This window comes from Corynebacterium sp. 13CS0277, from assembly GCF_002994655.1.
Lineage (GTDB): Bacteria > Actinomycetota > Actinomycetes > Mycobacteriales > Mycobacteriaceae > Corynebacterium.
Window position 1 is genome coordinate 1 of the sequence record NZ_PPDL01000025.1, and the last position, 41,808, is coordinate 41,808.

The following is a 41,808-nucleotide window of genomic DNA, read 5'->3' on the forward strand; positions in this document are numbered from 1 at the left end:
CCGGGTTCAAATCCCGGCAGCTCCACCACAACCCCCTACCTGTTTCCGCAGGTAGGGGACTTTTTCTTACCCCTCCACGACACGCAAACCCCGTTTTTGGCTCATTTTTGGCTCACCTTCAAAAAGTCCAACCAGCGACGCGGCGACGCCATCCAAATCCGTATCGAACAAATCCGCGTATGTGTCCAACGTCATAGAAGCAGTCGCATGCCCCAACTGCCTTTGCACAACTTTCACGTTCGCACCCGCCGACACCATCAACCCCGCAGCCACATGCCGCAACCCATGCGGGGTGACGCGCGGGAAATCCGGGTCTCTCATTTGCGCCCTGCGCACCGCGTGGGGGAGCCAACCCGTCGTGCCGTTCACCCGCTGCATGGGGGCACCATCCTGGCCGGGAAAAAGCCACGCCCTAGCCGGACGCCCCTCAACAAGGGGTGCAAGCATCCGCAGCACCGGCAGCATCACGGCGACTTCCCGTTCCTCATGAGTTTTCGGGGTGCCCACTTCCACGGTGCCGCCCAGCCACACAGCGTTGCGCCGCACGGCGATGCGCCCGCGCTCCAGGTCCACGTCCCCCACTTGCAGGCCTGCTAGTTCGCCCCATCGCAGGCCTACGGTGGCCAACAGCCACACAATCGGTGCGCGCTCACCCGCGCAGTCCGATAGCAGCTCCACTTGCGCGGGCGTCAAGTACACATGCCGGGGCTTTGCCTTACGCGGAAGATTCACACCCTTTGCGGGGTTAGCCGGAATCAATCCGTCAGACACGGCCACCCCGAGGATCTGCGACAGGATGGAATGATAGTGCCGCACCGTGGCCGCGCTTTTATCCATGCCGCCCACCCACGCTTGTACTTCACTGGGTCGGATGCTGGCCACCTGGCGGTGCCCCCACATGGGCAGCACCCCCGCGTCTAGTCGCTCACGGTCGTGTTTCAGCGTGGACGGCTTGAGATGCTGGCGTCCCGCCCACCAGGTGGCGGCGACCTGCTCCACGGTTGTGCGCCCGGCCTGCGGGTCAATCCACGCCCCGGTGGTGATGCTGGTCGCGTTCGCGTCCGCCCAGGCTTGTGCTTCGATTTTGCGGATGAAGCCACGCTTTTGGCGGCGCTTGCCGTCCGGCCCGGTGTACTGGACGCGGTAGCGGGTGCCTTTTGCGCTCTCATATTTCGTCACTGTGGCCATTTGTGGTACTCTTCCTTTGCGACTGGGATGATGGGTGAGTCTCTCGGACGTATGGTGTACGAAACCCCCCGGGTTAGGGGATAGCCCGGGGGGTTTTGGCGTGCCTACTGGCTGGTGTCGGACGCCGCCGCGTCTTCCAGTACAGCGGCAATAATCTCTTCGTCGATCAGGGTGCGCACCGTGCCGGATTCCTTATCGTCCGGGGTGACAAAGCACCGCACTTCGTGCTTATCCTCCATGCCGAACGCGTTTTTTGCTTTCATGGTGAGGTCCACCTGCCATGCCTGGCCATCGTCCACGATGGTGAGGTCTTCGTTCTTGTTGTACCGTTCCCACTTCACGCTATCGGGGTAGTTCGCGCGGAGTGCGGCCTGCTGCTTGCAGAGGGCTGCGGCGGCAAACCGATCCATGTCGTTCACGTGGTCTTTGTCGTTCTTCCGCTTATCTTCCTTGCCCTTTTCCTTAGCCTTTTCTTTGGGCTTACTTTCGTCCATGGCGGGCGGGGCGTCTTCCACGGGCGGCGTTGCCACCGGCGACGGCGACGGCGACGGTTCAGCCGGGGGCGCGTCAGGCGCGGCAGTCACGGTCACGGTGGTGGTGGCCGTCGTGGTCTTAGTCACGGCAGCGGGGGTGCCGTCGCTGCTCTTCCCGCACTGGGTCAACAGCAGCAGGAAGATGACGCCCAGGCCAATGAGGATTTTCTGGGTGCGACTGCGCGCCTGCCACCAGGCTTTCACGCGGGCCACACGCCCCGGCTTAGCATCCTGCGGGGTAGGGGGAATCGGATTGGTCATGGGTGATCCTTTCGGTTCAGAGTGCGCCACACCTCCACTAGGTGAGTGGTGACGCCCAATTCTTTGGCGATGCCCCCGGGGTGGGGGCCGTGGTCGAATTCCGCCGCCGCGTACGCATCCGGGGGGATAAGCAGCCGCGCGGCGTACTGGTCTGCTTCACGCTCTTGCCGCGCGTGCAGCCATGCGGGCGGGGTTGACACGTGCCCGCAGGCCGCGTGCCCAAGTTCGTGCGCTAAGGTGCAGCGCTCCACCACGGGGTGCAGGTGCGGGCGCAGAACAATCATGCTGCGCTCTGCCACCCACAATCCCTTGTAGGGAAGCTGCGGGTTGTAGGCCACCCGCACACCCATGTGCGCGGCTATCGCGTGGAGCTGGTCGAGATTAGGGGCCGTCGTGGTAGTCGTCTTCACCCTCCTGCGGTTCATCTGGGCTGGTGTCCGCAGCATAAGACTCACCCCGGGAACCGATATCCGTAAATATCGAATCCGTGGGCGAAAAATCCGCATCCACCTGCGGATTCAGGCGAACAACATTGTCCACGCCTACCGCGTCCGTCAACTCCAGACTTCCCTCATCCGTCCGCGTCCACAACTCATCCATAAGCGCGCGGGTGGAGATCTTCCGCAGCTCTACGGATGCGCGGGCGCTGGCTGCTTCGTCTGCTTCCAGGTGTCCGGTGTTGACCAGCTGGTCGACGGGGTTGAGTCCAGCGCCGCGCGAAATGTCGCGCACGACTTTCATGTCCAGCCCCGCGTCCGTGCGCAGCTGGCGGGAGACCGTGGAGGGGGCAACACCTCCCTGCTGTGCGGCTTGTGCGCGGGTGTGGACACCTGGCAGGCCGTCTATCCATGCTTCGTGATTGTGCGTCATGCCCCCAATTATTCCATTTTGGAACGTGCAGGTCAAGCCGCAAAAACCGGCCCGTATGGGGGTGGCTAAAACTACCCCCGCGACATGCCGATTTGCAGAATGGAACGAGCCGTGCCAAAATGGAATCAGCGCCGCAGGGAACAGGCCTCAACCGGAACTAGGAACTGCGACCGCAAGATGTTTGAGAACTGAATAGTGGAGCCAATAACAGTTTAGAAACTGGCCGCTCCAGATACCGGCCCGCACCACTCCCCAGGACGTGCATCAGGCCAACCCACCCCAGCCACATGGGGCACGGAGGAACACAGAGCGGCCCACAGCCCCTATAGCTCAACTGGCAGAGCAACCGGCTTTTAACCGGTGGGTTCCAGGTTCAAACCCTGGTAGGGGCACAAGCCCGGGGTTTTCGCCTTGCCCCGGGCCTCATACCACACGACCGAATGGCAACCGGCTGAGAATCGATGGGCCGCGATGTATCGCGATGAAACCCCACCCCACCAGCAGAAAAGGGAAACACCATGAAACTTGATCACAGTCTCCAGATCACCTCCACGACCACGGAGCTGCACCGCATCGCCCACGAAATCGGCACCCAGCTCTGGTGCGACGTCAAGCGCCTCCAGCACGGGCGGCTTCCCGAAGACGGCGACACCCTCAACGAGTTGCACGCGAAGTGGCAGGAAGCCAACGCGATGCTGCGCGACCTGGGTCGCGAAGCCCGCGCAGACGGCGCGTCTGTGGAAGACATTTCCGACACCATCGCCAACGCACCCATCAGCTAACCCCACCGAAAGGAAACACCATGCGTGAAGAAGTGGCCGCCCTTGTGGGCACCATCACCGAAATCCGCGAACTGTGCGACGAACTAGACAACGAACTCACCACGGGCTTCATTCCGGATAACAAGTACTTCTGCGACCTCATTTACCTGGCCGAAATGCTAAGCCAGCAGTGTGAGGACGGCGAAGTTCTCTACCGGGTGCTGGCCAACGACCACGGTGTTGACGCCGCCGCCAGCGCCATCATTGACGCCGCCCGGAAAGCCGGGGTGCAGCGATGAACGACCGTGAAACCCCCACCATGAATTCCCCCCTGTGGGCGCATATGGACCACATCCGGCACCGCATGGACTGCTGTGCGGACAACATCACCACAGTCCTGGATGAAGTCCACGAGCGGGCAAAGAACGTGGGGGAGCTGTACAACATCCGTATGCCTGCATGCGAAGACCTGCACAGCAATGTGGAGTACTACACCACGCTCATGGACTGGCTGATCATGATGGGCGAATACGCCCACAACGAGTTGGAGGATTTCGACAAGATGGGGCGCCACGGATGACCACGGACACCCTACCACCTAGCGCTAATCACCCCACCTACCGGGCTGCGTATCTCCAGCACCAGCAGGCGTTAGAGACCCTGTGGCGGTACACCGCCGAACTGTGGGAAGCGCGCCGGGCTATCGCAGCGCCGGAAAACCTGGGCGTGCCGATCACCCCGGCACAGGTGGCAGAAATCAACGAACTTGTGAACTACCAGGGGTGGGCCTATCAGGCCGCGCTCACCACCGCACCCCGCTGGGCGGTGGACCACACCATCTATCTCGCAACCGGGAGGAACCATCATGCATGAACTTGACACTATCGCCCGCCACCTGGGGTTGGTGGATGACACCCCACCCCACCCCAACATGACGTTTTGGGATTGGTGCGACCGGTGGGCGTACGCGCTCATTGCCACCGCAGGCCTGTGCGCCTATGTAGGTGGGGTGCTGGCCGTGGGCGGCGTGGCTGCAAAGGTGTTCGGCGTATGACCGGACACCCTGCGGCAACGCTCACGCTGGCCGCTGAAATCCTGGGCGTCACCCGGGATGAATTCATTACTGAGTATGTCACCCCCGGCAAGGTGCTGGTTCGTGAAATCGGCGGGGCGCGCCTGGTGCGCCTGGCAGATTTGGCGGAAGTCAACCCGGGGGCCTACAAGAAATGGGCAAAAGAATGAAAGCGATTGCTGTTTGGCAGGATGGGAACGTCACCTATCGGAGATTGGAAGACCATGAGGATATCGTGGTCACCCCCGCAGCGTCACCGGAACCCCCGCCGCAGGTCTTCACCTTTGACGGGCATCCCGTCCGCACCTTTGTCGATGAAACCGGCGAATGGTTTTGCGCAAAGGACGTAGCTGAAGCACTGGGCTACAAGCGCGCCCGCGATGCAGTGCAGCGCCACTGCAAAGGCATGGCAAAGGGGGCCGTGAAACACGGCCCCCTTGAAACCCCTGGCGGCACCCAAAACATGGCGTTCATCGCAGAACCGGATGTGATGCGCCTAATCGTCGCGTCCAAACTCCCCAGCGCCCAGCGGTTTGAACGCTGGGTGTTTGAAGAGGTCCTGCCCGCCATCCGCAAGCACGGTGCCTACGCTACCCCGGCGACGGTGGAAGCCATGCTGGCCGACCCGGCGACCATGATCCGCACTTTGCAGGCTTTGCAGGAAGAGCAGCGGGCGCGCCGGGAGGTGGAGCAGCAGAACGCGGAGATGCTTCCCAAAGCTGAGTACTTTGATACTGCCGTGGCGGATGAGGATTTGATTCAGTTCCGCACCGTCGCCAACCACCTGGGGATTCGTGAAAAGGTGCTGCGGGAGACTCTGGAAGCTAAGAGGTGGATCTACAACCGGCCTACGACGCGCTGGTCTAACACGAAGCGTCAGGTAGTGAACGTCAACCGCTGGCGCGCCTATGCGGATAAGCGGGAGTACTTCCGGCTTGTGGCGCGTCATGATGCCCCGCGTATCGCGGGGGAGGTTCAGCAGACGCTCAAGTTCACGCCGCGTGGCGAAGCAGCCGTGGCCCGCATGATGCGCCAGTGGGGCGTGGTGGGGGATGAACCACTGTGGACGTAGGCGTTTTCATCATTATCAGTGCCCTGATCCTCGTTGGTGTTGCGTCGTGGGAGTTGCGGCAGGCCACGCGTGCCCGCGCGGAGGTGGAGACCTGGCGGGGCGTGCAGGGGTGGCTTTGTATGCATCTTGCAGCAGTCTATGACGTGGAGGAAGTCGCGCCCGGCAGCGGTGTGACCATTGATGCTATCCGGGCGGAGCTGGACCGATTCTGTGACTGTGAGTTCTGTAGGCAGCGCCGGGGGTGGCGCGTGTGACTCACTACCTATTGAAGCCCCGGCCCGGCACTCTTGACGCTATCGCCCGGGCGATTGGGGCGGAAGACACAGAGCAGTTGGCCCAAAAACTGGGCGTCACAGTGACGGATGTGGACGCCCTGCGATATGGGCGCGCAGCACTCTCATACCGGGCCGCATATGCCGCCTGGCAGCTGATGGGCGCGCCCGCGTCACTGTGGACCTGGTTCGATAAGGAAACACCATGAGCAGACGAAGAGAAGCATTATTGCGGGAGATTGGCATCATCCTCGGACAACCGAAACTCATGCTCACCCTGCAAGAGTTCGCAACCGTCACAGGCCTGCCCTACAGCCGTGTGTGGGAGGAAGCCGCCACCGGCAGGCTCCCCACGGAGCAGCGCGAACGCGGAGGAAAGTACCGGGTTCACTACACGCAGGTAGCGAAGTTCCTGGGGCCGGAAGCATGAGCGACGAAATCGCCGAAACCCTCACATTCGACGGGGTGCGGATCCGCATCCTCCGCGACGAAGACGGTTCCCGCTGGTTCAGCGCCCGCGACGTGGCCCGCTCACTCAAGTACAAAAGGGGTTCCGCATCCATTCGGCATCTCTGCCCGGACCACCAGCGGGGCGAATACCGCCGAATCCGAAAGGCAACCCGGGGGTATGCCCGGGAGCCTTTCATCTCCGAGGATGACGTCATGGCCGTCGCAGCCAACAGCGGGATGCCCGCAGCCTACCTGCTGGGGCAAGCGGTGCGGCCCGAACCAGAGCCGAAACACGCGGCGGGCTACCTGCCGAACACGGTGGAAGCCCTGGAAGCCCTGGGCTTCACCCCAGATGACAACGCCTACTGGTGGGTGGGCGACTACCTCGACGCCACCGCCCAGCAGCGTTTTCAGGGCATCATCCGCGCAGGCATCTACGCGTGGGCTAGCCGCATCGCACTGCACATCACCCCGACCAGCATCAACTTTCAAGGCCTGCGGCGGCTGGCAAACCTCACAGCCGACGAAGCCGGTCAGGTGATCCGCTACGCGGAACTCACCCCCACTGGCGGCTGGTTCCCCCTGGAAGACACCATGCGGGCGCTCATGCCCCGGGGCCGGTGCAGCTACCAGGGCTGCACCCACCCCATCGCCATCTGGTCCGAACTGGGGCTATGTGACAATCATGAGCGTAACGCGCAACAAATCCTGAAAGAGACTCAATACTATGACGAAGCGAGAGCCGTACAGGCTAGAAGATCCTCCCGCACCTGGTACTGATGAATGGCGGAAGCTGATGACGGCTTCCAAGCTGCCGACCATCCTGCATGATGCGGACACCTACCTGGGGTTGGGGTACAAAACAGCGTTTGACACCTGGCTGGAAATGCGCGGACACGTCGAAGAACACCACAGTGACGCCACCCTGGCGATGTTCGCAGACGCCCACGACGCGGAGGATTACGCGGTGAACGTGTGGAAGCGCAAAAACCCCGGGTGGACCACCTCTAAGGGCGAAGTAGCCTACCGGAACCCGGCCCTGGATTTCCCTCACCTGGTGAGCCTGGACCGGGTAGCTAGGCGCGGGCGTGCCCGCCACATCATTGAAGTCAAGCGCCCCCAACGGCAGTTGGCCGCACCCCGTGAAGCCTGGATTATGCAGGTGATTTTCCAGATGGGGGTAAGCGGTATCCATGACGCGTCCATCGTTATGGTGCCCCGCTACGGTGAAAACAGTATTACCCCTGTGCCGTGGGACCCGGAACTGTTTGACGTGATGGTCGAACAGGCCCGTGAATTCATGGCCCTGGTTGAATCCGGCGACCCGCCTGAAATGGACACCAGTACCTACGCGAAGACGTGGCTGGCCGAAAGCAATCCGGTCAACGAGAGTGAACCCCCGGTGGAGCTGGACGGAGACCTGGCGGGGGAGTTGATCGCCGCGTGGGATGTTCTGCGGGATGCGGAAGCCCGCGTGACGGCCCTGGAGAATCAAGTGGCCGCGCAGCTGGGGGATGCTCCCGCAGGCCGATTCCAGGGCAGCACCCTGGTGTCACGCCGCGCGGGCACGTTCAGCGCTAGGCGATTGTCGGATGAGCAGAAAGCCCCCTACATGACGAAGTTGGCGCTGGATACGAAAGCGCTGCGAGCTGCGGAGCCAGACCTGTATGAGCAGGCCCGGGGCGCGGCCACTTACACGTTTAATCGAAAGGAATTCTTGCGATGAATGAAATTGCTACCACCAACGACGGCATGATGTTGCCGTCCGCCGCCGCGCATCAGAACCTGGCGGCGCAGGTGCAGAACATGGATTTGGCCTACCGGCTGGCAGAGCAGTTGACCAGCACCCAGCTGGTGCCCACCGCCTACCGGGGGAAGCCTGCGGACGCCGCAGCCGCCATCCTCTACGGTGCAGAGCTGGGACTGAATGCGCTCCAGTCGCTCCAGCAGGTGATGGTGATTAACGGGAAGCCCGGGGTGGAAGCCCGCACAATGGTCGCGCAGCTCAAAGCACGCGGCTACAAGTTCACCACCGTTGAGTCCACCCCGGAGTCCGTGACCGTGCGCGCCGAAAGTCCCCAGGGGGAAGTAGAAGAATCCACCTGGACCATGCAGCGGGCGACCACCGCAGGGTTCACGAAGAACAAGCTGTACCAGGCGCAGCCGGAAGCCATGCTGTACGCCAAAGCCGCCACGGAGGTGTGCCGCCGCCTGGCCCCCCACGTGCTGGGCGGTATGCCCTACAGTGCGGAAGAGCTGCGGATGGAATTCGCGCCGGAGCCGGTGCAGGCCACCGCCACGCGTACGGATAAGCCCGCTGCTGCGGATCGGCTCAAAGCCCTCAAAGCAGCCCCCGCGCCTGAAGACGCACCTGAGCCGGAGCCGGAACCCGCCGCTGAAACCCTGGATGCAGACACCCCGATTAAGGATGAGCGGGTGGAACAGTTCCACGAGAGCATCCGCGCCGCAGCCGACAGGCCCACCCTGAAAACGCTCATGACGCAGGCCGATGACTTGGGCCTGGGGGATGCAATCCGTGACGTGGCCCGCACCCGCTGGGCAGAGTTGGAGCCGAAGTGATCCAGTACCAAACCTTTATCGGCAGGCTGGTTGCGGACCCGGATTTGCGGTTTACGCCGAACGGGAAAGCCGTGGCAGAGTTCCGCATAGCGGAGTCTGATTCTCACAAGGATGAGCGTGGGAACTGGCAAACAACCAAACGCTTGTTCATCCCGTGTGCTGCGTGGGGGGAGCTGGCGGAGAGCGTCAACGCGCACTTGCGTAAGGGCGACCGTGTGGCAGTCACGGGGAAGCTGGAAACCCAGGAATGGGAAGCAAAAGACGGCACCAGTAGGTCCCGCATCATGCTGAACAGCGTGGTGGGGGTGTATCGCCACGTGGACCGGGTGCAGGGGCCAAACAACAACACAGGCGGCGGTGGCGGTGGTGGGTGGGGCAGCGCTACCCGCGATGAAGCGCCCCCGTTCTGATGGGGCGACCGTGGTGGCCACTGGCAAGCCCGGAGGGGATCGCCCTCTACGCCGCAGAGTACGGGCTAACCCTCACAGCAGCGCAGGCCGTCGCCATCTCCGACTTCCTGAAGTCGATGCGTGACGGCCCGCAACCACAAAGGAATGGAGGTGAACACGATGGTGTGGTTCCGGATTGACGATAATTTTCACTCTCATCCCAAGATTGAGCAGTTGCCGAACGGGGCCATAGGGCTGTGGGTGAAAGCGGGTAGCTGGTCGACGAAGTACCTCACGGATGGGGTGATTCCAGCCAGTGTTGTGCGCGGACTCAAGGGCACCCGCCCGCAGATTGATGCGCTAGTGCGTAGCGGCATGTGGGTGGAGATTGTGGGCGATTCCGGGCGCAAATCGTACGCGTTTCGCGACTGGGAGGATTACCAAACTCCACGTTCTGAGGTGATGGAAACACGTGCGAAACAGGCGCGAATCAAACGCGAATCGCGCGCGAATCAAACACGAATCAAACACGAATCGCACACCCAAAAATCCGATGACCAGCAGGGACGCGAAAATGTCCATGGTGGACTCCTGGACCCACAACCACATCCACTACCTAAAAGTGAAAAAGGGGAAGAGGGAAGTAAGACCTTTCCGCGTGACGCTCCCCCCTCCACGACTGGTGCGGGCGGTGGGGCCACGGCTGCGCCGGTGGCCTACGGCACCCCGGACGATCCCCGGTGTGCGACTCATGCAGGGTGGCCCCGGGAGCAGGTGCCCGCCTGTGGCGCGTGCGGCGACGCCCGCAGGGTCTGGCGGGAGCGGGAGCAGGCCACCAGGGACGCGGCCCGCGCAGCCGTTGACGCGTGCCCGTGGTGCAACGCGCTGGGCCTGGTGGAGGTCACAGCCGCCACCCCTGGCGGTAGCCCCACTCTGGCGAAGTGTGACCACACTGGTCCGCCCCGGCAGGCGGGCGGCGGCGGGGGGTTCACCCCCGTGAGCAGTCCGCAGGGGCGGCGTGAATTGATTGAAAAAGCTCTTGGAAAGGGGCAGTGACCATGCAAAACGATGAAACCCCCGCCTACTACCGGCTGGGCGATGTGGACGCGGGCGACGTGTGTGAACGGCTCACGTTTTGGGCTGGGAACGCGGTGAAGTACCTGGTCCGCAGCTCCCGCCTTGACGGCCACGTCAAGGGCGACCCACTGACTGGCCCGGTGGAGGATCTGCGCAAAGCCCGCGCCTGCATCAATCGGGAGTTGGCCCGCCTGGGGGGCAAAAGATGACTGACCAGCAGGTTTACCGCCTTCCACTGCCGTGGATGCGGCCACCGTTGACGCTGAACCAGCGGCTGCACTGGGCGAAAAAAGCCCAGCTCACAAAAGGGGTTCGGGGTAACGCCTACTGGCGCGCCGCACACCACCAGCTGCCCAAAGGGGTGGGCTACGCCCGGGTTCAGCTCCACTACCGGCCACGGGACCGGCGGCGGCGGGACACGGACAACCTGGTGCCCACGCTGAAAGCCCTGGCAGACGGGCTAGTGGACTACGGGCTGGTGGCGGATGACACGCCCGAGTTCATGGACAAACCCCAGCCGATTATTGAACCCCCGGCCCCGAAACAGCCGGGTTGCATGTGGCTGGTTGTCACCACGTGGCCCGAAAAACCCGCCTAGCTTCCCGCCTGAGCGCCTAACGCCCCGCGTCTGCTACCCGTGTGTGGGTGCGGGGTGTTTGGGGGCTTAAAACCCCCACTTTCACACCAATCGAAAGGATGACATGATGCTGCGAACCCTCACACTCGCCGCCACCCAAATCGCCCTAGCCGTCCTGTGTCTGAACTTTGACGGGTGGATTTCCGCCACCCTCGCAATCCTCTGGGCACTCCATGCAGGGGCCACCCTCCAACGAGGGCGAACAAACAATCTAGACCACGCAGTCTAGACCCAAACCCCAACCCCACCAACTGAAAGACATGCCACCATGGACAAAACATTCATCACCACCCACGCGCGGGAAACCCTCAACGACGCCATCGCAAACATCGAAAGCTGCAACCCCTACCAACTCGACTACTGCGCCCGACTCTGGTCCGCGGTACTCGAAACCGAAATCAGCCCCGATTTGGTCGCCCACCTCATCACCCTCTGGCACCTCGCAGACGTACGCGACGGCGCAACCCCCGCAGCCACCGCCCTCGCAATCTGCGACGCCATCCGACAGCGCAACTAACCCCAAGGAACCCCCATGGCATTTGAGATCCACGAATCGCCCCCACCAAACAAAAACCTCGACATCCCACCCACCAGCGACCCCGTGGACAGCTACGAACTGTACAGGGCACGCGCCGCCTACATGCAGGCCGTCCACGACCATCCCGGCATGTGGGTGAGCGCCACCCTGGAAGACGTACGCCCCGGCACCACAGACAAAAGCCCCACAGCCACCCGCCGCCACCTGAAAGGCCTCGCACGGGCCATCAACAGGGGCCACTACCCCTTTAGCGGCCAGCACGCCTACAGGTGCGTAGTACGCGACAACATCATCTACACCCGCCTAATCCCGGGGGAAGAGATGTACAACAACGGCCCCACCAACCCATAGGAGACACCCCATGCCTTTCACCACCCACGAAACACTCCCACCCCAGAAAATGCCCAGGCGAACCAAAGGCCTGCGCGAACTCACGGCCTACCGGGACGCCATGCACAAAAACCCCGGCCTGTGGATCGGAGCAGACTTCCACGACTTGCGCCCCGGGCAGCGCATCGCTTCCCACCGCTCCAACCCTATGAGCAGCATCGCCGTGCTCATCCGCAAACACAAGCACCCGTTTGATGACGGGCACACCTATGAAGCCTACTGCCGTGGCGTTCGGCTCTACGCCCGCCTGGTACCAGACGAAGAAAAGGAACAACAGTGAACCCCGCCATCGTCGCAAGCCGCCTGAAAGCCATCGCCGAAATCGCCGGCCCGCCCGGCACCCACGACTGGGAAACGTTCGACCCGCCCACCGTCATGGCCATCCGCCCCACCACCCCCGGCCACGCCAACCTCTGGGTGGAGACCACCCGCAACACCCTGGGCCACGAATGCGCAACCGTCCCTATCGGCAGGGAAACCGCGCTGCAACTTATCGCCGCCCTAGCCCACCACACCATCAAGTAAGGAGAAAGTAATGAGCGAAGTGCGAACAATGATCAGCGGCTTGCAGCTGAAACTCAACAGCACAACCTCGAGTCACATCTACACCGTGTTGATTGAATTTGGTCCCTTTGATGGATTCTACGTCAGCGTGATCACGGAATATGAAGAAGCCCTGGCCCTGGACCTGGAGAGCATGAAGATGCTGCGCGACGCATTGACCAAGATGATCGATATTAAAGAGAAAGAGCAGCGGTGAACACCCCGAAGATCCAGCAGCGGACCAACAGCCTGGCCACCCAGTTCAGCGCCTGGTCAAGTAAGCCCGTGGCAGTGGACGTCATGGGCGGGTACGGGCCGGGCCATGAACCGCAGGTGTCGATGGAACTCTCCGGCCCGAAGTATTTCGAAGTCACCATGAGCGCCGAAGAAGTCGCCACCCTGCACTACATGCTGGGTGAAACCATGCGCGCCTACAAAATCGAAGAACGAACGGAGATGTGATGATCGTCCCCACCAAAGAACTCGCCTACTACATCCACAAGACCATCTTCCGCGACGACGCCACCTGCGAAGCCGTCGCCGAAGCAACCGGGTGCACGGAGGAGGAGGCTTCCGAAGCGCTATCCAGGTACCTCGCTGCTGCCGAGAAGTTCGTCCCCTGTTCCTGTGAAAACTGCACCGGCATTCCTGAGCGCACCGCCGCAGACGTACAGGCCGCAGCCAACGAGGAAGAGGAAGACTAATGGACCTAGAGATCTTCAACTACACGGGCCTTGATGACTGGTGCCATGAATACGAAGAGTTTGCAGAAGAATTCATTATCGACGGTACCGACCCGAATAAAATCTACATCGCCATTAATGCACACGGTTACCTGAGTGTCACCCTGGAAGAACTGCGGGACGTGTACATGGAACTGGGCAGCATCCTCGACCACCACGACCCACTACTAAAGGGAACCCAAATGAGCCGCACCCCATACGTCCCCACCACAGAGGGGCGCATCTGGGCGGAAGCCCACACCAACGATGAAGCGCAGATCTACTTTGACGATGGCGTACTACTCCACTCTGTGACCATGGGGCAGTCGGACGCCGCGAAGTTTTTCGCAGCAGGGCACGACATGTTCCGCAGACTCCAGTTCAAAAAGGAACTGGGGAAATGACCACCCTCACCATCACGGAAGCCCGCGATCTAGCCCGCTATCTCAACAAGGTGGCCGAAAAAGCAGAACACCACGGGCAGTGAGCGAAAGACTATCCTGACAATCGGAACCAGCAGAAAGGTGAACCCACGTGGAACTGCCCGCAGCGTGCCGAACGCTCCACGCAAACATCCGCGCACTGCGGGACGCGCTCCACAGCACCGGCAGCTGTGGAGACACCACGCGCCCGCCCGGCAGGGGAGGAACCGCAGGCCCAAAACCACCCCTTAGTATCCACCAGCTGGACACGCTCATGAGGGTGGAAGACGAAGCCGCAGATCTAGTACGACTCGTAGCCACCGCCTGCGGTGAACCACACCCCACCGGGGTGCGCGGCCTACTCTGGCTGGCCGACCACCCCAGCCTGGTGTACGCCTATGATGAACCCGAAGCAGTCGCCTGCGGCATCGTAGAGCTGGCGAACTACACCACCCGGATGCTGGACCCAGGCGGGGCGGCGCGCCTACCCCACACCCTTACCGTGGAAGGCGCGCACCGCATGGCCCACGCCCTGGGCTACCCCCTACCGCTCGACACGGTAGAAGCCTGGTGCAGTGACGGGGTAATCAGTGTGGAGCGACTACAACAGAAACTGCTTCACCTGCCGATTTGACACGCCAACAACCCCCCGTGGTACGCTTCACTCATCAAACCCCCGCGCCCAAAAGGGCCGGGGGCTTTCGCGTACCCCGCTGGTGTTGGTGGTGCGTGCAGCGTCAAATGGCCCAACATGAAGACGAACAATGCAGCCGACACCCACAAGGTGACGCGGCCCACCGTGGGGGTTCTTACTCGCTTCTTGCCCCACGGTGCGGCTCAAGCATGGACGGGGACAAAGGGGAACAGGGAACCGCAGACTGGATCACTGCGGGTTAGCCGTCCACTGTGTCAACCACGGCCCGCTAGGACCGAACTCGCCTAGCGGCCCACCCCTGCGCCGCACGCATCACCCAACACCAACGAGGAAACCGCATGACCATCAACATCATCACCGGCCCACCAGCCGCAGGCAAAAGCACATACCTGCGGCAGCATGCCCAGCCGGGTGACATTCGTATCGACTTTGACGAACTGGCAAACCTGCTAGTCGGAGCCGAACCCGCAAACCATGAGCACGAACGCGATATCCGCGACTATGTGCGCGCGGTGCGGAAAACGGCCATAGACCGGGCGTTGAAACAAACCAAACGCGACGTGTGGATTATTCACAGCATGCCCGGGGCAAGCACCATGCAGCGGTACAAAAACGCGGGTGCGAAAATCCACACCGTAGACCCAGGGCGTGATGTAGTGATGAAGCGCATCAAAGCTGAGCGTCCCCCACTCATGTTCAAAGTAGCCGCCCAGTGGTACGAACAACAGGCCACAGGCGGACCCAAACCCCCACGCGAAAACACCACCCAAAAAGGACTGGGCTACCGGCACCAGCAGCAGCGCCGCTACCTGCTGGCCAAACACCAGGATGGTGCAGCCTGCTGGTGGTGCGGAAAACCCATGTACCGCGACAAAAACCGCAACTGGGATCGGCGGGCACTTGCAGCCGACCACAGTCAAGCCCGCGCACTGCACGGCACGGCGAACAACCTCGCAGACAGGTTGCTTCACGGCACGTGCAACGCGCAGCGTGGTGACGGAACCCGCGACGATACGCGGCCCGCCATTGCCCCCCGGCCTGCGGCTGAACCCGCGCCCCCCGCAGGGGGTGGGGGTGGTGCCCCAACCAAGGTGTTTGCCTGGCCGAAATAGGTCCCCCCCTAAAAATGTTAGATGGGGGGTATCGCCCTGACCCCCCACGGTCGCGCGGCACTCAGCGCTTTCTCCCTCCCCTGATTTTTGGGGCGTTTTTAGCGCCTGGAGGCGCGTCTGGCGGGCGAACTGAGTCGCCTTAGGGGTTTGGGATGGTTGGCGTTTTGTACTGTTACGTTAAGGGGTTGTTGTGGACGCGCAGACACTATCCGGTTTGGTTCGCGATTTCGTTGGTGAGCGTGAGCTGAACCCTCAGGACCTGGCCGCAGTGCAGACGTTTGTTTCGCTGCGGGAGCGGCTGGCGGATTTTCGGCATGCGATTGACCAGCAGGGTGTTGTGGTGGCGTCCGAGGATGGTGCGGTGAAGCCCCACCCGTTGTTGGATGCTGAGCGGCGCACCAGTGCGGAGTTGCGCGGATGGGTTCAGGAACGCCCCGATTTATTTGGTGAGGAAAAGGGGCGGGGTATGTCTACCCGGGAGCGGCGCGCGGCCACGCAGGGGTTTAACCTGCACGCCATCTAGGAGGTGCGACCATGATTCAACTTGACAAACTTATCGGCTCGCAGCAGCCGCGCCTTTCGCACATCCCGGATGGGGACACCACGTGGGGCGATAAAGCCGTCAAGTTTTGTCGCGACGTGGTGGGCATGACGTTGCTGCCGTGGCAGGAAAACCTACTGCGCGACATGTGCCGGATGGGGCCTGATGAAAAGTGGGCCGCGCGTGAAAGCGTCGTGGTCGTGCCCCGTCAGAATGGTAAGGGTGAGGTTATCCTGGCCCGCACTCTCGCAGGCGTGTACCTGTTTGGCGAAAAGACCATCTTTCATACCGCCCACCTGATGGACACCGCTATCGACGCATGTCACCGCACGTGGGAGTTCATCGAAGCATCTGATGATCTGCTGTGGGCGTTCACTGATGGTGACGCGTCTTTGCAGCCCCGCCTACGGCAGGGTAACGGGAAAGAGTGCATTGAGTTTCCTGCACTGGGTGCAAAAATTTGGTACCGCACCCGCACCCCAAAAACTGCGCGTGGCCTATCTGTTGACCTGCTCATTTATGATGAGTGTTTCAACTTGCCCCGTGAGACGTTCGCGGCGATGGACAAAACCACGCGTGCCAAACAGCGCGCGCAAAAGATGTTCATCTCTTCCCCCGTCAACCGTTTTGAGCACGCCCATGGCGCTGTGTTCAGCGCGAAACGCTGGGCCGCGATGGATGGCGCGCCGGGCACCTTGTTTGCTGAGTGGTCTGCCGCACCGGATGCCGATCCTCTGGACCCGGCCACGTGGGCGCAGGCCAACCCGAGCCTGGGGCCGGTCGCTCAGCTGGAGGATATTCGGGGTGACGCGCATTCTGCGAGCACGTCCGCCGACCTGATGGGCACCTTTATGGTCGAAACACTGGGCGTGGGTGACTGGTACCCGCGTGATGGTGAAGCCCAGGAAGATTTCACGCCGATTCTTCCCTATAAGGCGTGGGAGGATGCCCACGACCCGCAGCCCCGCTGGCAGGGCACGGATATCGTGGCCGCTTTCGACACGGACCCGGACGGTAAGGATGCCGCCGTGGTGGTGGCCTACCCCACTGCTAAGGGCGTGCATCTGGCGTTGCAGCCGGGTACGGAGTTCGACCGTGAAAGCATCGTGGCCGGGGTGGTCAAACTCGTTGATGAGTACGATCCGCTGGCGGTGGTGGTGGAGTCTAGGGGGCCTGCGGCCACGACCATTCAGATGATGCAGCGTGAGGGGCTGGAGCCTGCGCAGGTGAGCGCCCGTGATGTGACGCGGGCGTGCGAGCTGTTCCTATCTCTGTTCCATGAGGGGCGTATCACTCATGATGGGAACCCCCGGTGGGCGGACGCCCTGGCGCGTGCCCGGTTCCGCTCCATGTCTTCCGGTAGGGCGATTGAGCGCTACACAAAGGATGCGTGTGTGTTTGTGGCTGCGACGTTTGCGGCGTGGGGGTTGGAGCAGTTCCGCATCCCGGACCATGTTGATGTGCGGCGGCTGGCTGCGCCGGTGGAGTCTACGCCCATGATGGTGACCAGCGGAGCATCTTACGATTTTGATTTTTGATTAGCTATCTAGGAGGTGGGCGTGAGCGAACTGGGATACATTGCGGACCCGGGGGGTTTTGGCCCCCTACAGGATGACAACTGGGAACTGCGGTGGCCGCGAAGCGCGTGGGTGTACGCGAAGATGGGGCGCGAAGACGCCCAGGTGCAGTCCATTTTGTCCGCGTTGTCGCTGCCGATTAGGCGGGCTACGTGGCGTGTTGACCCGAATGGTGCGCCCCCGGAGGTTGTGGCCCGTGTGGCGGAAGACCTGCGGTTGCCCGTGCTGGGTGAGGAAGCATCGCGCCCGCTGGCACCCCGGCAGGGGCGGATTAGCTGGGCGAATCACCTCCAGCAGGCGTTGCTTTCCTTGCAGTTCGGCTGCATGTTTTTTGAACAGGTCTACGCCACGGATGCGGACGGGAACGAGCACCTTGTGAAGCTGGCCCCGCGCATGCCGGGCACGATTCAGGAAGTCCGCACCGCACCGGACGGGGGCCTGCTGTCCATCGTGCAGCGGCCTGCGCCGAACAGTAAGAGCGCGAAGCCGATTGAAATCCCTGTGTCCCGCCTGGTGGCCTACGTGTACAACCCGGTGGGTGGCAGCTGGACAGGTACTAGCGTGCTGCGGCCCGCGTACAAGCACTGGAAGTTGCGTGACCAGCTCCTACGGCTGGAAGTCAACGCGCTAGACCGTAACGGCATGGGCGTACCCGTCTACCAGGGCACGGAGCATGCTGCGGATCGGGACGCGGATTTGGCGACTGGTCGTGAACTCGCATCCCAGCTGCGTGCGGGTGCGGCGACGGGTGCGGCTATCCCGGCTGGTGCGAAGTTGGAAATCAAAGCCCCGTCCGGCACGATTCTGTCCCCCCGTGCGGCGATTGAATACCATGACGCGCAGATGGCGCGGGCGGTGCTTGCGCACTTCCTGAACCTGTCGGACGGTGGGGGTTCCTACGCTCTCGCAGAGACCCAGGCGGACCTCTTCATCCAGGCGCTCCAGACCATCGCGGAGTGGGTGGCCGACACTGCGACGCAGCACATTGTTGAAGACCTTGTGCAGGTGGCGTTTCCGGAGCACACGGGCACGTGCCCGCAAATCATGTGTGACCCGATTGCGTCCAAGAAAGAGCTAACGGCTAGTGACCTATCGCTACTGGTGAATGCGGGTGCGATTTGGTGTGAACCGGCACTGGAAGACGATTTGCGCAGGCGTTACAACCTCCCGCCTAAGTCGCCTGACTTCCAGCCAAAGATTCATCAGAGTGACGAAAGGAGCGAGTAGTGAAGTTCTGGGCCTTACAGGCACATGACGATAAAAATCCGGGTGTCGTTGACCTGCGGGTTTTCGGAGAAATCGGCGGCTACGACTGTGACGCCGACGAAATTTACTACGACTTAGAAGAGCTGGGGGATATCGAGCGGATCAACCTCCACCTGAACAGCCCTGGCGGCGACGTGTACGCGGGTCTGACATTCATGTCATGGCTGCAAAAGCACCCTGCCCGCGTGGTGGGCTATGTGGAGGGCATGGCCGCGTCTGCTGCAAGTGTGATCGCGGTGGGTGCGTGCGATGAATTGGTCATGCGCCCGCACGCAGACCTGATGATTCACGATGCTTGGACGTGGGTGGACGGTAACGCGGAGCAGTTGGGGCGTGCGGTGGAGCGGCTGGAAAAGATTTCCGGCACGCTGGCTGAAATCTACGCGGCGAAAGCCGGGGGCACCCCCGAGTTCTGGCGTGAGCGCATGCGGGAAGAAACCTGGTACAGCGCGGATGAAGCCGTGGCGGCAGGCCTAGCAGATCGTGTTGAGGATGCGCGCGCTGGTGCGCCTGCTGTCGTGGAGCGTGTCGCAGCTGATGCGCGGCGCGTGGTCCGGGACAGGTACAAGTACAGCGGGCGGGCTGCTGCTCCCGCCCCGAAACTGTTGGAGACGGATATGACTTTTATTTCGGATGTTGCGGAGCGCCTGGGTGTGGCCGCGACGGACGCAAAGGTGGTGCTGGCCGCGCTGGATGAAGCGCTGGCAGAGCAGGCCACCACGGTTGTCGAGGATGAGCCGGACACCCCCGAGGATGCGGACACCCCCGAGGATGACACGGACGCCGCAAAGGCGGACGCCCTGGCCGACATGGCGGAAGAGGAAGCCGCCGACGATGCGGACACCCCCGAGGATGACGCGGAGCCGTTGACCGTCACGGTCGATGCTGCTGCTTTGGCTCAGCTCCAGGCGGATGCCGCCTACGGTGCAAAGGCCCGCGCTGCTGCGGAAGCTGCCGCACGTGCGGCCATCGTTGACGCGGCCATCGCGGAGAATCGGATTTCTCCCACCAGCCGTGAACGCTGGCTGAAAGCTATCGCGGCGGATGAGCAGGGCACGCGGGAGCGGCTGGCTGCTATCCCGGTGAATCTGATCCCCCGCGCGGAGCTGGGTACTTCCCGCGATGCGGTGGAGGATGAGGGCGACGCGCTGGCCGACTTGGATGCGCGGGCGAAGAAGATGGGGCTTTTTGCCCCCCGGAAGTACTAGGAGACTTGAATGTCTGAAACGTTTACCAGTGGCCCGGAGACTTACCCGGCCGCTAAGCCGGTTGTCAAGAATCGGCTGGTCACGCTCACGGATAAGGGTGTGGAGCATGCCACCGCTGACGGCGACGTGTATGGCGCGGTGCTCACGGATGCCGCGCCTAAGCCGGAGGATAAGGCGGTGAACACTCTGGTTCATACCCCCTGGGTTGCGGCTGTGTACAGCGCACCCCAGACTGTTCGGCTGGCTTGTGATGCGGCTGATGGTGTGAAGCGTGGCGCGAAGATCTACGCCGCAGCTGACGGCAAGGTCGCCACCACCGGCACCGTTGTTGTGGGTGTGGCCGCGATGAATGGCGCGGACGGACTTGTGCCGGTGAAGCTTACGACCCCCGCGCACGCGGGCTAAGGGAGGAAAAATATGGATACCATCGTGGCGTCCGCCTATGACGGTCAGAACCTGACTGTGGCGGAGATGCTCAAAGACCCCACCTACATCCCGACCCGCGTGGTTGAGGGTATGCAGGGGCAGTTCCTCGCAGAACTGCTGTTTCGCAATGGCGGTACGAATGACGGTGTGGTCGCGTTCCGCGAAGCAGCCAGCCCGTACCTGAACCTGGATGCTCAGGAAGTCGCAGAGTTCGCGGAAATTCCGGTCGCTAACCTCGCATACGGTGCCCTGCACTCTGTGGTGGGTGTGAAGACGGCGCTGGCCATCCGCATCTCCAGGGAGATGATTCGTGAGAATCGTGTGGATCAGGTGGCTGCGCACCTGGAAGCACTGAACAAGACCATGGTCAAGACGGACGTTAAGGCCGCTGTGGATGCGTTTGTCAACAACGATGCGGTGGCTAAGGTGGGCGCTGGCGCTAAGTGGGCTGCTGGCGCGGACCCCATCAAGGACGTTCTGGACGCGGTGGAGAAGATTCAGGGTGCGGAAGCCCCTGGCGGCGCGTATTTCGACTACGTGCCTGACACCATGGTTCTTCACCCCATGGCCTTGACTGCGCTGCTGCGAAACGAGCAGGTTCAGCGTTTCTATGTGGGCGATAACGCTTCCGAGAATCCTGTGTACACGGGCCTGGAGTCGAAGACCCTGTTTGGCCTGAACGTGGCCACGTCCCGGTTCATGGACCCCGCGCAGGTGATTGTCATGGAAGCTGGCGCGGTGGGCTTTTACTCCGATACGGACCCGCTTCAGGCCACGCCCATGTACGAAGAGGGTGGTGCGTCTGGTGCTGGTGGCCCCCGCCAGACGTGGCGCGCGGACATGTGGCGGAAGCGGATTCTGGGTGTTGACAACCCTAAGGCTGCTGTGGTCATCACGGGTGTGAAGTAATGGCGTCCTACGTTCTGACTGTGGATTCGTGGGAGCCGTGGCCGCCCGCCGATCCTCTGCACCCTGTGGTGTACAGGCGTGGGGATGCGGTTGACGTGGATGGGGTGGATGTGGATTGGGCTGTGCGTGTGGGCATCATTGCTGACGCGGACGCGCTGCCCGCCCCGGCACCCGCCCCTGCTGTGGTGGTCGAGGAACCCGCAGAGGAACCCGCCCCGGCACCCGCCGTGGAAGCCCCGGTGAAGCCTAAGAAAACCGCGCCCGTTGACGCGTGGCGCGACTACGCAACCCACCTGGGCATTGACGTCAAGGGGCTGACCCGGGCGGAGATTATTTCCGCTGTTGGCTAAACCCCCTGCTGAAAGGCGGTGAACCATGTTCGTGGAGCTGGCAGATGTGGAAGAGCGCCTACCCCGCCCACTGTTTGATGAGGAACGCCCCCGGGTGGAAACCCTCATTAAGGACGCGGAAGCCCGGGTGCGGGTGGCTTTTTCCCGCAGGGGCCGGGACCTTGACCGAGAGCTGGAAACCCGGGCTGGTGACTGGCTCAAACCCACCGTGGAGTGGGTGCTGATCGACATGGTTGCCGCTGCCGTGTTGGTGGGGATGAATGCTGGTGTGCGGGCGGTGTCTTCTACGACTGGGCCGCAGTCGGATTCTCTCACCTATGCGGATGTGGGGGCCGTGTCTTTTGGTGGCGTGCGGTTGACGAATGAGCATTTGCGGGAGCTGGGTCTGGTGGCCGGTTTGCCGGTTTTCTGTGCCCCGCCGCCTATGCGGTGGCCGGAGGTGTACTGATGGAGACGGTTGTTTTTCGCCCCCCGGATGTGTGGGATGAGGATGGGAACATCACCCCTGTGGTGGGGGAAGAGGTGGCTGCGACGGCCACGGTTTCCCCTTACTCGTTGGGGGATGTGAAAGCCGCCGATTATGACGCGACCACTAGCCTGTTGCAGGTGTTGGTGGAGCCAGCCCCCCGGGTGGTACCGCAGGCCGGTTGGGTGTGCGTGGTGCGTGGGGTTGAGTACACCGTGGTGCGCGCCCCGTGGCAGTGGTCTGTGGGGCGCGCTGCGTGGAATCCTCGCCACCGTCCGCGCCTGGCTGTGATTGTGAGTAGGGGTGAATCCTTTGAGTGAGAAACCCACGATTCATTTCTATGACCAGGCGTTCATGGAGCTACTTCAAGAGAACGCGCATCTGGTCTACCAGGCTGGGGAAGAGGTGGCGCAGAAAGCCCGCGCCTTAACTTCCCTGCCGGTGGAAGTGGAAAACGGCACCAACACATCCGGCAGGCCGGTGTCCGTCGTGCGTATCCCCCACCCTGGTGGGCTGGCGTCGCAGGCGAAACACGGCACGCTCACCCGCGCGGCTGCGCAGTGCGGCCTAGACGTGAAGAGGTACTAGTGACGCACCCCTTAACCCTGTGGGCGCAGCAGGATGCGGCGCAGCGCGTGCGCAATCTGCTGCGCAAAGCGTTCAAAGAGAAAGAGCGTGTGCGTGCCGATCTGCCCCCCGGGTGGACCCCGGCAAAAGGCCCTTATATGACGGTGGTGTCTGACGGCACCCCTCACACTGAGCCTGGATACACGCGCGAAGTCGTGCGCGTAACGGTACATGCGCATGACGCGCCGACTGCGCGGAAATTGCTGGTTGCGGCAGACGCCGCGCTGCTTTCACCGCTGCAAGTTCGGTTGTACAGAATCAAAGCCGGTGCTGGCCTAATCGTGATTAAAGACTCCCGCGTGGGCGGGTGGGTGGCGTCCGCCACGTACACGGTTACGCTGGGCCGCAAACCTATGGAGGTAACCTAATGGCTCGCAATTTGCGAAACCCCGAAAACATCGCCCCTCTGGCCGACCTGCTCACCTATGTGAGCTTTGCTGATGACCCGAAAATTGGCAAGGACGGTTCTTTCGGTAATGACTGGTATGCCCTGGGCATCATGCCCGAGGATTCCAAGATTGGGCTGACTCGTTCCGTCGAGAAGAACCAGATCAAGGGGCAGGGATTCGGTGTGGTCGCTGTGACCACGAAGCCGGGCGAACTTACCGGCTCTGTGGAAATCCTGGAGCACAACAAGGCCGTCGACATGATCGCCTGGCCGGACACCTATGAGGATGACGGGGTTAAAATCCGCGTCCACTCCGGCAAGGTGGCCCGCGTCCACGTCGCGCACGTTTTTGAGGATGAAAACGGCGCTTTCCGCATCTACGCGACCCGCGAAAAGGCCTACGCGAAGATGGAGAATCTGGAGCAGGGCGCGGACCCGGCAGGCCGAACCATTGATTTCGACTACATGCCTGACGCTAACCGGGCTGTGTTCGACGAGTACGTCATCAAGCCGAACGGGGAGGAAACCACTGTGGACTTTGCTCAGATTCGCTTTGTTGACGCTGGTGAAATCGTCATGAACGACGCGGGTACCTACAAGGCATCCGTGGCCGGGGCGACCGGCGGCACCTGGACGCTCACTGTTGGCGGCGTGTCCGCAAAGGGCCTGAAGCACGACGCAAAGGCCACCGATATCCAGGCCGCGCTCCGTAAGGCCGGGGATAAGGACGTGGAGGTGACCGGCGACCAGGCCACCGGCTTCACCGTCGCTAAGGCGAATGGTGATGTGGCCGTGGACGCGTCCAAGCTGACCGGCGGCGGCTTCCCCAAGGACGTGGCCGTCGAGCACGCAGACGCCTAACCCCCGTGTGGGGCTGCGCAGGGACTTTCTGCCTTTCCTCCCTGCCAGCCCCACCTTTGCGTGCAAGTCAGTCAAGTGAAACGGCAGAACCCCCGTAGCCCCCACACACATTGCCTGTGGGGGCTACACCTATTCTTCAACAGAAAGGCAGGCCCACAGTGGCAAAAGACAAAGCTAAGAGCACCGAAATCGAAGAGGTCGACGCGGAGGTTATCAACCTCCAGGACCCGGATTATGAGGTGACCACGTTCACGGTCACCATCCGTGGCCGGAAGTTCACGCTGGAAGCTCCCAACAACCCGCTTGACGCCAGCTTTGACGTGATGGATGACTTTGAGAACGAACGGATGGTGTCCGGCTTCCTGAAGCTGATCGGCCCCGCCCAGGCGGCACGGCTGCGCGCCTACAACGTGACCACCCGTGAAATGTCTGAAATCGTCATGCCCGCCTGGACTAAGGCCGGTGCCATGGGGGAAACGGACTAGCCTTTTGGCCCCTGATCCGTAAGCACTGGGATGCTGCGGAAGCTGACATGCAGCGCTTCTACGGGTTGGATTTGAGGGACTGCTACAAGCCGGGGGGTGGGCCTGGGCGGCTCACCCTGCGGCGAATCATTGTCCTGCTGAAAGGCTTACGTCACGAAGAATCCTTGTTCTGGTGCGCGGTGGCAGACATGGATGTAATCACCCCGCTGGAGCGTCTTGTGGCGGACGTGTACGGGGTTGTTTCCGGTAACCGTCATCCTGTCTATACGCGTAGGGAAGACCTGGCGAAACGGCAGGAACGGGAGCGGAAAAAGCAAAAGGCGTTGCGCGCTATCCGTGCCCGGAAGAGGGCGCAGCGCAAACAATAATCCCTGGGAGGTTAAGACATGGCTGCTGTGGGCTACGCGTCACTGCCGATTGCTCCGAGTATGCGGGGTATTCAGGCGAAGATTCGCAAAGAGCTGCAAAAGCCCCTGGAGGATGCTTCTAAGCAGGTTGGCGCGGCCATGTCGAAGAACCTTACGGATGCGGCGGAGAAAGCCGCCCGTGGGGTGGAGAATGCCCGTCGCAGGGAGATTCAGGCCGCTGCACGGGTGGAAGCGGCTGAGAAGAAAGTGCAGGCCGCGAAGAGTGCCACGGAGAAGTCTGTGCGTGACGTGGCGACGGCTGAAAAAGCACTGGAAGCGGTGCGCGCTAAAGGTGACGCTGCTGTCGCGAAAGCGGAAGCAAACGTGGCTAAGGTGCGCAATGACGCTAAGGCCACCACGGAGCAGGTGGAAGCCGCTGAAAAGGCTTTGCAGGCCGCGCGCGCGAAAGCAGACGCGGACGTGGAAGCCGCAGAGGGCCGCGTGGCAGACGCCCGTGAGAAAAGCCGTCAGGCGACTAACAAGCTCAAAGATGCTGAAGACGCGGTGGTGTCTGCGCAGAAAAAGGCCAGTGACTCCACCAAAGAGGTGAAGAGCGCTCTCCAGGAATATGAGCGCGCAGCCGATCAGGGTGGGAAGACCACGAAGACGCTGGGTGAGCACTTCCGCGAACTGGGTGACAACGCCATGGGCGGTTTGGGCGGCAAGATTAAGGGCATGGTCCCCATGATTGCCGGTGGGCTGGGGCTGGCTGGGCTTACCGGCTTCCTCAAGGACACGGTGGGTGCGGGCATGGAGTTCGACACCACGCTAGCGTCCATTCAGTCCGTGTCCGGTGCGACTGCGGAAGAGATGGCTAAGGTTTCCGCGCGTGCGAAAGAGCTGGGTAACGATAGTGAGCTAGCGGGCACGTCTGCGCAGTCTGCTGCTGCGGCGATGGAAAACCTTATCAAGGGTGGTATGAGCACCAGCGAAGCGATGGAAGCCGCTAAGGGTTCCATTCAGCTGGCGGGTGCGGCCATGATTGATACTGGTCAGGCTGCTGAAATTCAGGTCGCAGCGCTGAACGTGTTCGGGCTTGAAGCCCGCGAAGCGGGTCGTGTGGCGGACGTGTTGACGAACGCGGCGAACAATTCCGCGACTGGTCTGGTGGACCTGGGTGAAGCGTTCAAGCAGGGTGCCCCGTCTGCTGCGCTGCTGGGCGTGTCCCTGGAGGATACGGCCACCGCGATGGGCCTCATGGCGAATATCGGCTACAAGGGTTCTATTGCTGGTACCCAGTTGAAGAACGCGCTGGATAACATGCTGGGTCCGACCACGAAACAGCAGAACGCGTTTGATGATCTGGGCCTGACTATCCAGGACGCGTCCGGCAAGTTCGTTGGCCTGAAATCCATCGCCGAACAGCTCCACGAAGCGCAAGAGCGCATGAGTAAGGAAGACTTTGGCCGTCTGCTAGCTGAGGGTTTCGGCGACCAGGGTAAGAGCATGGCGGCTGCGCTGGCTGCTGGCGGCGACGCGTGGGATGACCTGCGTGAAAAAATGGACCGTGCGGGCAGTGCGGGCGACAAAGCTAGGGCCATGCTGGCCGGTTTGAAAGGCCCGCTTGAGCAGTTCGCGAACGCCCTGGCGGATATCAGTTTGAGCATCTATGAGGTGCTCAAGCCGATCATGACGGGTGCGGTGGGTGCTGCGACTAAGGCCCTGGAGTTCCTGGGTCGTGCGGTGCAGGGTGTGATTCAGTTCTTCAAGGAACACCCCGGCATCCTCGCAGCGGTAGAAGCCGCGCTGGTTGGTGTGACTGCTGCTGTGGTGGCTTACAACGTGAGCCTGGCTATCGGGAACGCTGGTGGGTTCATCGCGTTCTTGACGCAGGCGACGGGGGCTACGAAACTCGCAGAGCTGGCACAGATGGCCCTCAATAGTGTCATGGCCCTGAACCCGTGGGTGATTGCGGCTGCTGGTATCGCGTTCTTCATGACGCAGACGGAAGCAGGCCAGCGTGTGCTTGCAGCGTTCAAGGATGCTGTGGTGCTGGTCAAGGACGCCTTTGGTGAACTCTGGGGCGTGCTGGTCGACAACAACCCGGTTGACCTGGAGAATGGGCCGCTGGCGAAACTGTTCGGCGCGGAGACTGCGCAGCAGGCCGCAGAGACCATGCAGACCGTGCGTGGCGCGTGGGATGAACTCTACGGTGCCCTGTTCCAGGGGGATGATGTGGATGGTGAGCACTCCCGGCTGGCGAAACTCGTTGGCGCGGATCGTGCTGAGACCATCACGCAGACCTTTGAGAATGTGCATCGCGCGTGGGATGAACTCAAGGGCGCTTTCATGGGGAACTATGAGGGTAGTTCTGCTCTTTCTTCCCTTATTGGGGAGGAAAACGCACAGCGTGTGCTTGAGATTGTGGGTCAGGTGCAGTCCGCCTGGACTGACTTGAAGAACATTGTCACTGGCAATACTGATGGTGCCGGTGGTGGCGCGCTGGCTAGCCTGATTGGTCAGGATACGGTTGACATGATTACCGGGGCGCTGGACACGGTTCGTGAAGCGTTCCATGGTGCGATGGAAATCGGGCAGGGTTTCTTGGAGACTATCGGCGGGCTGCTTGGGCCTGCGTTCTCCATGATTAAAGATGCTGTGGTGCAGCTGGCCCCGGCTCTGCTGGAGCTGGGTAAATCCATGGGTGGCGCGGTGGTGAGCGCGTTCAAGGCCGCGTGGGAAGTTGTCAAGTCCCTGTTTAAGGTCTTCAAGGCTTTGTGGGACCTGCTTTCGCCCGTGCTGCTCCCGATCCTTAAGGTGATTGCCGTCGTGGTGGGCGCGACTCTGGTGGCCGCGTTCACGCTGCTTGTGGGCGGGCTGCGGGTGTTCGCGGCGATTCTGACGAAGGTCGCGCAGTTCCTTTCTAAGGTGGCGGACGCGTTCGGCACGCTCATTGAGTGGGTTGGCAAAGCCGTGTCTGCGGTGGCTGACTTCATCGCAGGTGGTATTAACCTGCTGCTTGACGGCTTTGAGAGCGTCAAGAATGGGCTGAACTTCCTCAAGGAACACTGGTCTGGCATCTGGACTGCGCTGAAGACGATTGTGACGAATAAAGTCATAGAAATCGTCGCCAGTGCCATGAGTATCAAAGACAAGATTGTTGACGGCTTCAAGTCTGCGGGCACCTGGCTCATGGACGCGGGCAAAAACATCGTGAATGGTCTGCTCAACGGCATTAAGTCCATGGCTGGGTCTGTGGGTGGTGCGGTGAAGTCCATCATGCCGGGGCCGATTCAGCGGTTCCTACCTTTCGCGAATGGCGGCATTCTGGCGTTTGCGAACGGCTCCGAGGACCACCGGGCGGAGATCGCCCCGGCTGGGGCGTGGCGTTTGTGGGCGGAGCCGGAAACCGGCGGCGAAGCATACATCCCGCTGGCGGAAAGTAAGCGCACCCGCTCCACGCAGATTCTTGCCCAGGTGGCCGATAAGTTCGGCTACAAGCTGGAGCAGTACGAAGATGGCGGGTTCATTACTCGCACGTCTCAGGAGATTAAGGAAGCCCTTTCTAAGGTTGCTAGCCCGTATGTGTTCGGTGGCTGGACGATGAATGGTGTGGACTGCTCTGGTGCTGTGTCCATGGCCGTGAATGTGTTCCGTGGCCTGGATATCCTGGATTCCCGGACGGCGACGGGCACGGAAGCAGAGTGGCTGCGCAATAAGGGGTTTGCTGAGGGTAAGGGCAATGATGGTGATTTCCGTGTTGCTTTCCTCAACGGTGGACCCGGTGGCGGGCATACTGCTGCGCAGCTGCCGGACGGCACGTTTATTGAGTCTGGCGGCAACACTGGTCAGGGTTTGACTATCGGTGGTAAGGCTGGCCCCCTGGAGGGCCGGGGCTTCACCGATTGGTTCTACGCGTCCGGTGGTGACAAGCTGGCCGCTGGCATGGCGGACGGTGTGGCTAGTGCTCTTTCGGCTCAGGGGATTTCCCCCGGCTCTACGACGGGCACTAGCGTGCAGATTAACTGGGGTAGTGCCCAGGAACTGCATTCCAAGATTGCCGACTGGATCGGGCTGGAGCTGAAGAGCAACGCCAGCAGCGCGTCTATCGGTACTAGCCCCAGCGGTACGGGTGACCCCATGTTGACGGACGCTAACCGTAAGGATGCTTTGGCGTCGTGGGACGGCCCCGACTGGGGACCGGAGTACTTTGTTCACGAAGTGGCCCGATCCGCTAAGGCTGCTGGTTTGAACGCAGCTGCGGCGATTATTGGCGTGGCCACCACCCTTGTGGAGTCCGGCAACCCGCTGAAAATGTGGGCTAATAATGCTGTGCCTGAATCGCTGTCGTTCCGCCATGATGCGGTGGGTAGCGATTACGACAGTATTGGCTTGTTCCAGCAGCGGCAGGCCGGTTGGGGCACGGTTAAGGAACGGATGACCCCGTTCGATTCCGCCACCATGTTCTTTGACCGGTTGAAGAAATTCGACTGGGAGAGCATGGACCCGGGCGCGGCTGCTCAAAAGGTGCAGGTGTCTGCGTTCCCTGGCCGGTACGCGCAGCAGATGGATGCGGCGAAAGAGCTGGTAGCAAAGGCCGGTGTCTACGACACTGGTGGTGTGCTCCCGCACGGTGTGGCAGCTCTGAACCTGTCTCACACGCCGGAAATCATCATCAACGGCCCGCAGCTGGGCGCGCTGAACAACCTCGCCAACAACGTGGGCGCACAGGCGCAGGCACTCAACCATGTGGTGCCCGCACTGGAGCGCGTCGCATGGGCGGGCAACTTCCGCGACGGTGGCGGCTACATCCACGAGGATGACCCCATGGTCGATCAGGCCATGCGCATGCATGAGTTCCTGAGAGAAATTGGCGGCGACTGGGTGAGCCAGACCAAGTTGGTCCGCGACGCGGAGCGCGGCCTGGCAGAAACCAGGGCGTCCATCGCGGCAGACCTGGAAGCCATTGATAAGCAGGAAGCAGAACTAGCGGACCTGCGGAAGCAGTACGCTGAAGCAACCGCTAACGGTGGTGAAGCAACCACCGCTGCTCTGCGTAAGGTGGCAGACGCTGAAAAGCGCCTGGCCCGTGCGCGTGAGGATGCGGCCACGTCCAAGAATCCGGCTAAGGCTGCGCGGAAGATTGCTGACGCGGAGGAAAAGCTGGCCCGTGCCCGTGAGGATGCGGCGAAGAGCGCGGAGAAATCTGGCGATAAGAACGCCAAGGACGCGACGAAGATTGCCGAGAAAATCACTAAGGCTGAAAAGGCTTTGAGCCAGACGCGTGCGCGTAGTGAGCAGGCCACGCTTCAGCTGGAAGCAGCTGAGCGTACTGTGATTGCGGCGCGGGTGCAGGTGATCGGCGACCTCGTTGGGAAAGTCGTTGGGGCGTTCCAAAAGGTCGCTGACGGCATGCGTGAGTTCTGGGAGAGCGCGGCTAAGGTGGCGCAGGCCGTGGAAGCCACCATGGGTGAAATCAACAAGCTGCGTTTGCAGCAGGTGAATGACTATGCGGCGATGCTGCGCGCCCAGCGAGAGTTGCGGCGCGCGGAATTCGACGCGTTGAAAACCCGTTTGCAGGGGCCTGTTGATGTTGCCCGCGCTGAATCCGCTTTGGCTAAGGCGAAGAAAGCCCAGCATGATGCTGAAATGAAGTCAATCGAGCTGGTCACCCGTAAGGGTGGAACAAGTTTGATTGACCTAGGCGCGGCTGTGGACCGCTTTACTGAAACCGGCATTTTTGGTTTGCAGGATCTCGTTGAGACCACGGACGGTGCAACCGTCGCGATGGGTGAATCTGTCACCCAGGTGGTTCAGCAGTCCGTGGAAGAGGTGCAGCGCGCTGCGGAAGAGCGGATGCGGGCGGAAGATGAGGTGAAAGCAGCCGAATGGGCCGTTCACACGGCACGATTGGCTAACCTCGTTGCCCAGAAACAGCAGGCTGCTGCTGCTGAGGAAGCCCAGATCAAGGCAGAGCTGGCGACCCTGAAGCATGGCCAGACTGTGGAACTCTTGCAGTTGGCCACGTGGAAGCTGGGAGAGCAGGCGAAATCCTTTTACGGTATGACCAGTCAGGGGATGAGCCGCGCGTCTACCGGCTGGGGCGGTTTCGGCAAGGTGCTGGGCGGCCTGGGCAAAGTCATTGCTGGCGGTGCCCTGGCCCTGGGTACTGGTGGTGTTGGCGCGATTCCTGGCCTGCTCATGGCCGCAAAGGGCGTGGGCGACATTTTCAAGGGCGGTTCGGACGTTTACCACAACTGGGGTGACGTTAAGCAGTCCTGGAACAAGGCCAGTGGCTGGGAAAGGGCCGGGCTTATTTTCGGTGTGGGCGGCAACGCCCTCGCCAGTGCTGGCGGCGCATATCTCACGATGAACGGGCAGGAAGAACTAGGGGCGTCCGCCTTTGAATTGGGCGGCACACTCCAGGACACTTTCACCGGCAGCGTGTGGTACAACGCCGAAGCACAGAATAAGGCCGCGCAGTCCAGGTATGAGGAACAGCTGGCTGCTCTCCAGTACCGGCAGCAGCAGAACACGGCTGTGCTTGACCAGCGCCTGGCAGAGGCGCAAGAGCGGAACGCCACCGCCCTTGAGGGCTTGCAGAACATGCAGGCCTACACCGAATTGCAGCAGGAAATTGCTAAGGCGTCTTCCAAAGAGGAAGCCCTGGCCCTGCATGAAATCGGCAAGGTGTACCTGGATAACGCGAAAAAGCAAATTGGCCTGTACGACCAGGTTGCGACCGATATGCGGAAGTCGCGTGAGACGCTGGAGCAGATGGAGCGGGAAGCTAACGAGCGCGCTAGCGCGGTTGGAGTCAAGCAGATCACCGTGAACGTTCCTAAGGGGAGCGCGTATAGTGCGGATGATTTGCAGCGCACGCTTGAGTCTGTTCTAGACCAGGTGGGCAACCTGGATTACAAGATTAACCAGCTGGAAGAGAGTGACGCTGGTGTGACGGCTAGTGAGTTCCGCGCAGCCCGCGCGTATTCCTAGTGGTCATGTGCCCCCGCTGTGATTCCTGGGCGGGGGCATACTCTCCCCTTTTTTTGAATTGTCGAATAGGCGGTGTGCTGTGTTTGAGTTGAACTACCAGGGCATTGACGGCAGTGTCTGGAAGCTGTTCGACCGGGATAGCCCCGCGATTGTCCCAGAGGGCACGATGGAGGGGCTTGTGGGACAGATCCAGGAACGGGCGATAGTCCCGGTGGGTGCCCCGGGGCAGCTGCTCCAGGGAGTGACGATTGAAGCCATGCGGGGCGGCTTTGACGTGCTGCTGCGGGTGGATTCCTGGGAGCCGGGAGTGTTGGGCACCCTGGTGTCCCGGTTCCGGCGCGCCTGGTCCACGACCCAGTACGGGGTATTGCAGATTGTGGGCGGCAGGTTGGGTTCTGTGCAGGCCCGGGTGCGGTTGGAAACCCCCATCGCCGCCTATGTGACGGATCCGGATAACGTCGCAGATACCACCGTGCATGTGGGCCTGGTGGCTGATGGTGGTGTGTGGTGGTCGGATACGTTGCGGGCGGGTGGTACTGCCCGGGTGAGTAATCCGGGGGATACGGCTGTGTGGCCGCGCGTCCGGTGGGAGGGTAGTGGCCAGTCTGTGATTCTGCCGTCCGGCGCGGTGGTGCGCTTGCCGTCTACGTCTACCCCGGCCACTTTGGTGTTGGACAATGCGCAGAGCTGCGTGGTGGTGGATGATGCGGGCCGGGTGCTCACCTCGTTGTGGCGGGAGCTGGGGGGCCGGGTGTTGCCTGAGGGTGTTCCCCCGGGGCAGATGCGTGAGTACCGGCTCAGTAAAGGCGCTGAACTTCAGTGGCAGTTGGGTGTGTTGGACCCGTGGGCGTAGGAGGTTGATGTGTCATTCGATTGGAAAGCGCACGCGAAGCATCGCGCCCAGGTAATCCGGGATGAGGGGCAGTGGGTGGGCCTGGCCGACAACGAGGGCGTTCCCATCATGGACATGGCCCCGATTATTAGCCTTGATGCCCCACGTGCCCGGATGCAGGTCACAGACCTGGAGCTGACGATTTCGGTGCGCTCCCAAGACGGGGTGGTCCACCCCATCGTGGATGAGTTGGTGGGTGACGGCATGGCCCACGTGCTGGACACGGATGGGGACGGGCGCATGTCTTTTGCAATGGACGAAACCCGGTTTGTGGTGGTCGAGCGCGACGGCCTGCGCGAAGCCTACTACGTGGTGCTGTGTGTCGCTAAGGGTGACGCGGAAAGCCCGCAGCAGATCACCATCAAGGGTGTGAGCGTGCTTGACGTGCTGGGCAGGTTCCCGTGCCCGTCGTATCGGGGGAGTTGGAAGAATCGCAGTGAGCTGTACCAGTGGAGACGGTTTGAATACGACTGGTCTGCGGATGAGCACGCCACACAGCGGTTCAAAACACCCCGGCTCATGCGCCCCCTGGAGCTGGCGACCCGGACGGATGGGTTCGCGCACCAGGGGCGGGCGTTAACCACGCTGCATAAGATTCTGCGGGATTCTGTCGCCGCCGCCTATGTGGCCGTGGATATCGCCCCGGATCGGCGTCCCCTGCTTGTTGAGGATTTGGACCCAGCTGTGGCGGATGACACGCCGAACATTATCGTTGCCCCTAGGGATAAATCCCTGTGGGATGACTTAGGTGATGTGGCCCGGGCGGCGGGTGTGGAGTTCCTCGTTCGGCTGTGGTGGCCGGGGGATTCTAATCCGCGTGGTCTGCGGTTGGCCGCACCGCAGCTTATCGTAACCGTGACGAAAACGGGGGAGGTGTCTACCTAGTGAATTTTGTGCAGCTTACGGCTGATGGTGGCGATATCACTATTGCTCGCAGGACGGCGACTATCGTCTACGGCTCTATGAGCATCACTCTGGGTGAAAAGGAAGTTCAGTCTGCGAGCGCCCAGAAAGAGGGCACTGTGGACGGGTTTATCTACAGGCCGGATGATATGCCCCAGGGTAAGTTTGACCTTAGTTTCATCCGGGCTGATATCAAGATGGACCGGAAGTCTCACCAGTCCAACACGGAGCAGGTGTTTGATGCCGCCCAGAAACGCGCAGCGGGCGATGTGTTCTTTGAGCGGGAAATCACGCAGGCCGGGCTAGGCCGCTTCACCCCCGGCAGGGACTTCACCGTGGGCGACCTCGTTGGCGTCCGACTGTGGGGCAAAGTGATTGAAGACCAGCCAGTCACGGAAATCCGCACCGTCACCAGCCGTGATGAGTGGGGATACCGCGTCAAAGTCGGGGGTGAGCCGATCCGCGACGCCCTGGCCCTCAAGTCCGCGAACGATGCGGTAGAAGCCACCATCGCGGATGAGCGGGCGCGGGCGGAAGCGGAGCGGGAGAAAATGCGGGGCGAGACCCGCAAGGTCGCCAACCGGGTTGAAGCTACTGAGCGCAAAGTCACAGCGATTGAAAAGCGCCTACCCGATTGGGAAGAGCGCGTGACCAGCGCGCTGAACCGTGCGGAGCAGTCCAACCAGGTCGCTGAAAATGCGGTGGCCAGTGCCATGGCCAGTGCAGCGGCGGCAGAAAGCTCGCAGGCGTCCGCAGCCGCAGCCCTAGCCCAGGTCAACCGCTCTTTGCAGGACTCCAAGGATGCTGTAGCGAACTCTGAGAAATCCCTGAAGCTGGCGGAGGATTATAGGAAGCAGTCCGCGCAGGCGGTGGCGGACGCCCGCACCGCACAGCAGCAGGCACGCGAAGCCCTCCAGGCCGTTGATGCCGCCCAGCAGGATGCCCACGCGGCGCGCGTGGCCGCAGACGGCTACCGCAAAGCAGCTGAAGCAGCCGCGAAGCAGGCCACCGCAGCACAGCAGCAGGCAAAAACAGCCACCGATCAGGCGCGCGCGTCCGCAACGGCTGCGGCCACCTCTGCGGCAGCTGCGCGCACTGCGCAGGATACTGCGGCGACGGCGACGCGGGCCGCGCAGGCATCTGCGACGGAAGCCCGGAACGCGATCGCAAAGTCTGAAGCGCTGGGTAAGAAAATTCAGCCGGGTTTGGATGCGGCGGCGCAGGCTTTGCAGCGTGCGGACGCGTTGACCAGTGAAGTGAAGAAACTGGAGCTGGCGACGCCTGCGCAGCGGGCTGCGGCTATTCAGGCGAACCGTGACGCCGCGCGGGCGTTGACGGATGCGTCGCGGAAGCATCAGGAAACGATTACTGCGTTGAACGCGAAGACTGATGAGTTGACGCGCGCGACGAAGTTGAACAACGACAGTATTAAGAAACTGGGTGACGCCCAGAAAGCCGCCACGGCTGCGAGCAAAGCCAACACGGACGCGATTGGGAAGCTGGGGACGGCTACGTCTCAGCTGGCGGACGCGGCGGAAAAACTGCGAGTGAGCGGCGAAAAGAATACTGCGGCTATCGGCAAGCTGAACGACGCCCAGGGCAAACTCAACGCAGCCAACCGTGCCAACTCGGACAGCATTAAGAAACTGGGTGAAGCACAGAAAGCGGCAATTGCTGCCAGTAAGGCGAATAGCGCGGCCATTGACCGGCTGGGTGAAGCACAGAGTGCGCAGGCGGAAGCCTTGAAGCAGACCAACACTGCCGTGGGGAAACTCAACGAGGCGACCGGACGGCTGAAAGCCGCGCAGGACGCCTACCTGGCTGGCCAGTCCGCAAATACTGAAGCTATTAAGCAGCTGGGTTTGGCGCAGACTGCTGCGACAAACGCCCGCAGGGACCTGGGCACCGCTGTGACCAATCTCAAGAAAGAGGTGTCCGACCAAAAACGCACGTTTGACAACAAGGTCCGCGACGTGACCAACAAGGCGAACGCGGCACAGACCACGGCGAACGCGGCGAACACCAAAGCCAGTGCTGCGCAAAAGGTAGCAGAGGCCACCCGGAAAGAGATGGAAGCGTCCCGTGTGCGCTTGATCGGCGGACTGAATAGTTCTGACCCGTACGTTCGCGTCTACAAGGCGGGCGTGCTCTCCCACAAGGTCTATGTTCGCAGCGGCTGGCGCGGGCACATTATTGCTACGTACACGTACAGCGGCCACAGCGACAGCAACAACATTTTTCAGTACTCGTTTGGGTGGAACCACCCCGGGAAGAGAGTGGAGTGGCTATACGTGCCAGAGCTTTCGACGGATGCGCACAGCGGCGACTACTCAAACGGCGTGAGTGTTCAGTACCAGGTCACTGCTGATTTCCAGCAGTAGTTAGGAGATGTACATGGCCGTAATTACCGGCTTTATTCGGGACGCGGCAGGCCAGCCCGTGAAACTTACCCGCGCCTACCTCGTTGGGCAGGCCGGGGACACCCAGGGGGATGACATTGTGGTCCCCACCCCCGTGGAAATCGAAGTGGGAGATGACGGCCTGCTGGCGTTTGACGCGGCCACGGGCCGGGCGCAGCTCCACCTAGAGGTGGGTGAGACCCGCCTGGATCTGCCACTGGTGGTGCGCGACGGATACACCCTGGGCGATGCGCTGCGGGAGGGCAGGGAGCTGAACGCAATTGATGGGCACACCCTGATGGGTGCGGCGCAGGAAATCCGGGACCGACTGAACCGGCTGGAATCCTGGGTGGGTGAGCGCACCCAGGCCGTGGAGACAGCCGCGGAGCAGCTGGCGGCGGACACCCGCACCCAGGTGGAAGACGCAGCCCGGCGCGCATCCAAGGAACTTGACGCTGCAGCTTCCGGCCACATGGACGCTCTCGCAGTGCTGTCGGAGCAGGTCGCGCAGCTGCGCGACGATGCTCAGCAGGCCGCGATGCAGGTGGATGCCGGGGTGGCCGAAACCACTAGGGCGGCGAACACTTTGACTGCGCAGCTGGAGAGCGCCCAGGGCCTGGTGGACACGATGGAAGCCTACGTAGAAGTGGTGAACACCACTGCTGACGGGGCGTTGCACAAGCTGACGGCAGCGCAGGATTCTGCGGCGGAAATCGGTGGGCGCGTGGATGCGCTGGCCGGTCGCGTGGAAGTCTTGGAGACTGCCGTTTTCGACATTAAGGATGATGAATGACACGAATTCAGGGAACCCTCACGGACGTAACCGGCCAGCCGTCCACCGTCAATGATGTAGTGGTGCGCAGTACTCACCCGCGTAGTGTGGGTGATCGGTTGGTCACGACGGAGCCGGTTAAGGTGGATGTGACTGCTGGCCGGGTGGCGTTTGATGTGGTTGATGGCCCCGCCACGATGCTGTTGACGCATCAGACGAATGACCCGGCCCATGCGTTTGTGGAGACTGTTCACATGGTGGTGGCCCCGGGGTTCAGTCTGGCGGATGCGGTGGCCGCAGGCGGTGCAAGTGACGCGCAGCTGGTGGACATTGCGCGCCGCGCTATGGATGCGATTGGCCAGGCGCGCGCAGCCCGTGGCCCTAAGGGTGATGTGGGTCCGCGTGGTGAGCGTGGCCCTGCTGGTCCGCAGGGTGTGGCCGGTGCTGTTGGTCCTGTGGGGCCGAAAGGCCCGCAGGGTGAGCGCGGGCCGGTTGGGCCTAAGGGTGACCCGGGCACCCCGGGCGCGACTGGCCCTAAGGGTGACACTGGTCCTGCTGGTCCGCAGGGTAACCCTGGCCCCCGGGGTGTGCAGGGTGTGCCGGGGCAGACTGGCGTGCAGGGGCCTGCTGGCCCTCAGGGTGAACGTGGTCCCCAGGGTGAGCGCGGCCCTAAGGGCGATAAGGGTGAGCCGGGTGCGCGTGGCCCGCGTGGTGAGCGTGGTCTGACTGGCCCTAAGGGTGAGCGTGGTGAACGCGGCCCGGCAGCGCTCGCCCCGGAACTGCCCAAGATGGACTATGCGGACAACCTACAGGCACTGGTGAACCAGCTGGTGTTCAAGGGCTACATGAACCCGCCCACAGAGTCGAAAATCACCCCCACCCCGGCACCTGAACCCGAGGATGTTGCGCTGGAGGAACCCCTGGACTACCAGCCCATCCTTGAAACCATGGTCCCAGGTGACCAGACGGGTGCCATCGCCGTCATCACCAACCGGCCCGAACTGTTCACCCGCCTGGAAGACGGATTCTTCGACGGCGAACCCCGCGAAACCTGGGCGGGTTTTTGGCACGGCAAAGACATGGGTGAGCCAGCCGCAGATTTCGGCATCCGCGTCACGGACGAACTGGGTGCCGAACAGGAGGCCTACCTGTTTAAGCGACGGTTTGACAACAACCCCGTGGTGTGGGTTGAAACGTTCGCCACCACGCAGCGCATGTACATCTACCACGACGCTTCCCACACGCGTGCTGAGTTCCTGCACACGGGGCCGGATTTGGAGCCGTATATGGATGTGGACTGGCACTTCAACGGCGCATCATTGGTCTAAAAGAAATCCGGCCCGTCACCCCCCTTTTCCACAGGGGTGCGGGCCGAACTATTGCCCACAAGTATACCCCAGACTGCTGGGGTAGGAAAGAGGGGACTATGACGATTCTGGGCGTGGACGTTTCCGAGCACCAGCCAAACTTTGATTTTCAAGCCGCACGCACGGCAGGCATCGAGTTCGCGATTATTCGCACCACGGACGGCACCCACCAGGATTTGACCTACCCGCGCCATGTGGTCAACGCCCGGCGCGCAGGGCTGGCCCTGTCCGCGTATCACTACCTGCGGAACCCTAGTGAGGGCACTAGCGTGGCGCAGCAGGTGGACGCGGCAGTAGGGGTGATGGGTACGGATCGGCTCCCGGTGTGGCTGGACGCTGAAACCCCTGCGGGCTTGACTGGTGAACTGGTGTGGGAGTTCAAACGAGCCTTTGAAGCACGCGGCGTCCGGGTGCTGGGCATCTACTCCTACGTGCCCTACTGGGAGGGTTTGCTGGGTGGCGAACCGCGCACGGCAGATCTGGGCCGGGTGTGGGTCGCGGCCTACGGGAAAAACCGGCAGGGTGCCCCGGGGGACTTGTACCCCGGCGATGGGCACCGGCAGTGGGACTACCCGCTGGGCGGACAGAAACCTGCCCTGTGGCAGTTCGGGAGTAACGCGCTGGTGTCCGGCTATTACGTGGACGTGAACGCATACCGGGGCAGCGTAGAGGAACTACGAAACTGGTGGCAGCAGCCAGTGAGGGAGGTGAACGCGGTGGAAAAGGTTCTGGACTACCCCCGCGACCAGGTGAAACAGGACACCTACTACAACTGTGGGCCTGCTACCGTGCAGACCATCGTGCGGGCTGCGACTGGTTCCCTGGTGTCTGAGCGTGTGCTGGCGGGGGAGCTTGGCACGACCGTCAACGGCACGGACTATATCGGCCTGCTCACGCGCGTGTTGAACAAGCATCTGCCCGGCGCGCAGTACACGACCGTAACGATGCCGCACGACCCGCCCACGGGTGAAGAGCGGGAAGCCTTGTGGAAGCACATCCGGGCATCCATTGATGCGGGCTACGGGGTGGGCGTCAACATTGTTGCGCCGCCGCGCAACTACCCCCGGGGTGTTTACGGTTCCACCAGCCCCCGGTATGCGGGCGGAACCGTCTACCACTACGTGGCAGCCATGGGGTACAGAGATGGCAACGAGGGTCGGGCGGTGTGGATCGCCGATAGTGGGTTCACCCCGTACGGGTACTGGGTGAGCCTTGACCAGCTGTCTACTCTTATCCCGCCTAAGGGGTACACGTATGCGGCCACGCAGGCCGCTGGAAAGAAAGGGGCAACCGTGCCCATTGATAAGACTCAGCTGGTTCTTGACCAGCTGGCAGGTCCCGCCCACACGGACGGGGTGCCCGCGTTCACCGGCTGGCCGCAGCTGGGCGGGCGTACCGTGGTGGACGCTCTCGCAGCTATCGGCGCGGCGCTGGACGTGCCCGGATTTTTCGACCCGAAAGCAGGGAAGTAATGAACAACCGTATCCAACTGCTGACCAGCACCCCCGTGTTGCGGGCGGTGCTTTACGGAATCATGGGCCTGACTGGCGCGGGTGCCGTTGTGGCCGGTGTCATTGACCCCACCACGCTGAACAGCTGGGTGGACCGTGCGCCGGCCATCGCGGCGACGCTGGGCAGCATCCTCGCCCTGGCGAACATTCATCCGCAGCCCACCCCGGCGGGCACCATGCCCCCGCAGGCCACGCCCACGCCTGCGCCTGCGCAGCAGGACCCCACGGCAGAATACGCCGCCCGCCTGCTGGCCGACCACAGAGAGTAGGTGAGCATCATGCCACATCGCTGGATGCCCAGAACCCCCCGTGGCGCTCTGAACGTGGGCCTGGTGATCGGGGCGGTGGATATGGGGCAGCGCGGCCTTGACTACTCCACGGGGGATGACCCCAAGACGGGCGCGTTTCTCACCCGGATTGAGTTGGGGCTAACCCTGGAGTGGTGGGGTGTTCTGTTCATCCTCGCAGCCGGGGCAGTGCTCGCAGGCGTGGTGTGGCACCACACTGCTGCGGTGGCGTCCGGTGCTGCTGCGGCGGCCATCCTGTACGGGGCGCTGGCTGTGGGCAGGTTTGATGAGATTTGGGAATCGGGCTGGCCCCCGGACGGCTGGCGCAGTGCTCTGCATTTCACGTGTATCGCGCTCATTTGGGCCTACCTCTCATATCAAATGTTCCTTAGGGACGCGGTTGAAAAGGATCGGGAGGTACGACGGGATGGAGTTAGCCGCGCTGCTGAAATCGCTTCCTGAGGGGCCGGGCTGGGCCATCGCTGGCATCGTCGTGGCCGTCATCTTTTCCCCCACCGGCCTGCTGTCCAAAAAGATGGCGGAAGAGAATCTGGGTGGGCTTTCGGCTGCTGCGCGGTGGTGGCAGAACCGAAAGGCGCGCGCTATCGAGCGTGACCGTCAGGTAGAGTCTGCTGAACTCCAGGCCGTGAATGACCGTCTGGACCGGCTATCGGCCATGTACGACGACGACCGGGCACGGTGGGAGAAAACTGAACGCACCCTGCGGGAGACGAATCACCAGCTGAGTGACTACCTGGTGTTTGTCACCCGGTGGGCGCAGCAGCTGACGATTCAGGCCGCGCATGAGGGGTGGGAGATCCCCACCCTGGTTCCCTATGATGAGTGGCTCCAGCTACGGGGTGCGCAGTGAGGGCAGTTTTCGCGGTGGACAACAACGCGGTAATGGGCGTGGCCGGTGGGCTGCCGTGGAATTGCCCCGCAGAACTTCAGCATTTCGCGGCGACCACACGCCACTGCACTGTGGTGATGGGTCGGAAGACGTGGGAATCGTTGCCCCCGGCTGCGCGGCCACTACGTGACCGGCAGAACGTTGTGCTCACCCACGCTGTGGGGTACCCCGCCCACGGGGCACTAGTCATCCATCGCCCGCCCGCTCTTGAGTGGGGGAGTAATACGTGTGTGATTGGTGGGCCTGCCACGCTGGTGGCGTGCGCTCCTACGGTGGTGGAGTGTGTCATCACGCAGGTGGATGCTTGTACCCCGGTTGAGGGTGCGGACGTGCTCCCGGCACTATACAGGCGTGGTGTGCGCGTCCACGACGTGGGGGAGTGGCGGCAGGGTGCGGGCGACTCCCATCGCTGGCGCGTGCTGCGCGGTGTCCTGGACACCACTGGTGCGTGGCCGGATGACGCGGTGCCGTTGTCCCGCATCCTCGCAGAATCCCGGGTCTCCAGCTAGCTACCCTTGCCCCTGCCCCTTGTGGGTGGGGGCTTTTTTCATGTCTGCACCCGCTTTCAACGCGTGAAAACGTTCGACTTCCTGCGGCGATGTGGGTGGCAGGATCGAAAATTTTTGGCTCATTTTTGGCTCACGCTCACGCAGAAAGAACCCGAAAGAACCCGAAAGAATCGGAACCGGAAACCTGGGGTGACCTGCAAAAACCGCCCCTGACCAGCAGTGCGAAAACCCGCCTAACCGGGTTCAAATCCCGGCAGCTCCACCACA

53 protein-coding genes, 1 tRNA gene and 1 pseudogene are annotated in these 41,808 nt (G+C 62.0%); 51 read left to right on the forward strand and 4 right to left on the reverse strand.

Features of this window, described 5'->3' with window-relative positions; translation table 11 throughout:
• Nucleotides 1-66: 66 nt before the first annotated feature.
• The 4 genes from C1Y63_RS10390 to C1Y63_RS10405 form a co-directional block, all read right to left on the reverse strand.
• Nucleotides 67-1,188, reverse strand: coding sequence for a site-specific integrase (locus C1Y63_RS10390; RefSeq protein ID WP_106016385.1), 1,122 nt, complete (start codon nucleotides 1,186-1,188; stop codon nucleotides 67-69).
• A 104-nt stretch (nucleotides 1,189-1,292) separates the two neighbouring features.
• Nucleotides 1,293-1,982, reverse strand: a complete 690-nt coding sequence (locus tag C1Y63_RS10395) for a hypothetical protein (RefSeq protein WP_106016386.1) — start codon at nucleotides 1,980-1,982, stop codon at nucleotides 1,293-1,295.
• A complete protein-coding gene (locus C1Y63_RS10400) occupies nucleotides 1,979-2,428 on the reverse strand; it encodes an ImmA/IrrE family metallo-endopeptidase (protein ID WP_369831047.1) in 450 nt (149 codons plus the stop codon). Before C1Y63_RS10400 ends, C1Y63_RS10395 begins: the two co-directional genes overlap by 4 nt.
• Nucleotides 2,364-2,852 (reverse strand): hypothetical protein, encoded by a 489-nt coding sequence (locus tag C1Y63_RS10405; RefSeq protein ID WP_106016387.1) that lies wholly within the window; start codon nucleotides 2,850-2,852, stop codon nucleotides 2,364-2,366. The genes C1Y63_RS10400 and C1Y63_RS10405 overlap by 65 nt, the downstream gene beginning before the upstream one ends.
• Nucleotides 2,853-3,171: 319 nt before the next feature.
• Here C1Y63_RS10405 and C1Y63_RS10410 point away from each other — a divergent pair.
• The 51 genes and pseudogenes from C1Y63_RS10410 to C1Y63_RS13105 all read left to right on the forward strand — a co-directional run bounded on the left by C1Y63_RS10410 (nucleotide 3,172) and on the right by C1Y63_RS13105 (nucleotide 41,541).
• Nucleotides 3,172-3,244 (forward strand) — tRNA-Lys (locus C1Y63_RS10410).
• A gap of 126 nt (nucleotides 3,245-3,370) precedes the next feature.
• Nucleotides 3,371-3,634 carry a hypothetical protein gene (locus C1Y63_RS10415; protein WP_106016388.1) on the forward strand — a complete coding sequence of 88 codons (264 nt, stop codon included), beginning with the start codon at nucleotides 3,371-3,373 and terminating at the stop codon, nucleotides 3,632-3,634.
• A gap of 20 nt (nucleotides 3,635-3,654) precedes the next feature.
• Complete coding sequence (locus C1Y63_RS10420) at nucleotides 3,655-3,912, forward strand: hypothetical protein (RefSeq protein ID WP_106016389.1); 258 nt, start codon at nucleotides 3,655-3,657, stop codon at nucleotides 3,910-3,912.
• Complete coding sequence (locus C1Y63_RS10425; RefSeq protein ID WP_106016390.1) at nucleotides 3,909-4,193, forward strand: hypothetical protein; 285 nt, start codon at nucleotides 3,909-3,911, stop codon at nucleotides 4,191-4,193. Before C1Y63_RS10420 ends, C1Y63_RS10425 begins: the two co-directional genes overlap by 4 nt.
• Entirely contained in the window at nucleotides 4,190-4,486 is a 297-nt protein-coding gene (locus C1Y63_RS10430; protein WP_106016391.1) for a hypothetical protein, read from the forward strand. Before C1Y63_RS10425 ends, C1Y63_RS10430 begins: the two co-directional genes overlap by 4 nt.
• Nucleotides 4,479-4,667 carry a hypothetical protein gene (locus C1Y63_RS10435; RefSeq protein ID WP_106016392.1) on the forward strand — a complete coding sequence of 63 codons (189 nt, stop codon included), beginning with the start codon at nucleotides 4,479-4,481 and terminating at the stop codon, nucleotides 4,665-4,667. Before C1Y63_RS10430 ends, C1Y63_RS10435 begins: the two co-directional genes overlap by 8 nt.
• Nucleotides 4,664-4,855 carry a hypothetical protein gene (locus C1Y63_RS10440; protein WP_106016393.1) on the forward strand — a complete coding sequence of 64 codons (192 nt, stop codon included), beginning with the start codon at nucleotides 4,664-4,666 and terminating at the stop codon, nucleotides 4,853-4,855. The genes C1Y63_RS10435 and C1Y63_RS10440 overlap by 4 nt, the downstream gene beginning before the upstream one ends.
• A complete protein-coding gene (locus C1Y63_RS13090; protein ID WP_233195687.1) occupies nucleotides 4,852-5,757 on the forward strand; it encodes a phage antirepressor KilAC domain-containing protein in 906 nt (301 codons plus the stop codon). Before C1Y63_RS10440 ends, C1Y63_RS13090 begins: the two co-directional genes overlap by 4 nt.
• 477 nt (nucleotides 5,758-6,234) lie before the next feature.
• Nucleotides 6,235-6,459, forward strand: a complete 225-nt coding sequence (locus C1Y63_RS10455; protein WP_146128935.1) for a hypothetical protein — start codon at nucleotides 6,235-6,237, stop codon at nucleotides 6,457-6,459.
• A complete protein-coding gene (locus tag C1Y63_RS10460) occupies nucleotides 6,456-7,259 on the forward strand; it encodes a Bro-N domain-containing protein (protein ID WP_106016396.1) in 804 nt (267 codons plus the stop codon). The genes C1Y63_RS10455 and C1Y63_RS10460 overlap by 4 nt, the downstream gene beginning before the upstream one ends.
• Before the next feature lie 16 nt (nucleotides 7,260-7,275).
• Complete coding sequence (locus C1Y63_RS10465; protein ID WP_106016397.1) at nucleotides 7,276-8,205, forward strand: hypothetical protein; 930 nt, start codon at nucleotides 7,276-7,278, stop codon at nucleotides 8,203-8,205.
• Nucleotides 8,202-9,059, forward strand: coding sequence for a hypothetical protein (locus C1Y63_RS10470; protein WP_106016398.1), 858 nt, complete (start codon nucleotides 8,202-8,204; stop codon nucleotides 9,057-9,059). The genes C1Y63_RS10465 and C1Y63_RS10470 overlap by 4 nt, the downstream gene beginning before the upstream one ends.
• Nucleotides 9,056-9,469: a single-stranded DNA-binding protein gene (locus C1Y63_RS10475; protein WP_158256152.1), complete on the forward strand. Its 414-nt coding sequence runs from the start codon at nucleotides 9,056-9,058 to the stop codon at nucleotides 9,467-9,469. The genes C1Y63_RS10470 and C1Y63_RS10475 overlap by 4 nt, the downstream gene beginning before the upstream one ends.
• A gap of 150 nt (nucleotides 9,470-9,619) precedes the next feature.
• Nucleotides 9,620-10,504 carry a hypothetical protein gene (locus C1Y63_RS12575; protein ID WP_146128936.1) on the forward strand — a complete coding sequence of 295 codons (885 nt, stop codon included), beginning with the start codon at nucleotides 9,620-9,622 and terminating at the stop codon, nucleotides 10,502-10,504.
• A gap of 2 nt (nucleotides 10,505-10,506) precedes the next feature.
• A complete protein-coding gene (locus C1Y63_RS10480; RefSeq protein WP_106016435.1) occupies nucleotides 10,507-10,734 on the forward strand; it encodes a DUF3310 domain-containing protein in 228 nt (75 codons plus the stop codon).
• The gene (locus tag C1Y63_RS10485) at nucleotides 10,731-11,123 is read left to right on the forward strand and encodes a hypothetical protein (RefSeq protein ID WP_106016400.1); all 393 of its coding nucleotides are present in this window, start codon (nucleotides 10,731-10,733) and stop codon (nucleotides 11,121-11,123) included. The genes C1Y63_RS10480 and C1Y63_RS10485 overlap by 4 nt, the downstream gene beginning before the upstream one ends.
• A gap of 307 nt (nucleotides 11,124-11,430) precedes the next feature.
• Nucleotides 11,431-11,679, forward strand: a complete 249-nt coding sequence (locus tag C1Y63_RS10490; protein WP_106016401.1) for a hypothetical protein — start codon at nucleotides 11,431-11,433, stop codon at nucleotides 11,677-11,679.
• Nucleotides 11,680-11,694: 15 nt separating this feature from the next.
• A complete protein-coding gene (locus C1Y63_RS10495) occupies nucleotides 11,695-12,051 on the forward strand; it encodes a hypothetical protein (RefSeq protein ID WP_106016402.1) in 357 nt (118 codons plus the stop codon).
• A gap of 49 nt (nucleotides 12,052-12,100) precedes the next feature.
• On the forward strand, nucleotides 12,101-12,370 hold the full coding sequence (locus C1Y63_RS10500; RefSeq protein WP_146128937.1) for a hypothetical protein: 270 nt from the start codon (nucleotides 12,101-12,103) through the stop codon (nucleotides 12,368-12,370).
• Complete coding sequence (locus C1Y63_RS10505) at nucleotides 12,367-12,615, forward strand: hypothetical protein (RefSeq protein WP_106016404.1); 249 nt, start codon at nucleotides 12,367-12,369, stop codon at nucleotides 12,613-12,615. The genes C1Y63_RS10500 and C1Y63_RS10505 overlap by 4 nt, the downstream gene beginning before the upstream one ends.
• Before the next feature lie 10 nt (nucleotides 12,616-12,625).
• Nucleotides 12,626-12,850: a hypothetical protein gene (locus tag C1Y63_RS10510; RefSeq protein ID WP_146128938.1), complete on the forward strand. Its 225-nt coding sequence runs from the start codon at nucleotides 12,626-12,628 to the stop codon at nucleotides 12,848-12,850.
• Nucleotides 12,847-13,095: a hypothetical protein gene (locus tag C1Y63_RS10515; RefSeq protein WP_106016406.1), complete on the forward strand. Its 249-nt coding sequence runs from the start codon at nucleotides 12,847-12,849 to the stop codon at nucleotides 13,093-13,095. Before C1Y63_RS10510 ends, C1Y63_RS10515 begins: the two co-directional genes overlap by 4 nt.
• Nucleotides 13,095-13,337 carry a hypothetical protein gene (locus C1Y63_RS10520; RefSeq protein ID WP_106016407.1) on the forward strand — a complete coding sequence of 81 codons (243 nt, stop codon included), beginning with the start codon at nucleotides 13,095-13,097 and terminating at the stop codon, nucleotides 13,335-13,337. Before C1Y63_RS10515 ends, C1Y63_RS10520 begins: the two co-directional genes overlap by 1 nt.
• On the forward strand, nucleotides 13,337-13,759 hold the full coding sequence (locus C1Y63_RS10525; protein WP_106016408.1) for a hypothetical protein: 423 nt from the start codon (nucleotides 13,337-13,339) through the stop codon (nucleotides 13,757-13,759). Before C1Y63_RS10520 ends, C1Y63_RS10525 begins: the two co-directional genes overlap by 1 nt.
• A gap of 298 nt (nucleotides 13,760-14,057) precedes the next feature.
• A complete protein-coding gene (locus C1Y63_RS10530; protein ID WP_146128939.1) occupies nucleotides 14,058-14,411 on the forward strand; it encodes a hypothetical protein in 354 nt (117 codons plus the stop codon).
• 359 nt (nucleotides 14,412-14,770) lie between these two features.
• Complete coding sequence (locus C1Y63_RS13095; protein ID WP_233195688.1) at nucleotides 14,771-15,544, forward strand: ATP-binding protein; 774 nt, start codon at nucleotides 14,771-14,773, stop codon at nucleotides 15,542-15,544.
• Between the two features lie 190 nt (nucleotides 15,545-15,734).
• Nucleotides 15,735-16,067, forward strand: coding sequence for a terminase (locus tag C1Y63_RS10540; protein WP_106016410.1), 333 nt, complete (start codon nucleotides 15,735-15,737; stop codon nucleotides 16,065-16,067).
• A gap of 11 nt (nucleotides 16,068-16,078) precedes the next feature.
• Nucleotides 16,079-17,623: a hypothetical protein gene (locus tag C1Y63_RS10545; RefSeq protein WP_106016411.1), complete on the forward strand. Its 1,545-nt coding sequence runs from the start codon at nucleotides 16,079-16,081 to the stop codon at nucleotides 17,621-17,623.
• A gap of 21 nt (nucleotides 17,624-17,644) precedes the next feature.
• The gene (locus C1Y63_RS10550) at nucleotides 17,645-18,889 is read left to right on the forward strand and encodes a hypothetical protein (RefSeq protein ID WP_106016412.1); all 1,245 of its coding nucleotides are present in this window, start codon (nucleotides 17,645-17,647) and stop codon (nucleotides 18,887-18,889) included.
• Nucleotides 18,889-20,136 carry a head maturation protease, ClpP-related gene (locus tag C1Y63_RS10555; RefSeq protein ID WP_106016413.1) on the forward strand — a complete coding sequence of 416 codons (1,248 nt, stop codon included), beginning with the start codon at nucleotides 18,889-18,891 and terminating at the stop codon, nucleotides 20,134-20,136. The genes C1Y63_RS10550 and C1Y63_RS10555 overlap by 1 nt, the downstream gene beginning before the upstream one ends.
• 9 nt (nucleotides 20,137-20,145) lie before the next feature.
• Nucleotides 20,146-20,541 (forward strand): hypothetical protein, encoded by a 396-nt coding sequence (locus C1Y63_RS10560; protein WP_106016414.1) that lies wholly within the window; start codon nucleotides 20,146-20,148, stop codon nucleotides 20,539-20,541.
• 12 nt (nucleotides 20,542-20,553) lie between these two features.
• Entirely contained in the window at nucleotides 20,554-21,471 is a 918-nt protein-coding gene (locus C1Y63_RS10565; protein ID WP_106016415.1) for a hypothetical protein, read from the forward strand.
• Nucleotides 21,471-21,821 carry a hypothetical protein gene (locus C1Y63_RS10570; protein WP_106016416.1) on the forward strand — a complete coding sequence of 117 codons (351 nt, stop codon included), beginning with the start codon at nucleotides 21,471-21,473 and terminating at the stop codon, nucleotides 21,819-21,821. Before C1Y63_RS10565 ends, C1Y63_RS10570 begins: the two co-directional genes overlap by 1 nt.
• 25 nt (nucleotides 21,822-21,846) lie before the next feature.
• Nucleotides 21,847-22,269 (forward strand): Gp19/Gp15/Gp42 family protein, encoded by a 423-nt coding sequence (locus C1Y63_RS10575; RefSeq protein WP_106016417.1) that lies wholly within the window; start codon nucleotides 21,847-21,849, stop codon nucleotides 22,267-22,269.
• 330 nt (nucleotides 22,270-22,599) lie between these two features.
• Entirely contained in the window at nucleotides 22,600-22,875 is a 276-nt protein-coding gene (locus C1Y63_RS10585; RefSeq protein WP_106016419.1) for a hypothetical protein, read from the forward strand.
• Nucleotides 22,875-23,282 carry a hypothetical protein gene (locus tag C1Y63_RS10590; RefSeq protein WP_106016420.1) on the forward strand — a complete coding sequence of 136 codons (408 nt, stop codon included), beginning with the start codon at nucleotides 22,875-22,877 and terminating at the stop codon, nucleotides 23,280-23,282. The genes C1Y63_RS10585 and C1Y63_RS10590 overlap by 1 nt, the downstream gene beginning before the upstream one ends.
• Complete coding sequence (locus tag C1Y63_RS10595) at nucleotides 23,282-24,163, forward strand: hypothetical protein (RefSeq protein ID WP_106016421.1); 882 nt, start codon at nucleotides 23,282-23,284, stop codon at nucleotides 24,161-24,163. The genes C1Y63_RS10590 and C1Y63_RS10595 overlap by 1 nt, the downstream gene beginning before the upstream one ends.
• Before the next feature lie 158 nt (nucleotides 24,164-24,321).
• Nucleotides 24,322-24,648 (forward strand): hypothetical protein, encoded by a 327-nt coding sequence (locus C1Y63_RS10600; protein WP_106016422.1) that lies wholly within the window; start codon nucleotides 24,322-24,324, stop codon nucleotides 24,646-24,648.
• A gap of 47 nt (nucleotides 24,649-24,695) precedes the next feature.
• Nucleotides 24,696-25,016, forward strand: a complete 321-nt coding sequence (locus C1Y63_RS10605) for a hypothetical protein (RefSeq protein ID WP_106016423.1) — start codon at nucleotides 24,696-24,698, stop codon at nucleotides 25,014-25,016.
• 18 nt (nucleotides 25,017-25,034) lie between these two features.
• Nucleotides 25,035-31,991, forward strand: coding sequence for a phage tail tape measure protein (locus tag C1Y63_RS10610; protein ID WP_106016424.1), 6,957 nt, complete (start codon nucleotides 25,035-25,037; stop codon nucleotides 31,989-31,991).
• A 79-nt stretch (nucleotides 31,992-32,070) separates the two neighbouring features.
• Nucleotides 32,071-32,844: a hypothetical protein gene (locus C1Y63_RS10615; RefSeq protein ID WP_106016425.1), complete on the forward strand. Its 774-nt coding sequence runs from the start codon at nucleotides 32,071-32,073 to the stop codon at nucleotides 32,842-32,844.
• Between the two features lie 9 nt (nucleotides 32,845-32,853).
• Complete coding sequence (locus C1Y63_RS10620) at nucleotides 32,854-33,768, forward strand: hypothetical protein (protein WP_106016426.1); 915 nt, start codon at nucleotides 32,854-32,856, stop codon at nucleotides 33,766-33,768.
• Nucleotides 33,768-36,167 (forward strand): hypothetical protein, encoded by a 2,400-nt coding sequence (locus C1Y63_RS10625; protein ID WP_146128940.1) that lies wholly within the window; start codon nucleotides 33,768-33,770, stop codon nucleotides 36,165-36,167. The genes C1Y63_RS10620 and C1Y63_RS10625 overlap by 1 nt, the downstream gene beginning before the upstream one ends.
• A 13-nt stretch (nucleotides 36,168-36,180) precedes the next feature.
• Complete coding sequence (locus C1Y63_RS10630; protein WP_106016428.1) at nucleotides 36,181-36,978, forward strand: hypothetical protein; 798 nt, start codon at nucleotides 36,181-36,183, stop codon at nucleotides 36,976-36,978.
• Nucleotides 36,975-38,285 carry a collagen-like protein gene (locus C1Y63_RS10635; protein WP_106016429.1) on the forward strand — a complete coding sequence of 437 codons (1,311 nt, stop codon included), beginning with the start codon at nucleotides 36,975-36,977 and terminating at the stop codon, nucleotides 38,283-38,285. Before C1Y63_RS10630 ends, C1Y63_RS10635 begins: the two co-directional genes overlap by 4 nt.
• A gap of 98 nt (nucleotides 38,286-38,383) precedes the next feature.
• Nucleotides 38,384-39,796 (forward strand): glycoside hydrolase family 25 protein, encoded by a 1,413-nt coding sequence (locus C1Y63_RS13100; RefSeq protein WP_233195689.1) that lies wholly within the window; start codon nucleotides 38,384-38,386, stop codon nucleotides 39,794-39,796.
• Nucleotides 39,796-40,104 (forward strand): hypothetical protein, encoded by a 309-nt coding sequence (locus C1Y63_RS10650; RefSeq protein WP_106016430.1) that lies wholly within the window; start codon nucleotides 39,796-39,798, stop codon nucleotides 40,102-40,104. Before C1Y63_RS13100 ends, C1Y63_RS10650 begins: the two co-directional genes overlap by 1 nt.
• A 24-nt stretch (nucleotides 40,105-40,128) precedes the next feature.
• Nucleotides 40,129-40,584, forward strand: coding sequence for a hypothetical protein (locus tag C1Y63_RS10655; protein ID WP_146128941.1), 456 nt, complete (start codon nucleotides 40,129-40,131; stop codon nucleotides 40,582-40,584).
• A complete protein-coding gene (locus C1Y63_RS10660; protein WP_106016432.1) occupies nucleotides 40,550-40,993 on the forward strand; it encodes a hypothetical protein in 444 nt (147 codons plus the stop codon). The genes C1Y63_RS10655 and C1Y63_RS10660 overlap by 35 nt, the downstream gene beginning before the upstream one ends.
• A 32-nt stretch (nucleotides 40,994-41,025) precedes the next feature.
• Nucleotides 41,026-41,316, forward strand: a pseudogene (locus C1Y63_RS13320) (dihydrofolate reductase); the annotation flags it as partial.
• Between the two features lie 72 nt (nucleotides 41,317-41,388).
• The gene (locus C1Y63_RS13105; RefSeq protein WP_233195690.1) at nucleotides 41,389-41,541 is read left to right on the forward strand and encodes a hypothetical protein; all 153 of its coding nucleotides are present in this window, start codon (nucleotides 41,389-41,391) and stop codon (nucleotides 41,539-41,541) included.
• Nucleotides 41,542-41,808: the final 267 nt, after the last annotated feature.

Excerpts from the sequence above, each read along its gene's own strand:
- C1Y63_RS10490 (WP_106016401.1), top strand. The coding sequence starts at position 11,431 with ATGGACAAAACATTCATCACCACCCACGCGCGGGAAACCCTCAACGAC.
- C1Y63_RS10460 (WP_106016396.1), top strand. The coding sequence starts at position 6,456 with ATGAGCGACGAAATCGCCGAAACCCTCACATTCGACGGGGTGCGGATC.
- C1Y63_RS10525 (WP_106016408.1), top strand. The coding sequence starts at position 13,337 with ATGGACCTAGAGATCTTCAACTACACGGGCCTTGATGACTGGTGCCAT.
- C1Y63_RS10480 (WP_106016435.1), top strand. The coding sequence starts at position 10,507 with ATGCAAAACGATGAAACCCCCGCCTACTACCGGCTGGGCGATGTGGAC.
- C1Y63_RS10605 (WP_106016423.1), top strand. The coding sequence starts at position 24,696 with ATGCAGCGCTTCTACGGGTTGGATTTGAGGGACTGCTACAAGCCGGGG.
- C1Y63_RS10435 (WP_106016392.1), top strand. The coding sequence starts at position 4,479 with ATGCATGAACTTGACACTATCGCCCGCCACCTGGGGTTGGTGGATGAC.
- C1Y63_RS10565 (WP_106016415.1), top strand. The coding sequence starts at position 20,554 with ATGGATACCATCGTGGCGTCCGCCTATGACGGTCAGAACCTGACTGTG.
- C1Y63_RS10575 (WP_106016417.1), top strand. The coding sequence starts at position 21,847 with ATGTTCGTGGAGCTGGCAGATGTGGAAGAGCGCCTACCCCGCCCACTG.
- C1Y63_RS10655 (WP_146128941.1), top strand. The coding sequence starts at position 40,129 with ATGCCCAGAACCCCCCGTGGCGCTCTGAACGTGGGCCTGGTGATCGGG.
- C1Y63_RS10545 (WP_106016411.1), top strand. The coding sequence starts at position 16,079 with ATGATTCAACTTGACAAACTTATCGGCTCGCAGCAGCCGCGCCTTTCG.
- C1Y63_RS10465 (WP_106016397.1), top strand. The coding sequence starts at position 7,276 with ATGACGGCTTCCAAGCTGCCGACCATCCTGCATGATGCGGACACCTAC.
- C1Y63_RS10595 (WP_106016421.1), top strand. The coding sequence starts at position 23,282 with ATGGCTCGCAATTTGCGAAACCCCGAAAACATCGCCCCTCTGGCCGAC.
- C1Y63_RS13090 (WP_233195687.1), top strand. The coding sequence starts at position 4,852 with ATGAAAGCGATTGCTGTTTGGCAGGATGGGAACGTCACCTATCGGAGA.
- C1Y63_RS13095 (WP_233195688.1), top strand. The coding sequence starts at position 14,771 with ATGACCATCAACATCATCACCGGCCCACCAGCCGCAGGCAAAAGCACA.
- C1Y63_RS13100 (WP_233195689.1), top strand. The coding sequence starts at position 38,384 with ATGACGATTCTGGGCGTGGACGTTTCCGAGCACCAGCCAAACTTTGAT.
- C1Y63_RS10630 (WP_106016428.1), top strand. The coding sequence starts at position 36,181 with ATGGCCGTAATTACCGGCTTTATTCGGGACGCGGCAGGCCAGCCCGTG.
- C1Y63_RS10440 (WP_106016393.1), top strand. The coding sequence starts at position 4,664 with ATGACCGGACACCCTGCGGCAACGCTCACGCTGGCCGCTGAAATCCTG.
- C1Y63_RS10400 (WP_369831047.1), bottom strand. The coding sequence starts at position 2,428 with ATGCTGCGGACACCAGCCCAGATGAACCGCAGGAGGGTGAAGACGACT.
- C1Y63_RS10510 (WP_146128938.1), top strand. The coding sequence starts at position 12,626 with ATGAGCGAAGTGCGAACAATGATCAGCGGCTTGCAGCTGAAACTCAAC.
- C1Y63_RS10635 (WP_106016429.1), top strand. The coding sequence starts at position 36,975 with ATGACACGAATTCAGGGAACCCTCACGGACGTAACCGGCCAGCCGTCC.
- C1Y63_RS10485 (WP_106016400.1), top strand. The coding sequence starts at position 10,731 with ATGACTGACCAGCAGGTTTACCGCCTTCCACTGCCGTGGATGCGGCCA.
- C1Y63_RS10415 (WP_106016388.1), top strand. The coding sequence starts at position 3,371 with ATGAAACTTGATCACAGTCTCCAGATCACCTCCACGACCACGGAGCTG.
- C1Y63_RS10395 (WP_106016386.1), bottom strand. The coding sequence starts at position 1,982 with ATGACCAATCCGATTCCCCCTACCCCGCAGGATGCTAAGCCGGGGCGT.
- C1Y63_RS10430 (WP_106016391.1), top strand. The coding sequence starts at position 4,190 with ATGACCACGGACACCCTACCACCTAGCGCTAATCACCCCACCTACCGG.
- C1Y63_RS10420 (WP_106016389.1), top strand. The coding sequence starts at position 3,655 with ATGCGTGAAGAAGTGGCCGCCCTTGTGGGCACCATCACCGAAATCCGC.
- C1Y63_RS10425 (WP_106016390.1), top strand. The coding sequence starts at position 3,909 with ATGAACGACCGTGAAACCCCCACCATGAATTCCCCCCTGTGGGCGCAT.
- C1Y63_RS10560 (WP_106016414.1), top strand. The coding sequence starts at position 20,146 with ATGTCTGAAACGTTTACCAGTGGCCCGGAGACTTACCCGGCCGCTAAG.
- C1Y63_RS10455 (WP_146128935.1), top strand. The coding sequence starts at position 6,235 with ATGAGCAGACGAAGAGAAGCATTATTGCGGGAGATTGGCATCATCCTC.
- C1Y63_RS10390 (WP_106016385.1), bottom strand. The coding sequence starts at position 1,188 with ATGGCCACAGTGACGAAATATGAGAGCGCAAAAGGCACCCGCTACCGC.
- C1Y63_RS10405 (WP_106016387.1), bottom strand. The coding sequence starts at position 2,852 with ATGACGCACAATCACGAAGCATGGATAGACGGCCTGCCAGGTGTCCAC.
- C1Y63_RS10500 (WP_146128937.1), top strand. The coding sequence starts at position 12,101 with ATGCCCAGGCGAACCAAAGGCCTGCGCGAACTCACGGCCTACCGGGAC.
- C1Y63_RS10495 (WP_106016402.1), top strand. The coding sequence starts at position 11,695 with ATGGCATTTGAGATCCACGAATCGCCCCCACCAAACAAAAACCTCGAC.
- C1Y63_RS10610 (WP_106016424.1), top strand. The coding sequence starts at position 25,035 with ATGGCTGCTGTGGGCTACGCGTCACTGCCGATTGCTCCGAGTATGCGG.
- C1Y63_RS10520 (WP_106016407.1), top strand. The coding sequence starts at position 13,095 with ATGATCGTCCCCACCAAAGAACTCGCCTACTACATCCACAAGACCATC.
- C1Y63_RS10650 (WP_106016430.1), top strand. The coding sequence starts at position 39,796 with ATGAACAACCGTATCCAACTGCTGACCAGCACCCCCGTGTTGCGGGCG.
- C1Y63_RS10570 (WP_106016416.1), top strand. The coding sequence starts at position 21,471 with ATGGCGTCCTACGTTCTGACTGTGGATTCGTGGGAGCCGTGGCCGCCC.
- C1Y63_RS10470 (WP_106016398.1), top strand. The coding sequence starts at position 8,202 with ATGAATGAAATTGCTACCACCAACGACGGCATGATGTTGCCGTCCGCC.
- C1Y63_RS10660 (WP_106016432.1), top strand. The coding sequence starts at position 40,550 with ATGGAGTTAGCCGCGCTGCTGAAATCGCTTCCTGAGGGGCCGGGCTGG.